Raw genomic sequence first — 57,671 nt, forward strand, 5'->3', positions numbered from 1 at the left:
AGCGGACCGGTACTAATCCGTCGAGGGCTTGATTTAAGGAAGCGAGTGAAGATAAGTTAGTGAGTGTAAGTAGTTTCTTCTGTAAAGTTTTGAAGGTCTGAAAAGACCCGAGAAATGAATGAGGATTTTCAGGGGTTATGCGAGGAAGGCAAGGCGAGCGACGGGAGATAATACTGCGGTATATCGACCGAGGGAGCCGCAGACTGACGAAGCAGAAGCCTGAAAAGACCATTCATTGGACCAGGATTTTTGTGGAGGCCGCAAGGAAAGGCCAGCGAGCGCAGCGAAGGCATACCGAGGTATGTCGAGCAAGCGAGACGCAGTCTTGAGGAAGCGGGAACACAAAAAGACGGTTCAGAGATCCGGTGACGATGGCTGAGAGGAACCACCTGTTCCCATCCCGAACACAGCAGTTAAGCTCTCACGCGTCGAAAGTACTTGGCTGGAAGCGGCCCGGGAGGATAGATTGTTGCCGGTTAAGACGAAGCCCCCGCACAACACGTGCGGGGGCTTTTTGCGTGTATATAATTATTACTTTAAAAATAGGAAGATCAGGCTTTTATTATATCTTTCTTCAATGTTTTTTGATATAATATGTACAGTGGATAAATCTGTGCGTAAGGGGTTGATTCTATGCAAAGAACAGAATGCCTGGCTATGATATTGGCAGGCGGGAAGGGAAGCCGTCTGGGCGTCCTGACAAAAAATGTGGCGAAACCGGCGGTGCTGTTTGGCGGGAAGTACCGGATCATTGATTTTACACTGAGCAACTGCCGTAACTCAGGTATCAATACCGTAGGTATCCTGACACAATACCAACCGTTGGAACTGAACTGGTATATCGGCAACGGCAGCAGCTGGGATTTGGATTCCGAACATGGGGGAGCATTTATTCTGCCGCCGTATATGAATGATAAAGACTCTTCAAACTGGTATCAGGGGACGGCCGATGCCATTTATCAGAATCTGAATTTCATGGATATGATTGATCCTAAATATGTACTTGTCCTTTCAGGGGATCATATCTATTCCATGGATTATGCAAAAATGCTGGCTTTCCATAAAAAACATAAAGCCAAAGCTACGGTAAGCACGATTCAGGTGCCGTTATCAGAAGCTTCCCGGTTTGGTATCATGAATACGGATTCGAATCTGCGGATTAGGGAATTTGAAGAAAAACCGGCTCATCCAAAAAGTACGTTAGCGTCTATGGGGATTTATATTTTTGATAAAGCTGTATTAAAAAAATATCTTATGGAAGACGCAAAACGAAATGATTCGGATCATGATTTTGGAAAAAATGTGATTCCTGCCATGCTGGCTGACGAACTGCCGGTTTATGCCTATCCCTTTGAGGGATATTGGAAGGATGTGGGCACGTTTGAAAGTTTATGGCAGGCAAATATGGACCTGCTGGCCGATGATCCGCCCTTGAATCTGAATAATCCGAACTGGCGGATTTATGCAGGTAACCATTCCTTCCCCCCGCATTATGTTGGGGCGAACGCACAGTTGTACAGTTCACTGGTAGGGGAAGGCGCAGCAATTTGCGGTAAGGTCTCCCATTCCGTCATTTTTTATAATGTAGTAGTGGAAGAAGGGGCCAAGGTTACGAATTCCGTTATCATGCCGGGAACAGTTGTGGAAAAAAATGCAGTCATTGACCGGGCGATTATCGGGGAACGGTGTCGCATCTGTGCCGGCGTACAGATCCAGGGTTCCAATACCGAAGTAGCCGTTTATGGAAACGATGAAACAGTAAAAGCAGATGCAAAAGGAAAGGGGGGCAAAATAAAATGACGGACATTTTAGGTTTGATTAATTTACAGTGCCCCAATACGATGAAGGAACTGAGCGCAAAACGGCCATTAGCTTCTGAACCTTTCGGCGCCAAATTCCGCCTGATGGACTTTGCACTGAGTAATATGGTCAATGCGGGGATTAATACGGTTGGCCTGATTTTGCCGTTCCACTCCCGTTCCGTACTAGACCACGTACGTTCCGCAAAAGAATGGAATCTGGCACGTAAGCAGAATGGCTTGTATTATCTGCCGATGGATGAGGAAGAAGAACTCCTGCATCCGCAGGGAGGCGACATTTACAGTTACTTTAAGAACCTGCGCTATGTGGAAGCCGGACAGTGCAGATATTTGCTGCTTTCCGGCTGTGATGTGGTGGCCAACATTGATTACGAGGAGGTCATGCACTTCCACCGCAAGCATAATGCGAACATCACTCTGGTATATAAGAAGCAGGAAGAGGATTGCCCGGGTGAAGGCTATGTTCTCAAGACAACGGCTAACGGACATGTTATCGGTATGCAAAAGGCCGCAAACGTAAAAAAAGATGAAAACCTGTTTTTAGGTGCCGTATTAATAGACAGCGAGTTGTTCCTTCGGATGATCCGGCGGGCCAACTTTGGGGGGAAATGGAAATTTTTTGATGAAGTGCTGGCAGACAATGTGGAAAACCTGCGTATTTTCGGTTTTCCTTTTAAAGGCTATGCCAAACGGATCAATTCCATTGACAGTTATTTCCAGTCCAGCATGGATATGCTGAAGCAGGAGAATTGGCGGGAGATTTTCCACCAGGATAATCGGATCTATACAAAAATTAAGGATGAAGCGCCGGCAAAATATATGGAAGAGGCGCGCGTCACCAATTCCCTGGTGGCGAATGGCTGTATCATTGAGGGAACAGTGGAAAACAGTATCCTGTTCCGCAAAGTGCGGGTAGGCCGGAATGCCGTGATCCGCAACAGCATCATCATGCAGAACACCAATGTGGGAGAAGACGCGATATTGGATTATGTTATCTGTGACAAAGACAGGGATATCCAGCCAGAGGCGGTATTAGAAGGAACAGAAAAGGGGCCGTTGTGTATCATTAAACACGAGGTACGGTAATTATCAGGCTATGCGAATTTGGAAAACTAAAAAAGAGTTTAAAAATTTATTTATTGAAAAGGCGGAAGTTTTATTTGAAAAACCTGTAAAAGAATTATCCCGTAAGGAGGTGTATCAGATCCTTGCCACCATGATCAAAGATCTGGTGAGTGAAGACTGGATCCAGACGGAAAAGGTTTATAATCATAAAAGAGCCCGCCAGGTTTACTATTTTTCCATTGAATTTTTATTAGGCCGTTTGCTGAATACAAACCTGCTGAATTGCGGCATGGAAAAATTGTGCCGCGAGGCTTTACGGGATTTTGGCTTCGATCTGGATGATATTTTTCCCGAAGAGCCGGATCCCGGTTTAGGCAACGGTGGGTTAGGACGTCTGGCTGCCTGCTTTATTGATTCTCTGGCGGCATTGCAGCTGCCGGGGCATGGATGCAGCATCCGTTACCAATACGGCCTGTTTGATCAGCGTATCATCGACGGGCAGCAGGTGGAGCTGCCGGATGCCTGGCTGCGTAACGGTTTCCCCTGGGAAATTCGGAAATCAGATAAAGCGGTGGATGTCCGTTTTGGCGGGCAGGCCTACATGCGTCCCGGAAGGGGGGGGACGCTGGTTTGCGTACATGAGCATTACAATGCTGTACGGGCCGTACCGTATGATGTTCCCGTTCTGGGTTATCAGAACCGTACGGTGAATACACTGCGTCTGTGGAAGGCAGAGTACACGCGGGAAGGTATGTATGGCCAGCTGCGTTACGGCGATTACCGGCGTGCGTTGCATTATAAAGATCTGACCCAGCAGATATCCCGTTTCCTGTATCCGGACGATTCCACGTATGAAGGCCGCAAGCTGCGGCTGATGCAGGAGTACTTTTTCGTTTCTGCCGGTCTGCAGAGTATTATGCGGCATTTCAAGAAGCATTACGGTTCGCCAAAGGATTTTGATAAATACATTGCCCTTCATATTAATGACACCCATCCGGCCCTGATTATTCCTGAACTGATGCGTATTTTACTGGATGAAGAGGGCATGAAATGGGAAGATGCCTGGCGCATTACCACAAATGCTGTTGCCTATACCAACCATACCATTATGCCGGAGGCGCTGGAACGATGGTCCATACCCATGTTCCAGGAACTGCTGCCACGCATCTTCCTGATTGTTGACGAAATTAACAGGCGCTGGCTGGAAGCCGTGCGGCAACGGTTCCCCGGACGGGATGATGTTGCCAGGGATGTGGCAATTCTCTGGAATAACCAGGTGCATATGGCAAGTCTGGCGGTAGTTGGCAGCCATAGCATAAACGGTGTGGCAAAACTCCATTCAGAAATCCTAAAGATTAATACCCTGAAGCCTTTTTATACCTGGTTCCCGGAACGGTTCAACAACAAGACCAACGGTGTGACCCACCGCCGCTGGCTCATAGAATCCAATCCCCAGTTAACGGAACTGATCTGTGATACTATTGGGAATGACTGGATTCATGCGCCGGAAAAACTGCTGGCCCTGGAGCCATTTGGAAACAATAAATCGTTCTGCAGGGAACTGGCAGCGGTGAAACAGCAACGCAAGGATATTCTCGCGCAATATTTATATAAGGAACGAAATATTACGATAAATCCTCATTCCATCTTTGATATCCAGATTAAACGGATGCATATGTACAAGCGTCAGCTTCTGAATATCCTGCACGTGTATCATCTGTACAGGGAGCTGGTAGAAAACCCCCATCTGGATATGGTCCCCCGGACCTTCATTTTCGGAGGCAAGGCAGCGGCCAGTTATGGGGAAGCGAAGATCACCATCCAGCTGATCAATACGGTGGCAAAACTCATTGATCAGGATCACAGGGTGGCGGATAAACTGAAAGTGGTGTTCCTGGAAAACTATAACGTATCTCTGGGGCAGAAACTGTTCCCTGCTGCCGATGTCAGTGAGCAGATTTCCACAGCCAGCAAGGAAGCCTCCGGTACCGGCAACATGAAATTTATGTTTAACGGGGCTATTACGCTGGGAACTATGGACGGGGCCAATGTGGAGATCCATCAGGAAGTGGGAGATGCACACAGCGTAATCTTCGGTCTGCGGGCAGAAGAAGTCCAGCAGTATTATCAGGAGGGCGGATATTCTTCCTGGGATATTTATAACAGCGACGCAGATGTACGCCGCATGTTGGAAGTCTTCGAGGAAAATCCCATGTTCGGACAGCTGCGGGAAGCGTTGCTGGACCGTAATGATGAGTTCTTTGTGTTAAAGGATTTTAAACCCTACTGCGCCGCCCAGGAAGAGATTCAGCGCCGGTACAGAAATATTGACGGATGGTACCGGTCCAGTACGGTGAATATTGCCCATGCGGGACATTTCTCCAGTGACAGGACCATTCGGGAATATGCAAAAGAGATTTGGAATCTGAAAGCAGTAAAAATCTGAAGTATCATCTGATCCAACGGAGGAAGCGTACCGGGTAGTTAACCGAAACGCGGACTATCGGTGTTCAGATAATCGGAAATTTTGAATGTAAGAGGATTTACCATGCGAATCAGTGCGATTGATGCGTACAGTACCTATCTTTTCCATCAGGGGACCAATTACAGCAGTTACCGGCTGTTTGGCGCCCATCTTACCAGCTGGAAACAGAAATCCAGCGTCCGCTTCTGTGTGTGGGCTCCCCATGCCCGGGCGGTCAGCGTAGTAGGGGATTTTAACGGCTGGGATGTGAAAGCGACGCCTATGGAACGGGCAAAACAGGGAATTGGCCTCTGGGTTGCCTATGTACCGGGGCTTCATGAAGGTACGACTTATAAATATGCCATTAAAACAGCGTCGGGAGAGGTCATCTTAAAGAGTGACCCTTACGGGTTTGCAGCAGAACTGCGCCCAAACACCGCTTCCGTAGTAAAGAACCTGCATTATCAATGGCATGACGTCAGCTGGCAAAAAAGCCGGAAGGAGTATGATTCCTACCATAATCCCATGCTGATCTATGAAGTCCATCTGGGCTCCTGGAAACGCGACGCGTCAGGCGAGGTGATGAATTACCGTGACATTGCGGAGCCGCTGGCGCAGTATGTTAAAGAAATGCACTATACCCATGTGGAACTGATGCCTCTGTGCGAGTACCCTTACGACGGGTCCTGGGGTTATCAGGCGACCGGGTATTTTGCCGCTACCAGCCGTTACGGTTCGCCGGAAGATTTTATGTATCTGGTAGACACGCTGCACAAAAATAAAATCGGCGTGATCCTGGACTGGGTACCGGGACATTTTTGTAAGGATGCCCACGGTCTCCGACATTTTGACGGGGAGCCGTTGTACGAGTCGGGGAATCCCGTTTTGGCGGAAAATAAAGACTGGGATACCATGAACTTTGATTACGGCCGTCCGGAAGTGCAGAGTTTCCTGATTTCAAGCGCCTGCTTCTGGCTGGAGCAGTTCCATCTGGACGGGCTGCGGATTGACGCCGTAGCTAATATGCTGTATCTGGATTACGGGAAAAAACAGGGCGAATGGCAGGCGAATAAATACGGCGGCCGGGAAAATCTGGAAGCGGTGGATTTCCTGCGCAAGCTGAATTCAGCGGTGTTTAAAGAAATTCCCCATGCCCTGATGATCGCGGAAGAGTCCACATCCTGGCCCATGGTCTCCGGACCGGTGGACAAGGGTGGCCTGGGATTCAATTATAAATGGAACATGGGTTGGATGAACGATATGCTGCGGTACATGTCCATGGACCCGCTGTTCCGGAAAGGTTCCCAAAACCTGATCACTTTTTCGCTGTACTATGCCTTTGCGGAAAATTTTATCCTGCCCTTAAGCCACGATGAGGTGGTACACGGCAAACATTCCCTGCTGGACAAGATGCCTGGGGATTATTGGAAAAAGTTTGCCGGGCTGCGGGCCTTTTACGGATACTGGATGAGCCATCCGGGGAAGAAACTGCTGTTTATGGGCGGTGAGTTCGGGCAGTTTATTGAATGGAAATTCGATGACAGTTTGGACTGGCATCTGCTGGATTACCCTGCCCATCAGGAGATGCAACGTTATGTGAAAGCGCTTAACTTGTTTTATAATAAGCACCCGGAGTTTTGGCAGATTGATTACGCCTGGCAGGGATTTAACTGGATCAGTTGTGACGACAATGACAACAGCGTCATCAGTTTTTACCGGAAAGGCGTAAAGCCGGAAGACCAGACTATCGTGGTTTGTAATTTTACCCCGGAGGTCCGGAGGGGTTACCGGATCGGCGTGGAAGAACCCGGTACCTATACAGTGGTTTTTAACAGTGATGATTCGGAATTCGGCGGTTCCGGAGAGGGCAATAAAAAACAGGTACTGAGCGATCCTGTAGCCTGTCACGGAAAAGAACAATCAATCACCCTGACACTGCCGCCGTTGGCAGTGCTTTATATAAAATTTGAAAAACCGAAAAAGAAGAAAACTACAAAAAAGAAAATGAAGGAAACCCGTAATGTAAAAATTAAGGAATCACTTGTTAAATAAGTATTTGCGGATAGTCATAAACAAATAAATCAGTGTTTTCTTAAATCCTTCAATTCTTTTTACAGAAAGGCGGATTGATAAAAATGAAAGTTTTATTTGTAGCATCGGAAGCTGCTCCTTTTATTAAAACCGGCGGACTGGCCGACGTGATGGGAGCCCTGCCCAAAGCATTGCAGGCTCTGGGAGTGGAACCGGCCCTGGTGATTCCAAATTATGAAGGAATCGGTGAAGCATACCAGGGAAAGATGGAGACCGTTTACGAAGGAATGGTAGACCTGTCCTGGCGTAACCAGTATATGGGAGTAAAGAAGCTGGCGCAGGATGGTATCCCTGTATATTTCATTGACAATGAATATTATTTCAAAAGAGAAAAACTGTACGGGTATGATGACGATGCGGAACGCTTTGCCTATTTCGTCAAAGCCGTACTGGCCATGCTTCCCCACATTGGTTTCAAACCGGACGTGATCCACAGCAACGACTGGCACACTGGCATGCTGGGCGCTTATCTGAAAGAAGATTTCATGCAGGATCCTTTCTATCAGGGACTGAAAAACATTTATACGATCCACAATCTGAAATATCAGGGTGTATTTGGCAGGGAAATCGTGGAAGATGTACTAGGAATGCCCTTACGCCTGTTATATAATGGAAATATTGAAAATACCGGTAACGTGAATTTCATGAAAGCCGGGATGTGTTATGCGGATTACATTACCACTGTCAGTCCTTCCTATGCGGAAGAAATTACTTATCCGTATTTTGGCGAAGGGCTGGAAGATTACGTAGCCCTGTGTGCCGGAAAGATCGACGGTATTCTGAATGGGTTGGATGAACAGGAATATAATCCGGAAACGGATCCGAATCTGCCGGTCTGCTTTGATAGCAGCAATGTATTTTTGAAAAAACCGCTGGCCAAGGAAGCCCTGCAGCGTGAGCTGGGCCTGACGGTAAACCGGGAGATTCCGGTGCTGGGCATGATCACCCGTCTGGTGGAAGCCAAAGGGCTGGATCTGGTGATGCATATTATGGATGAACTGATGGAAGAACAGGTACAGCTGATTGTGGTGGGTACCGGCGACGAAGAGTATGCCGATGCGCTGCGTGAACTGGCCTGGCGACATCCGGGCAGCGTTTCAGTCAATATTCTGTTTAATGAAGGACTGGCCCGCCGTGTGTATGCGGGTGCAGACATGTTCATCATGCCCTCCCGGTATGAAGCCTGCGGTCTCAGCCAGATGATCGCCATGCGTTACGGTACCGTTCCCGTTGTACGGGAGACCGGCGGCCTGAAAGATTCCGTGTTCAATTTTGACAAGTATACAGCACCGGAAGGAAACGGTTTCTGCTTTACCAATTTCAATGCCCATGAGCTTCTGTTTACCATTAAACGGGGCCTGACCTGCTTTGCAGAAAAACCCTTGTGGGAAAGAATCGTGTCCAATGCGATGCGAAGCGATAACAGCTGGAACCGTTCTGCACAGGCCTATGCGGATTTGTATGCGAAAATTGCAGGGGACACCATTACGGTTGAACCTGTTTCCGAAGAACAGATCGCGGAAGCAAAAGCGGAAGAAGATAAAGCACCTGAAAAACCGGAAGAGCCCGAAGCGGCAGTTGAACTTGTAAAGAAGAAAACTGTGGCAAAGAGAACAACAAAAAAAGCGGCAGACAAAACTACAGAAACTAAAAAAACAGCAGCAAAAAAGACCACGGCTAAAAAGACGACGTCGAAAAAAAGTGCCGCTGCCACTGGGGAAGGAACGGAGGTCAAAAAGACAGCTGCAAGAAGAGCAACCAGAAAGAAAGCTGAATCGACAGCAGACGTAACAACTGAAGCTTCTGAAACTGCCACGCCGAAAAAACGGGGACGGAAGCCCGGGACAAAAAATACAAAGAAAGACGCTGAGTAACGTATAGGGAAAACAGAGACATTTTCCTTCCTGCCGCATATTTTGGCGGCACGTGTCAAAACCTGTTTAATCAGTGTTTACTTACTAAGCGAAAGTGATTTCTGAAAAGCGGGAACACTTTCGCTTTTTCTGTAAGCGGGAAAAACAAATACCCGGAAATTTTCGGGAGAAAGGAAGTCCTTCAGCTATTTTGCTGTTGGACGTGCTTGATATATGCAGCCTGAAATCATTCACGATTCAAGAAATACAACCTACCGTTATCCTTTTGGTGCAGTGGAGGTTGGATCCGTAGTCACGTTGCGCTGCGAAGTGGAAGGGGACGGAACGGAACAGGTGATCCTGCGGCTATGGCAGGAAGGGGCCGGAGAAACGCTGTATACAATGCAACCTGAAGTATGGAGGCGGAAGCAGGAGACAGTAAAAGAAGAAAAACTGCCTGATGCAAACATTGCACCGGTTGAAAGCGTATCAGTACGGTCTCTGCAGGGAGAACCAAAAACGACGAAAGCTTTGGATTCTTTAACCAATAAAGCTATACAAAAGAAGCGCAGTTATGTCTGCCGGATTACCGTTCCGGAAACCGGCTGCCTGCTCTGGTATTATTTTATTATAAAGAAAGCGGACAAAACAGTTTACTATGGTAATAACGCAACCCGGCTGGGAGGCTGGGGACAGCAGTATGAGCAGGAACCGCCGTCTTACCAGATTACGGTATACGACTGTGGCGCGGTTACGCCGGACTGGATGAAACAGGCTGTGGTGTATCAGATTTTTCCGGACCGCTTCAACCGGGGGGATGTTCCCCTGTCTCAATTCACTGGCAAGCCCAATGCGCTGCTGCACGGAAATTGGAATGACCTGCCCCGTTATATTAAAGATCCGGCGGAAGGCAGTATTCTTTACTTCGATTTCTTTGGCGGCACTCTGAAAGGCATCCGGGAAAAACTGGATTACCTTGAAAACATGGGTATCACCTGCCTGTACCTGAACCCTGTTTTTGAAAGCCGCAGCAACCATCACTACGATACCGGTGACTATAAAAAAATCGATTCCTTTCTGGGGACGGAAGAAGAGTTTGCAATCCTTTGCAAAGAAGCAAAGGAACACGGCATCCGCGTCATTCTGGACGGGGTCTTCAGCCACACGGGGGACGACAGCATTTACTTTAACCGGCGGGGAAGCTATCCGGAAGCCGGGGCATACCAGTCGAAAGCGTCGCCGTACCACTCCTGGTACCAGTTCAAAAAGTTTCCGGAAGAGTACAGCTGCTGGTGGGGCGACAAGAGCCTGCCGGAAGTGGATGAAAGGGACAGCAGCTATCAGGACTTTATCATACGGGATAAAGACAGCGTGCTGAAGCACTGGCTGCATGCCGGAATCAGCGGCTGGCGCCTGGACGTGGCGGACGAACTGCCGGATGAATTCCTGACGGTGTTTTACAGTGAATTGAAAAAGTGCGACCCGGACGCTGCCCTGATCGGCGAGGTCTGGGAGGATGCGTCCAACAAAATCAGTTACGGAAAGCAGCGGGCCTACCTGTGCGGCGGCAAACTGGACAGCGTGATGAATTACGTACTGCGCCGGCTGATGCTTGACTTTTTGCTGGGAAAAGCTGATGCGGGGCATACCAACACGTTGTATCTGCAGCAGATGGAAAACTATCCGAAAGAAAACCTGTACGCCATGCTGAACCTGACCGGCAGCCATGATGTGGAACGAATTCTTTCCGTTCTGGCAGAAACATCGGATCAAAATCGGCCTGGTAAAGCGGGACGCGAATTAATGCATGAAAACGCTACAGATTCATCCGGCCTGCGCATCGGTGAACGACGCCTGCTCTTATTCTGGGCCTGGCAGATGACGCTGCCGGGAATGCCCTGCATTTATTACGGTGACGAGGCCGGGCTGCGGGGCGGCAAGGACCCGGATAACCGGCGTCCTTATCCCTGGGGTCGGGAAAACAAAAAATTGCAGGCGTACTGTCGAACTTTTATCCAATTGCGGAAAAAGTTTGATGCCCTGCGTACGGGGCGGATGATTCCCGTTTATGCAGAGGGTGATGTATATATTTATGCCCGCTCCATTGAGGGTGGAAAAGATGTTTTCGGTAAACCGGCAGAGGACGGGTTGTTCTTTATGGCACTGAATCGTGGTACGGAAGCCCATACGGTGCGTGTCTATACCGGGGAACTTGCCTTTGGAGAATTACAGCCGGTGGGGCCGGTCCCCGCGGAACCCGTATCTACGGTCAACGGGATTTTTACGGTTACGCTGCCGCCCCTGGGCCAGCAGATTTACCAATGTGTGGAAAAGGGAGTTTACCTGCCAGAACAGGCAAATGGTTTTCCGGAACGAGTGCCGGCAGATAATACAATCAACTCGATTAATTTACGGAAAGCAGGAATTTTACTACATCCCACATCCCTTTGGGGCCATACCGGCAGGGAAAAGAAAAAAGCGGCGAAAGAGTGGATTGATTTTTTAGCAGCTGCCGGGCAGAGAATTTGGCAGATCCTTCCCCTGAATCCACCGGGCCTGGGTGATTCACCTTACTTATCCGTATCCGCTTTTGCCGGACATGAAACCTTGTTTGCAGAAACGGAAGAAAAAACCTGTGGCAGTACGAAGAAAACGTTAAGCAGCGCAAACATAAGTATAAAAGTGGAAGAACAACAAAACTATCTTGCTTTTTGCCAGGAAAACAGTTACTGGCTGCCGGACTATGCCCTGTTCCGGGCGCTGCGGGATCATTTTCATAAACCATGGCAGGAGTGGCCTGAAGAGATACGGATACGAAGACCGGCGGCGTTAAAAAAATATGGAAAGCTGTTGGAGAAGCAAACAGAGATATATAAAAGAAAGCAATTTGAATTTTTCCGTGTCTGGCAGGAAATCAAGGTCTGCGCTAATACGAAAGGAATTGAAATTTTAGGCGACATGCCCATCTTTGTGGCGGCAGACAGTGCGGACTGCTGGGCTCATCCGGAATACTTTTATCTGGATGAAGAGGGATACCCGGAAGAAGCAGCCGGGGTTCCGCCGGATTATTTCAGCGCTGCCGGGCAAATCTGGGGCAATCCGCTGTATCGCTGGGATGTAATGGAAAAAGACGGGTTCCGCTGGTGGAAAGAACGGTTCCGGGCTATAACGCAGTTCACCGACAGGGTCCGGATTGATCACTTCCGGGGATTTGTGGCGGCCTGGGGCGTTCCCCGGGGAGAAAAGGACGCCACCGCCGGCAGCTGGAAACCGGCTAAAGGCCGGGAGATGTTTCTGGCTTTACGGGAGGAACTGCCAGATTTGCTGCTGGTTGCAGAAGATCTGGGACAGATCAGCGAGGAGGTTTACCGGCTGAAGAATGAACTGGGGCTGCCCGGCATGCGGATCCTGCAATTCCATTTTCAGAACCGGGCTGACGGGATCTGTGATTTTGCCACGGAGCCAAATTGTGTGGCTTACACCGGAACCCACGACAACAATACCCTGCGGGGCTGGCTGGAAGAAGAAGTCTCACCGGAACTGCGGAACCAATTGCGTTGTTTAACCGGCAGCGAACCGGACTCCTGGTCGCTCATTGAATATCTGTACAGCCGCCGTGCTGAGACGGTCATTGTGCCCGCACAGGATATACTGGACCTTCCTTCCTCATGCCGTATGAATACGCCGGGAATTCCATCCGGAAACTGGATGTGGAAAATGGAAGAAGGGTGTCTGACAGAAGAACTGGCAAATAAGCTGGCTAAGCTGGTAAGTAAATATGCGCGTGGAAGTATATAAAAATGCAGCCCTGCTTTATCGTGTCTGTCTATCAAAAAAGAAAAGAAAAATACGTAGCATCGAAACGTATTTCAGTAATATTTTTGCAATCGTAATTTGTAGCGGCAAAATTAAAATCTGACAATTCAGCGAAAACAAACATGCCGATTTTATCACACCTCTATAGCGCTAAAAAAAAGTCAACAACTTTTTAAAATTTATTTCATTCAGTTTACAAAAAATGTGCTTGACAAAACAATAGAAATAGTCATTTACATAGATGTTCGATGTTTTTTAACAATATTTTACTATATGTTGTGGTGTGAATATAATAAAAGTTATACACACAACTTATCCACAGGTTGTGCATAACAATGGCAAAGACAGGGGAATTTATCGGAAAAAGTTACTGTTTTCCACATTTTTTCCAGTCAAAAGACTGTTTTTCTGTGGATAACCCTGTGCATACTGTGTATAAACAGGGGTTAAACAAAAATTCGTAAACCGTCTATTTGGTATTGCATCCGCAGTGGACAGATTTCTTTTCCGGTCTTTTTGGAAGAATTCTTTGAGCGGTATGTTCTTAACCGGTTTTTTCTCTAAACTCTGGTTTGCGCTTTTGTCTTTATATGGTAAAATATATCAATACAAATCATATCAGTTGAAGCCTTACGGGCTGTAATTGACATTAAGTAAAACAAAAGACATGGAAAAACAGAAAGGATTAGTTATATGGCAATCAAACGTGACATTGCGGAAAAACTCATGAGCGCGAAGGGAGATCTGAACGGATCTTCATTCAGCGTGATTCCTGATGGTTATCTGGGGTTTGTAGACGATAGCAACGGCCGTCACCTGGCGATAGTCTGCGGTGAAAAATCCGAATGGAACAAAGCCTGGAAGGGCGCGGAATACGAAACAGCGGATGAAAATAAAAAAATAAAAATAGGCCTGTTCCCCCTGAATCCCAACAACGCGGCACTGGTTCGCCGTCTGGTGGGCTGGGCGGCACCCTCTTCCTGCGGGGTAAACGGCATCAGCGTGGCCTTCAGCGACTGGCTGGGTGTGATAAACAGCAAGCTGCCCGATTTGTTTGTGCATAAACAAATCAAACCGGTATTGGTGGATTATACACCGGAAAACAGCGCTGTATTACAGCGGAACTTCCTGGAAGCGATGGACACTGCTACATGGAGTGTGCTGTCTTCCGGTTACAAAGGCGGCTGGGCAGCCAACGCGGCCGGACTGAAAACAGAAGAAGAAATCGTCAAGGCGCTGCTGTACGGATACAGCGGTATCGGTGTGGACTGCAGCGATAAGATCGACCGTTCGGTGGAAGAACTGAGCGTGGAAGAATCGGAAAAACGGTTCGGCGAATTTGATAGGGATTTTAAGGAAGCGATAGACAAATCTTATTTGGATGCGGAATTCCAGGTTGGCGATGTGAAAATCAAATTTGAAGAAAAATCCCTGCACCGGATGGTATTGGAGTTCGGTCAGGCCATTATGTTCCTGCAGAACATGTACAAGGATTATCTGGACGATACGCCCTGGGATCTGGACTTTGAAGTAGATCTGTCCCGCTGCGATAAAGCCCTGACGCCCCAGGAACATTATTTCCTGGCCAACGAACTGAAACGGGCTGCGGTAAAATTCGATACCCTTTGCGTCAATGCCAATATCTTCAAGAAAGAAATGGAAGCGGATATGGCGTATCATGCAGGCATTGCCAAAGCGTTTGACTACCGAATGAGTTTCGGGAACGCGGAGCTGGCATTTAATGACCTGGCGGCGGTGGCAAAAGAATGTAACCAGCGGGTTAACTTTAAACTGACGCATGTGCTTTGGCTGGCAGCGCTGCAAACCATTGCCAGGACCGACAGCACGTTGCTGAAACAGATAGCGGAGCGGGCCGGTCTGAAAGTTCCCGCCGTGGAAGAGCTGACCTTTGAAAAAGAAGCGGGCATCGCTTTTGTTACAGCGTATGATAAAATTTTAGGCAACGAAGAAGATAAGGACAAACTTCCTGTCAAAGAAGCGGTGGAAAAGGAAAAAGACCTGTACGAAGAAAACCTGGCAGAACTGGTGAATACATTGATTCGTAAACTCTAAATCTGTATTTATTTTTATATCATGCTGCGGGGAGGTGTTCTCATGGATGAAAAGATTGCAAAGTTAAATGAAATGATACGGGAATCCAAACGTATTGTATTCTTCGGCGGCGCCGGAGTATCCACGGAAAGCGGCATTCCGGACTTCCGCAGTACGGACGGCCTCTACAATCAGACGTACCGGTATCCGCCAGAAATGATCGTCAGCCACACCTTCTATGAGGACTGCCCGGAAGAGTTTTTTGATTTCTACAAAAACCGCATGCTGTTTCTGGATGCAAAACCCAATGCGGCCCATTTTAAACTGGCGGAACTGGAAAAAGCCGGTAAGCTGACGGCTGTAATCACCCAGAACATTGACGGGCTGCACCAGGCAGCCGGCAGTAAGACCGTGATGGAACTGCACGGAAGCGTGCTGCGGAACTACTGTGAGGACTGCAATAAGTTTTTTGACGTAAACTACGTAAAAAATTCCAAAGGCGTCCCCGTCTGCGACAAATGCGGCGGCCGGGTGAAGCCGGATGTAGTATTATATGAAGAAAATCTGAATATGGATATCCTGGAAGCCTCGGTAAACTACATTTCCCAGGCGGACATGCTGATTATCGGCGGCACGTCCCTGGTAGTGTATCCGGCAGCAGGACTGATTCGCTATTATCAGGGCAACAAGCTGGTATTGGTGAACAAATCCGAAACTTCGGCAGACCAGAGGGCCAACCTGGTCATTCATGACAGCATTGGCAAAGTGTTTAGCCAGATTGTAGTGTAACTGTTTTGATAAAATAAAAGGAATTTAGGAAGAGCCGGAGCAGATGATACTCCGGTTCTTAGTATTTTTTGCTTGACATTTCTATTAGCTGGTGATAATATAATAAAGCTTGTGATAGAGCATATTTTACTTCTTCTGCTCTCCAGACAGGGGGAGCCGAAAGTCCAGAGGAGGAGGTGATTTCGTGAGAGCATACGAAGTCATGTACATCATTAAACCGGTTGAGGATGAAGTGATCGATGGCGTTGTCGCCAAATTCGAAAAGCTGCTGACCGATAATGGTGCTACAGTAGAAAAGACAGATCGTTGGGGCAAAAAACACCTGGCTTACCTGATCCAGGATTTGTCCGAAGGTTACTATGTACTCGTTAATTTCAAGGCTGAACCTGCCGCTGTCAAAGAACTTGACCGTGTAATGAAGATTACCGACGAAGTGCTGCGCCATATGATTATTAAAAAGGAAGACTGATTGAAATACTCAGTCTGTGGAGGTAACGAATGAACAAAGTAGTTATTTTAGGCCGGCTGACCAGAGATCCGGAAGTGCGCTATACCCCTTCCCAGAAGGTGGTTTGCTCCTTTACGCTGGCAGTTGACAGACCTTTTTTAAATCAACAGGGCCAGCGCGAAGCAGACTTTATCCCCGTAGTGGTATGGGGCAAGGCTGCTGAATTATGTGGAAACAGTCTCGCAAAAGGACATCGTCTGTTAGTGGAAGGCCGTCTCCAGATCCGTAACTTTGATGCCAAAGACGGCACCAAGCACTGGGTAACAGAGATTATCGCCAATAACGTTGAGTTTATTGAACGCAAGAGCGAAAGCGCCAACCGCAACCAGCAGTACGGACAGCAGTATCCCGGACAGGATGCCGGTGCTTCCGAATCTGCGGCTCCTATGGCCAAATCACCGATGGGCGGTTTGGGCAGCGAAGTTCCCTTTGACGAAGAAGTTCCGTTCTAAACAACAGGGAGGATTAAGCTAATGAAAATGCAAAGAGGCAGAAGACCGAGAAGGAAAGTTTGCAGCTTCTGCGTAGATAAAGCGGAGAGCATCGACTATAAGGACGTTGCCAAGCTGCACAAATTCGTAACCGAACGCGGCAAGATTTTACCCCGCCGTATTTCCGGTTGCTGCGCTAAACATCAGCGCGAACTGACCACTGCGATCAAACGCGCACGTAACGTTGCGTTAATGCCGTTTACCGCTGACTGATCGGTTTCAAGATCTGTACAATCAAGGTCCCCGTCGCAAGTGCGGCGGGGATTTTTTATTAAAGAACCTGCATGTCCCGGCAATGTTTTTAGCTTGTTTATTCTTGACCGTCCTGTAATCAATTTGCTATAATTATCCTGTATAGCTATGCCGTTTTTTAAACGGTGGAAGGCATTGTGTCGCATAAACGGAAGTGCCGGCGCGCAGAATGGTTTTATACAATATTTAATTGCAGTATATCAAACAACCTGGAGGAAAGATCGACATGTTAGACATGAAGTTTGTACGGGAAAATCCCGAAAAAGTAATTGAAGCTGTTCATAACCGTAACGGGGAACTGAATCTGGATGAGTTTCTGGCACTGGATAAGGAACGCCGGGAAGTGACGCAGCAGGTAGAAGTGTTGAAAAACGAACGGAATACGGCTTCCAAAGAAATCGGCAAACTGAAAAAAGCCGGCGAAAGTGCGGAAGAAAAAATGGCAGAAGTGCGTGCCATCGGCGATAAAATTGCGGCGGATGACGCCCGTCTCCGTGAAATTGAGGCCCGCCTGAAGGAAATTATGCTGTCAATTCCTAATGTACCTGCGGATGACTGCCCTATTGGCAAGAGCGATGCGGATAATCCGGAAGTGCGGAAATGGGGTGAACCCCGCAAGTTTGATTTTGAGCCGCTGTCCCACTGGGATATCGGAGAGAAGCTTGGCATTCTCGATTTTGAACGGGGCCATAAGATTTCCGGCGCCCGTTTTACGGTGTACAAGGGTCTGGGCTCCCGTCTGGAACGGTCTGTCATCAACTTTTATCTGGATCTCCATACCTCCCAGCACGGATATACGGAATTTTTCCCGCCGTTCATCGTTAACGCAGACAGCATGCAGGGCACCGGTCAGCTGCCGAAGTTTGCGGAAGATATGTTCAAGCTGCAGGGTATGGATATGTACCTGATTCCCACGGCGGAAGTGCCCATTACCAACCTGCACCGGGACGAGATCCTGAGCGGGGATGATCTGCCCCTGCGTTACTGCGCGTACAGTGCCTGCTTCCGTGCCGAAGCCGGCAGTGCGGGCAAAGATACCCGGGGCCTGATCCGCCAGCATCAGTTTAATAAAGTAGAATTAGTGAAATTCACCCGTCCGGAACAGAGCTGGGACGAACTGGAAAGCCTGACCAACAATGCGGAACATGCGCTGCAGCTGTTAGGTCTGCCTTACCATGTGGTACGGCTGTGTACCGGCGACCTTGGTTTCTCCAGCGCCACCACCTACGATCTGGAAGTATGGCTGCCCCAGGCGAACCGCTATCGTGAAATTTCTTCCTGCTCCAATTTCCTGGACTTCCAGGCCCGCCGTGCCAACATCCGGTTCCGCCGGGACGCCAAGTCCAAACCGGAATTTGTACATACCCTGAACGGTTCCGGCCTGGCAGTGGGCCGTACCGTTGCTGCCATCCTGGAAAATTACCAGCAGGAAGACGGCAGCGTAGTGGTGCCGGAAGTATTGCGTAAGTACATGGGATGTGACGTGATCCCCGTACCGGAAAAGAACAAATAAGTATCCGTATTGATTTTGAGACATATGTTGTGAGGCTGTGCGATATGCACAGAAAGGCATTTTATTGTAAGGTCTCCGTGATATATAAAGAGAGGTGACAACATGGCGGATACATCTGTAAGCTATAAGTGCCCTAATTGCAGCGCGCCCTTAAGCTTTCTGCCGGGACATGACAAAGTGACCTGCGAGTACTGCGGTACGGAATTTGAGGTCAAAACCATTGAGGAAATGTTCAACAAGCAGGAAGAACGGGCCGCCCAGGCGGCAGAGGCCAAAGAGGCCAAGTGGGATACCGAACATGCAGGCAGCGAGTTTACGGAAGATGAAAGCGCGTTTCTGAAAACTTTTACCTGTTCCAGCTGCGGTGCAGAACTGGTCTGCGATGAAAATACTATGGCTACGGAATGCTGTTACTGCGGTAATCCTACCATGATTCCGTCCCGGTTTAAGGGGATGCTGAAACCGGACTACGTGATTCCCTTCAAGAAAACGAAGGAAGAGGCAGTGGAAGCCCTGAAGAAGTTTTATGAGGGCCGGAAGCTGCTGCCGGATGCTTTCACGGCCAATAACCGCGTGGAGGATATCCAGCCTATGTATGTTCCTTTCTGGCTGTTCGATTCGGAAGTTACGGCATCGGCGGTCTTCAAGGCGGAGAATGACATGGTCATTGATACGCCGGATGCAATTATTACCGAGACCAGCGTTTACGATGTAGAACGTGTCGGCACTATGAAATTTGAACGTATCCCGGTGGACGGCAGTGAGAAGATGGATGATGCCTACATGGAAAGCATCGAACCGTTTGATTACAGCGAAATGGTTCCCTTTACCACGGCGTATCTGACCGGGTACCTGGCGGATAAATATGATGTTTCCGCGGAAGACAGCGTGCCCCGTGCAGACAAGCGGGTGGAACATAGTGCGGCAGGGGTGCTGGAGGGTACCGTAACCGGTTACCTTCGGCATCAGATGGAATCCTGCGCTGTGCGTAAAGACGTAGGCAGCGTCAAATATGCCCTGGTGCCAGTGTGGATCCTGACCACCCGTTACCAGAATCAGCCTTATACATTTATGATGAACGGACAGACCGGCAAGTTTATTGGCAGCCTGCCCTGGGATAAGGGAAAAGCAACCAAATACCAGGCTCTTGCCACGCTGATTCCGGCGCCTATCATCTATTTCCTTGCGAAATTCTTAATCGGTTGAGGGGAGGCGGCAGATCATGAAAAAAATTTTTGCGATTATGACGATGCTGGTTTCCCTGTTATTGTCGGTCTCCACCGGGTTTGCAGCTGCAACCTCCGGACAGCAGTATCCCAGTTTTGTGGACGGCGCAGCCCTGGTAAAACCGGTTGATAAGACGAACCTTTTGTCCAACCTGCGGCAGATTGAAACCAAACACGGTATCCGCTGTGCGGTACTGACGGTTAAGTCTACCCAGGGGATGAATATCAGGGATTACGCCCAGGCAGTCCAGGACCAATATTTTGCCAACGCGGAAAAAGGAAGCATCCTGATGGTCATCAGCATGGATAACCGAAAGTGGCATATCACGACGGATAAGACCATGCGGACTAAGATTATCGACAAGGTGGTTACCGGCGAGTTGAAGAATGCGTTTCTCAACGATCTGAAAAAAGGGAATTACGCGGCGGCTTTCAACAAGTATGGGAGTAAAGTCGATGAGCTGATGACCTATTATGAAAAGAACGGGGAAGCCTACGATCCGTCCAATGCATTCAGCTTTGGCGCGGCAGGCATTGCCGCTCTCCTTTCGTTGCTGTTCGGCGGCAGTGTGAAGAAGAGCATGGTGAACTCCATGAGCAATGTCACCAACGCTGTATCTGCAGGACAGTATCTGAAACAGGAAACCTTCAATCTGATTGGTCAGAATGACCGTTACCTGTACACCCACACGGCCGTAGTACCAAAAGCCAAATCCAACAATAGTAGTGGAGGCAGCAGCAGCGGAGGCACCGGCGGCCACGGCGGCGGCGGAGGCAGCTTCTAGCAGCGGACTTTTCAGATGTCGTCGTACAGGATAGTTTTGCTGAACTGTAAGCAGACAGATGAATATTAACAATTTTATATTACTGTGACACGGGGAGCGATTTGCTGAGAGGAGCCCAGGGGCTCGACCCGGAACCTGATTTGGATAATGCCAACGTAGGAATGTCAGAAAAAGATTTGCAAAAAAGTTTGCAACAATGTTTAGCAGGCAGTATCCGTAAAGGCACTGCCTGCATTTTGTTTCACGTGAAATTTTATTAAAGTCAACAGTAAAATTTTTTTACAATCTGTAGCGTACAGGAAAAAAGTTACGAAAAATATCTGATTAGAAAATAATTACGCAAAAACGTTTTTGCAAAAGGGGAAAAATAATATGGAAAAATCTTATTACACCCAAATGGAAGCAGCGCGGAAAAACATCATCACGCCGGAAATGGAAAAGGTAGCTGCGAAGGAAGACCGTTCCGTGGAATTTATCCGGGAGAGGGTGGCAAACGGAACGATCGTTATCCCGGCCAACCCGCTGCATAAAAGTCTTGACCCCAACGGCATCGGCAGTATGCTGAAGACCAAGATCAATGTGAACCTGGGCGTCAGCCGCGACTGCAAGGATTACGATATTGAAATGAAAAAGGTGATGAGCGCCGTGAACATGGGGGCGGAAGCCATCATGGACCTGTCCAGCCATGGCAATACCCAGCCTTTCCGGCAGAAACTGTGCCGGGAATGTCCCGCCATGATCGGTACGGTGCCGGTGTACGATGCGGTCATTCATTACCAGAGAGACTTAAATACGTTGACAGCAAAAGATTTTGTTGACGTAGTGCGCCTCCATGCAGAGGACGGCGTGGATTTCGTAACCCTGCACTGCGGCATCACCCGGAAGACCATTGAGCAGATCCGGGCCGGCAAACGTAAAATGAATTTAGTGAGCCGGGGCGGCAGCCTGGTCTTTGCCTGGATGAGTATGACGGGCGAGGAAAATCCTTTCTATGAATATTATGATGAAATTCTGGACATCTGCCGGGAACACGATGTGACCATCAGCCTGGGGGACGCCTGCCGTCCGGGCTGCCTGGCGGATGCCACCGACCAATGCCAGATTGAGGAACTGGTGCGGCTGGGCGAACTGACCCAGCGGGCTTGGGAAAAGGATGTGCAGGTAATGGTGGAAGGGCCGGGCCATGTGCCCCTGGACCAGATCGCGGCCAACATGAAAGTACAGCAGACCATCTGCAAGGGCGCGCCCTTTTATGTGTTGGGACCGCTGGTCACGGATATCGCACCGGGGTATGACCATATCACGGCCGCCATCGGCGGCGCGGTGGCCGCTATGTCAGGGGCTGCGTTTTTATGCTATGTGACGCCGGCGGAACATCTTGCCCTGCCTAATGTGGAAGACGTAAAACAGGGTATCATCGCAAGTAAGATTGCGGCCCATGCGGCAGATATTGCCAAAGGCATCCCCCACGCACGGGAGCAGGACGACCGGATGGCAGATGCCCGCCGTAAACTGGACTGGGAAGCACAGTGGAAAGAAGCCATTGATCCGGAGACCGCCAAAGCTGTCCGGGCCAGCCGCGCTCCGGAAGACGATCACAGCGATACCTGCAGCATGTGCGGGAAATTCTGTGCCGTTCGCAGTATTAACAAAGCGCTGGCAGGGGAATTGATTGATATATTGTAAAGAAATGGTTTTGTCAGGAAATTTTTGTGAAATTGTCGTTGACTTTTTGACTTTTCTTTGCAAGCGTGGTATTATATGTATGCTGGCTGGCACTCTGATAAAAAGAGTGCTAAAGCCCGTGCGATGAAATATTTGCAGATATTGTTAAGAGATATTCTTCAGATACATCGCAAAACCATTTGTTTACAGAATCATGTATATAAAAGGAGTGTTTTACCATGGAAAAAGAAAAGTTTGAGTTTCAGGCAGAGACCAAACAGCTGTTGAATTTAATGATCAATTCCATTTACACGAATCACGAGATTTTTCTGCGCGAGCTGATTTCCAACGCCAGCGACGCCATTGACAAGCTGCGGTTTGCGTCCCTTACCAACAGCGAACTGCTGGAAGGGGACAGTGAGTTTGTAATCCGTCTGACCCCGGATGAAAAAGCAAAGACCCTGACCATCACCGATAACGGCATCGGTATGACGAAAGAAGAAGTGATCAAAAACATCGGAACGATTGCCCAGTCCGGTACCAAAGAATTCCTGGCCAAGCTGGAAGAAGCCAACAAGATTGCCAAAAAGGTTGAAGAAGAAGCCGGTAAAGACGCCAAGACTGATAACACGACGAAAGATCTGATCGGTCAGTTTGGCGTAGGTTTCTATTCTGCGTTCATGGTTTCCGACAAAGTAACGCTGGTGACCCGCAAGGCCGGGGAAAAGGAAGGCTGGAAGTGGGAATCCGCCGCTGACGGCACGTACACTATCGAACCCTGCGAGGTGGAAAAACACGGTACCAGCATCACTCTGCAGCTGGGCGAAGCCTATGCCGGCGAAGGCGCGGAGCAGGATATGACCAGCTACTGGACGTTGGAAAGCCTGGTGAAAAAATATTCCGATTACATCCGCTATCCTGTTAAAATGGAAGAAACTACGGAGGAACCGGCCCGCAACGACAAGGGCGATATCGACGACAAGCTGCCGCCGGTTAAAAAAACAGAAGACAAGACCCTGAACTCCCAGACTCCCCTGTGGAAACGGAACAAGAGTTCCATTAAAACGGAAGAGTACAATGAATTTTTCAAGCATCAATTCCACGAGTGGGAAGACCCCATGTGGTACTACCACACCCGTGCAGAGGGCACCGTGGAATACACCGCGCTGCTGTATATTCCGGGCAAGGCGCCGGCCAACCTGTATTTCCAGGAATATGAACCGGGCCTGCAACTCTTCTCCCGTTCCGTATTTATTATGGAAAAATGTAAAGACCTGCTGCCGGATTACCTGCGTTTTGTAAAAGGTCTGGTAGATTCCCCGGACCTGTCCCTGAATATTTCCCGGGAACTGCTGCAGCAGAATCATACCATCAAAGTGATTGGCCGCAACCTGGAGAAAAATATCCTGAAACAGTTGGCGGATATGCTGGCCAAAGAACGGGAAAAATATGAAAAGTTCTGGAACGAGTACGGCCGTTCCTTAAAGGCCGGCGTGTATAACAGTGTGTACGATCCGGACAGCAAGAAAGATAAGCTGGCGGACCTGCTGCTGTTCATGACCAGCAAGGAAGGCAAGCTCTGCACCCTGAAAGAATATACTGACCGGATGCCGGAAAGCCAGAAGGCCATTTACTACGCAACCGGCAAAGATAAAGAAGCCATTGAACACCTGCCCCAGATGGAAGCGGTGAAGGACAAAGGATTTGAAGTCATGTTCCTGCTGGATCCGGTGGACGAGTTCTGCCTGGAAGCGCTGCAGGAATACGCAGGCAAAAAGTTCCAGTCCCTGAGCCGGGGCGATTTGGACCTGGGCGATGTGGAAAGCGAAACCAGCAAGAAGGAAACGGAAGATATCGCCAAAGACAATGAGACCCTGCTGAAAGATTTCAAGGAAGTGCTGGGAGAAAAAGTCAACGAAGTGAAGCTGACCAACCGGCTGAAGGACAGCGCCGTCTGCCTGGTGGCCGGGGAATACGGTCCCAGCTTCGCCATGGAGCAGGCCTTTGCCATGGCCAACGCGCCCATGTTCAAGGCCCAGCGTATTTTGGAACTGAACCCGAAACATAAGCTGTTTGCCAAATTACAGGAAGCCCACGATCAGGGCAAGGACAGTCAGGACTTTAAAGATTTCTGCGCCCTGCTCTTTGACCAGGCTCTGCTGCTGGACGGCATGATTCCGGACGATCCGGCTGCGCTGGCTCAGCAGATCGCGCGGATGATGGCAAAATAAAAAATTGTAAATCAGAACGACAGCGTTTCTGCGGAAGGCGCTGTCGTTTTTTGTTTAACTTTGTTTCGCCGGAGTATGATATAATGAAAAAAGCAATGATATCAAAGCGTTTCGGAACACGGGAGTTTTTCAATGCGTTATCGGTTATTAGATACACTGCGGGGCATCTCCGTAGTGAGTATGATAGTATTCCACGCCTGTTGGGATTTGGTGAATCTTTACCATTTTGACTGGCCCTGGTTTCAGGGAACGGCAGGGCATGTCTGGCAGCAGAGCATCTGCTGGGCATTTATCCTGATCAGCGGGTTCTGTATGGGACTGAAAAAAGAAGATTCGTCTGGGTTTGCATCCTGTAAACGGGGACTGATACTACTGGCGGCCGGTGTTCTTGTCACTGTTTCCACCTTTCTGTTTACCCCGGAAAGCCCGATTATTTTCGGCGTGCTTTTTTTCCTGGGCTGTGCCATGCTGTTGACAACAGCGCTCATGCCGTTACTGCGTAACTGTTCCGGCAAGACCGGCCTGTTGCTGGCAAGTCTGCTCTTTTTCCTGCTGCGTAATATTAATGAAGAAACGCTGGGATTTGAGAATATTGTCCTGTACAGATTGCCGGAAGCCTGGTACAAGCAGGGGATGCTGGCGACTTTTCTGGGTTTTCAGGACAAAAATTTTTTCTCTGCGGATTATTTTTCTTTAATTCCATGGTACTTTTTATTCCTGGCAGGATACTTTTTATGCCGTTGCACGGAAGAAGAAAATGAATTGTCAGGAAAAAACGCAGTGGCCACAATAACGTTGCCCGCATTTTTTGCAAAAGGAATTTCCGTTTTTGAAAAACCGGGGCGGCGCTCTCTTCTGATTTACCTGTTACACCAGCCAGTCATTTTGCTGCTGTTGTCTGTCCTTATAAAATAAAAAAGGAAACATTGATTAATTGTCTGCATACCGGCCGAAGCTTTTTGTGACTGACTGCGCCGTCGGACCATCTCTTTGTCAGTCTCAAAAAACTTCGGCCGGCACACAAGCTTATTTAAGCAGCGACTCCTTAAGAAAAATTAAAAAGAATCTGAATTTCCTCTTGCTTTTTTCATCGAGTTGGCGTAATATAGTACCGTAATCTTTTTTGTGGGGATGTAGCTCAGCTGGGAGAGCGTACGGTTCGCATCCGTAAGGTCGAGAGTTCGATCCTCTTCATCTCCACCATTAGAACCCTCGACACTTTTTGTAAAGATAGTGTCTTAAATACAGACCCCATCAGTATTGTTAGCTGATGGGGTTTTCTGTTTATTTATTTAGTTTTGCTTTTTCCAAGATTGTGAACGAAGCATTTCTCTGCTCACTTTAACATGCGTTTTCATATTTTCGTTGCAAAATAGTTGGAAATTTGTACGATTGATATGGAGGATTGGAATAAAGAAATCACTGATAAAGAAGCGCTTAATCAGTTAGGAGAATAATTAATATAGGCATGATAGCGGCAGCACTGGATGAATCAAATGAAATGCAACTATCCGGCTTAGGGGGGATAATCTCCTTAATCCGGATTTTTTGTTTTACGTTAATAATGTAGTATAATTATTTATATATAACATGTTTATGGTTCTGAAACGAGGGGAATCAGGATGAAAACAGTCATAGCTATGGATTCGTTCAAGGGAAGCCTTTCATCCCTCCAGGCGGGACAGGCAGTGGCAGACGGGTTCCGGCGGGGTTTTCTGTATGTGTTATATTTTTTAGAAGTTTGTTGCGTAATAGAATTAGATTATGATAAAATAAGAATGATTTTAAGATGGTTATTACTATGAAATTTGAGTAAAAGTATATTATTACATCTTTAAGCGTAAATGATAATTGTTTGATTAGGAGGACGTGATGACTTTTCAATCCCTGACCCCTGAAGTACTTGCACAACTCACCGCTGCGCTCCCCGAAAGTGTTCTGGCCGGAGACGCACTCACCGAGGATTATGCCCACGATGAGATGGTGTCCGCCGGGTTTCGCATGCCGGACGCTGTAGTTCTGGCGCGGTCTACGGAGGAGGTTTCCAAAGCCTGCAAAATTCTGTACGAGAACAACATCCCCATCATTCCCCGCGGGGCCGGAACCGGGCTCAGCGGCGGCTGCGCGCCCATCTGCGGTGGTGTGGTCATTGATCTGACCAAGATGAACCATATTCTGCGCTGGGATATGGAGAATAGTCTGGTTCACATTGAAGCTGGCGTCCTGTTGGCTGACCTGGCCACTGCCTGTACGGAGCGCGGTATGTTTTATCCGCCCGACCCCGGCCAACGGTTCGCTGCGGTGGGTGGAAACGTGGCCACTAACGCCGGTGGGATGCGGGCTGTGAAATACGGCTGTACCCGTGAATATGTTCGTACCATGACGGTGGTGCTTCCCGATGGCCGTGTGGTGAAACTGGGCGGTGAACCCAGCAAAAACAGTTCCGGGTATTCTCTCATGCATCTGATGGTTGGTTCTGAGGGAACCTTGGGAATCATCACGGAACTGGGACTGAAGTTTATCCCCCAGCCAAAATTCACTGTCTCCCTTCTGGGAATGTTCGAGGATCTGGCGGCCTGTATCCGTTGCGTACCTGCGGTCAAGCACTCCGGGCTGGATCCCCAGTCTCTGGAATTTATGCCCCGGTCCAATGTAGAACGGGCGGAGAAATTTACGGAAAAGGTGGTCTATCCTGCCAAGAGTGAGGGAGTCGACGTGGGAGCATACCTTCTGACCAGCTTTGACTGCCGCCGGGAAGAGGAGATGGAAGAGACCATGGAGGCAGCCGCCGAAGTTATGCTGGAAGGCGGTGCGCTGGATGTGCTTGTGTTTGATAATGCCAATGCGATGAAAGCTGCCTGGGATATGCGCCGGGCAGTGCCGGAGGCAATCCTTGAAACCTATGACAAGGTGGAGGAGTGTGACATCGTGGTTCCCATCAGCTACATCGCGGAGATTGTGGAATATGCACAGAGCCTGGCGGGCGAGGTAGGTCTGGATATTAATACCTACGGACATGCCGGGGACGGCAACATCCATATCAAACTCTGTGCGAACGGCATGGAGGAACAGGAATTCCGCACCCGGTCCGATAAGTTCCTGGATCTGATTTATGCCCGGGGCAAAGGAATGAACGCCCTGATCTCCGGGGAACACGGCATCGGAGCTGTTTCCGTCAAACGTTTGGAGGACTATGTTGGAAGTGACGTGATGGGACTGATGCAGGGCATTAAGGCTGTATTTGATCCGAAGGGACTGTTAAATCCAGGAAAGGTCTGCACGTATGTGACGGACTGACACGATGGCGAAGTAATTTGGTTACCGTATCGTTTTGAATTGCCGGGTGCGTGTTTTACGCATCCGGCTTTTTATGATGATTCAATGATGCAGTGTTTACTGAAGCGTGGTGAGGTGGATTGAAAATGGTACGTAATGTAATTGTCTTTGTTTGTTTCTTGCTTTTGTGTAATGCTGGTATGGTTGGGGATGCCTGGCCGGATCTTATGGCAGAATTTCAAAAGCATTATGCAACGTTGGAAAAGTACAGATAGGAATCATATAACACCTTAAACTTAAATAAGAATTTCCTGTCTGTTGCTGGTCGTGCAGCCGTGCCCCCGTTTCTTTTTGCAAGCTGCATGCTCTTATGATATAATTATATGTCATTTATAATTAGATTACATTCTGTAATACCATAATGCAGTACGATAAAGGAGAATAAACTGTGAGCACGAATTTGGATGTAGGTATCGTGGGGCTTCCCAACGTGGGTAAAAGTACATTATTTAATGCAATCACCAAGGCCGGGGCGGAAGCGGCTAATTATCCCTTCTGCACTATTGAGCCCAACGAAGGTGTGGTTGCGGTTCCGGATGAACGGCTGGATGTGCTGGCAAAGATGTTCAATTCCCGAAAAATCACGCCGGCCATCATGCACTTTGTGGATATTGCCGGGCTGGTGAAGGGTGCGTCCAAGGGCGAAGGCCTGGGCAACCAGTTCCTCAGCCATATCCGTAACACGGACGCCATCGCCGAGGTGGTACGCTGTTTTGAAGATGAAAATGTGACTCACGTGGAAGGCAGCGTTGATCCGGTGCGGGATATCCAGATCATTGACACGGAATTGTGCCTGGCGGATATTGATACCGTCAATAACCGGATGAAAAAAGTGGAAAAGCTGCTGAAAGCCCATGACAAAAAGGCTGTAGCGGAGCAGGAATTGTTGGAGCGCATCGCCAAAGGGCTGGAGGATATCGTTCCCGCCCGCCGCATGGAGTTTACGCCGGAAGAAGAGGCCATGCTGTATGATTTGCATCTGCTCACCCGTAAGCCCATCATCTATGTTTGCAACGTGGCGGAAAGCGAAGCGGCGGATGCCAGCGGCAACCCCCATGTGAAAGCGGTGCAGGAATTCGCGGCCCAGGAACATGCGGAAGTGGTTGTGATTTCTGCCAAAGTTGAAGCGGAAATCGCGGAACTGCCGGAAGAAGAAGCAAAGGAATATCTGGAAATGGAAGGGCTGACGGAAGCCGGCCTGAACCGTCTCATAAAAGCGGGCTTCAAACTGCTGGGCCTGCAGACTTATCTCACTGCCGGTGAAATCGAAAGCCGGGCCTGGACCATCAACATCGGTACAAAAGCGCCTCAGGCAGCGGGAAAAATCCATACGGATTTTGAAAAAGGATTTATCAAAGCGGAAATTGTTTCCTATGACGACTTGGTAAAATGCGGCAGCAAAGTGGCTGCCCGGGAAAAAGGCCTGATTCGTCTGGAAGGCAAGGATTATGTGATGCAGGACGGGGACGTGGTGGAATTCAGGTTTAATGTGTAAACCTGGCGAATGTAATGAAAAGATTCGGCGTTTGCGCTTACAGAAGCAATCTGCCGGCTATTGTTTTGCTATATCGGGATCGGCATTATTATAGAGTAAATTCATAAGGAAGAAGAACATGTTTGACACACACAATCACTGTGAGTTTTCCTGTGATTCAAAAATGACGTTACGGCAGGCGGCAGACACGGCCGCGAAGCTGGGCATCGGGATGATTCTGACAGAGCATTGGGATTATGAATATCCCACCAACCCAGAGCAGTTCCTCTTCGACCGGGACGCGTATTTTAAACAGAACCTGCCTTTGCGCAGCGATAACGTGTTGCTGGGTATTGAGGTGGGGATGCAGCCTCATCTGGCGGAAAAAGAAGACAAGGTTGCGGAAGGGTACCCCTTTGATTTTGTGATCGGTTCCATCCATATGATGAACCGGCTGGATTTGTACGAAGCAACAACGTACAACGGACTGTCCAAAGAAGAAACCATGCACGATTTCCTCCGGGACAGCATCCGTTGCGCGGAAAATCACAACAATTTTGATTCCTTCGGTCACATCGATTACATCTGCCGTTACTGGCCGTACGAAGACAAAGAGTTTCACGTGAAACAAAATCAGCAGGAGTGGGATCGGCTTTTTAGAATTTTAATAGAAAAAAATAAACCAATCGAGATCAATACCCGTCGGCTGGATTCTGAAACGGCGATTCAATCGTTGCTACCTTTATACAAACGCTACAAAGAACTGGGTGGCAAATACTGCACCTTGGGCAGTGACGCCCATTACACGGATCACATCGGCCGACGTTTGGCTGTAGCGGTCGCCATGGCGAAAGAAGCGGAGCTGCAACCGGTGTATTTTAAAGAAAGAAAAATGGTTCTTGATACGGTGAAGTGAAGGTAACGCCGCGAATTTTCTGCCGCACAGACAGGCGTGGGGATGAGCTGGCGTTTCATAAAGTACTGGGTAACAAACCATACAGGTAGTTTTATGCAAAAGAGTATGACTTCAGGGAATTCCCTGAAACTGCTGCTGACGTTTATGGTGCCGTTGATCATCGGCAATATTTTTCAGCAGATGTACAGCATTTCGGATATTATTATTGTAGGACGTACCATCGGTGTCAACGCGCTGGCTTCTGTCGGTGCGGCGGCTCCGATTTTTATGCTGCTGGTGATGATCACTATGGGTATGTCCAACGGGTTCACCGTGCTGACAGGTCAGTTCTTCGGTGCAGAGGATCTGGAGAAAATGCGGCGCAGCGTGGCCATGAGTCTGATGCTCAGCATCATCGCGGTCATTTTCCTGGCCGTGACCATGTTCATCGTTATCGATCCGTTGCTGGCCCTGATGAACTTGCCGGAGATTTTGTACGAAGACACACGCAGTTATATTCTGATCGTGGCAGAAGGTCTGTGGGCCATGATGGCCTACAACTTTTTTTCGGCTGTGCTGCGTGCTCTGGGGGACAGCAAAACACCGGTGGCCTTTCTGATTTTTGCAACTATTATCAATGTGGGGCTGGCCCTGCTGTTTATTTTGAAATTCGGTATGGGTGTGCCCGGTTCCGCTTATGCGCTGGTTATGGCCCAGGGCATCTCGGCGTTTCTCTGTGTCATTTACATGTGGAAGCATTTTCCCATTTTGCGTTTAAAAAAAGTTGACTGGAAATGGGACAGAGATTTTGCCCTGGCGCACCTGAAGATTGGTTTGCCCATGGCGGGGCAGTTTTCTATTCTGGGCATCGGCATCCTTCTGATCCAGTCCATCACCAATTCCTTTGGCCCCAATACTATTGCCGGTTTTACGGCGGCCATCCGGGTGGAGCAGCTGGCACTGCAGCCCATGGCTTCCTTCGGTATCGCCATGGCGGCCTTCAGCGCCCAGAATTACGGGGCCAAACAGTTTCAGCGGATCCGTGACGCGGTTACAAAATGTTCCATCATTGCCATGGCCTTTGCCTTCGTTGCAGGTATCCTCATTTTCTTTTTCAGTGAAAATATAATCGGTATCTTCATTGAAGAAGGGAATCCTGACGTGGTCAAGGACGCACTGCTGTATCTGAACTGTTCTGTGCCGTTCTACTTTTTCCTGAGTCAGATGTTTATCTACCGCAGTGCCGTGCAGGGTATGGGCGTGGGTATGGTGCCACTGGCTTCTTCCCTGATCGAGCTGGGTATGCGGACCGGTGTGGCCAAGTTCCTGGCTGTGGACTGGGGATATCGGGGTGTTTGTTATGCCAGCCCAGTGGCCTGGGTAGCCGGTTCCATTTTTCTTTTTTTCGCGTACCGGTATTTTATCAGCCTGTTTGAGAAACTGAACCGGTAGAAAAAATTGCAGGCCTGATAGGAAACATTGACGATCCGATTGGAAAGAATCGTACCGGAATGAAAAAAGCCGTGACAAATGCTGCACGGCTTTTTTTGTATCAGTTGTTACATTTTTCAAAAATCTGATAATTTTTTTCTCCAAAAAATATTATTTGCGTTGTTTTTGTTTGACAAAAAAAATTTCTTTTTTTATAATCTACATAACGTAATTTTAAATTAGGTACATCTTATGAAGGGAAAGAGTATTCTGCTGCGGCAGGTCCCAGAGAGCCGGTGGATGGTGAAAACCGGTGACGGCGGGCAGAGGAAGATCCTCCCGGAAGACCGGCGCTGAATCCGCATTAAGCGCCTGCGTTTTTTCCACGTTACAGGAAACGCGTATGTTAGTACGTAGCAAAGTGTCCGTAAAACTTACGGGAATCAGGGTGGTACCGCGGATTGTTTCCGTCCCTCACTTTATGGGGGACGGTTTTTTATATGGTGAGCGGCTTCCGTTTTTATAATACGAAACGAAAGATGTTCAGAGGTATGAATCCGCACCTTCAGATACTGTTTTTTCCAGTAAAACAGCGTAAAGATAATTTCAGGCATACAGGGGGAAAACAAAATGATGAAGCAGCATTTGGCGATTCTGTGCGATAATAAACCGGGCGTTCTGACACATGTGGCCGGTCTGATCAGCCGGAGGGCCATCAACATTGAGTACATCAATGCAGGGTATACGGAAGAGCCGGACGTGACGCGTATTAACATCGTCGTGTCCGTAGAAGACCAGCGGGCACTGAACCAGGCGATCCTGCAGCTGGCCCGGCTGATTGATGTAATAAAGGTCGTAAATCTGGATGAGGCGCCGTTCATCAGCTATGAACTGGCCATGATCAAGGTCAAAGTGGGTTCCACACAGGAACTGTCTGATATTGCCAACCTGGCGGACCTGTTCCACGCAAAAATCGTGGACGTCAATCCGGGAGCTGTGGTCATGCGGGTCACCGGCAGGGAAGACCACATAGAGGCGCTGTTGCAGATGCTGAAGGAATATGAAATTATCGAGATGGCCCGCACCGGCCAAATTTCCCTGTCCCGTGGTTCCAACGCGGTAAAGAAGATGTAGGTATCCACGTTTCCGGTCTGGTCCGGGGCGCAGAATACATAATTTATTTTCGTGAGTTCTTTATTCAAATTATTTATTTTATTAAAAAAAGGAGAGATTTATCATGGCAAAAGTGTATTACGATCAGGATGTAAACTGGGACGTTATCAAAGGCAAGAAGGTTGCAATCGTCGGTTACGGAAGCCAGGGTCATGCCCATGCGCTGAACCTTCGTGACAGTGGTCTGGAAGTCGCGGTTGGTCTGTACAAAGGATCCAAATCTGCAGCAAAAGCGGAAGCTGCCGGCTTAAAAGTAATGACGGTAGGCGAAGCTGTAAAATGGGCGGACATAACCATGATCCTGATTCCGGACGAAAAACAGGCTGACGTTTATAAGAACGAAATCGCGCCAAACCTGAAATCTGGCAGCGCACTGGCTTTTGCCCATGGCTTTAATATCCATTTCCAACAGATTATCCCGGCTGCTGATGTAGACGTATTTATGGTTGCCCCGAAGGGCCCCGGCCATCTGGTACGCCGCGTATTTACGGAAGGCTCCGGCGTTCCCGACGTATTTGCGGTATATCAGGACGCATCCGGCAAATGCTTTGACCTGGCACTGGCGTATGCTCGCGGCATCGGCGGTACCCGCGCAGGCGTTATCGAGACTACCTTCAAAGAAGAAACTGAAACCGACCTGTTCGGCGAACAGTGCGTACTGTGCGGCGGCGTGACCGCTTTGATGGAATCCGGTTTCAATACGCTGGTTGAAGCAGGCTATCAGCCGGAAATCGCGTACTTTGAATGCTTCCATGAAATGAAACTGATCGTTGACCTGATGTATGAAGGCGGCATGGCCAAAATGCGTCACTCCATCAGTGATACAGCGGAATACGGCGATTACCATACCGGCAAAAAGATCGTTACCGATGAGACCCGCGCGGCGATGAAGAAAGCGCTGAAGGAAATTCAGGACGGTACGTTTGCTAAAGACTGGCTGCTGGAAAACCGGTCCGCCGGCCGTGCGCATTTCCTGGCAGAGCGCCGCATCCATGCAGAAACCCAGTTGGAAGAAGTTGGTAAAAAACTGCGCAGCATGATGAGCTGGCTGCAGGCTCCCAAAGCGGCAGCGCCTGCTCCTGCCAAAAAGTCCACGGCTAAAAAAGCGCCGACCAAGAAATCTGCTCCGAAAAAATAAGTATAACAGTAACGCAGCATAGAGGCGCGGCAATGAGCCTCTATGCATACCCTTACTGAACAATGAACCTGTTGCCGGAGTGTGCCTCCGGCGGTTTAATCCTGAGAGAATGAGAAGGTAAAGCTCGATGAAACTGAATGGCGCGCAAGTTGTAATTGAAAGCTTGAAAAAAGAAAACGTGGATGTGGTGTTTGGATACCCCGGTGGCGTAATCCTGCCTTTGTATGATGAAATGTATAAAGCGGAATATCCCCGGCATATCCTGCCAGGCCATGAGCAGGGTGCTGTGCACGCGGCAGACGGATATGCCCGTGCTACGGGGCGTCCCGGCGTATGTTTCGCGACATCCGGACCTGGTGTATGTAACATGGTTACAGGTATTGCAACTGCATACATGGACTCGATTCCGTTAGTTGTTTTCAGTGCCCAGGTGGCTACCAGGGCAATCGGAAGGGACTCTTTCCAGGAAGCAGATATCACCGGTATTACAACGCCGATTACCAAACACAATTATCTGGTAAAAAAGATTGAAGACTTGCCTCGCGTTATTAAAGAAGCATTCATGATTGCTACGACCGGACGGCCGGGTCCGGTACTCATTGATATTGCGACAGACGTTTTTCGTGCGGAAATCGACTATGTATATCCGGCGGAAGTCCATCTGCGGGGCTACAGAGCGGATTTTACCGGTAATGAAGCTGACATCGACAAGGCGGTTGCTGCGTTTAAAGAAGCAAAGAAGCCGGTACTGATGACAGGTGGCGGCGTCATTTCTTCCGATACGGCAGAATTTGTCCGCCAGATTGTGAAAGCTACCGGTGTACCGGTTGTAACGACACTCATGGGAAAAGGCGCAGTATCGGATTTTTATGATGCGCATCTTGGAATGGTGGGCATGCACGGGTCGTTTGCTTCCAACATGTGTATAACCCGGTGCGACTTGATCATGGCCGTCGGTGCCCGGTTTAGCGACCGTGTCACCGGTGATGTGGAAAAATTTGCCAAAAATGTTACGGTTATCCAATTTGAGGTGGATAATGTCGAAATTGACAAGATTGTTCATGCAGACATTCCCGTAATCGGCGATTTGCGCTGGTCCATGCCACTGTTTTTGAAGAAAATTAAGAAAAGTGGTGCGAGCCTGAAAAAACAGTTTGCACCCTGGCGTGAAGCCATGCTGAAAATTAAAGCAGATCATCCGTTTGTTTCCCGTAAACTGAAGGCTAAAATCACGCCGGAACTGTTATACAAAACCATCATGAAACATGCGGACACAGATGCTGTGGTAGTAACCGACGTAGGGCAGCATCAAATGTGGACGGCCCAATTCTACGATGTGGACCTGCCCCGCCATTTCCTATCTAGCGGCGGTCTGGGAACCATGGGCTTCGGTTTGCCGGCGGCTATGGGTGCCAAGCTGGGCTGCCCGGATAAACAGGTTATCCTGTTTACCGGCGATGGCAGCATCATGATGTGTTGCCAGGAATTTGCCACGTTGCACCGCTATGGCATTCCCGTAAAGGTTTTCGTACTCCACAATAACGTGCTGGGCATGGTGAACCAGTGGCAGCGCTTGTTCTTCGGAGGGCGTGAAAGCCAGTCTATAGTGAAAGACCTGGTAGATTTCCCAGCCATGGGCAAGGCTATGGGTGTGGAAGGCATGAAGGTCAGCGATCCCAAAAAGCTGGAAAGCGTTGTAAAAGCGGCGTTGGAAAGCAGTGAATCTGTGCTGGTTGACGTGGCGATTCCAAACGATGAGAACGTGTTCCCAATGGTGCCCGGGGGCAGACATCTGGATCAGATGATCCTGCAGGACACGATTGACTGACTAATTGGTTTGGGAATGAACCGGTCACCTTGCATTTGCCTGATGACCGGCATTGCCTGAAGAAATAAAATATAGTAAAATAAAGTACCGGCTATCTGTGCATATTATTTTGGGACTGCCGGTACTTTCGTATTTATTGTGTAAACATACTGTTGAACATTTTGGCAGAAGGTTGCCGGATCAGCAGTTTCTGTTATTAAGAAATGAGGGGTTGTGCAGTTATGGGATATCCCGACTTGAGAAAATTGATGCTGTGCCGGAATCTGTTAGAAGATGCAGTGATACAGAAACTGGTTGCCATTCAGTTAAAAGAACAGGACATTGCAGCTGCCGGTGAAGAAGACCGGAACACGGAAATACAGGTGCTTCGCAGTGAACTGGCGGCATTATTGGTAAAAAAAGCGGAAATACTGGGGCTTTCCGGTAATATTTTGTCGGCCTATATCATTCATTGCCTGGCGGAAGGCAACAACACGGCGGCGGATACCATCGAAGCGGCCGGCTCTTACGGAAAAGGGCTGATGCAGGTCATGGTCCGGGATATGCAGCTGTTGTTGCCATATCTTTCGGCTAAAAACGATGACTTTACCGGGCTTGCATTTCTGGATACATATTGCCCGGCTGTAGAGACTGACAATAAGTTTGAAACCAATTTGCAGAAAAAAATAGCCCGGGCAAAGACAGTAGCCGGGGCGGCCCGGACCTTGCTGGCTTATTACAGAAAATGGGGCAGTGGCATGCTGGCCCGTTACACAGCTTTCCGTATCGGTACAGGTGGAAAACTGATTGGAATCGCGGATTTCCCGGTCTTTAAATGGGAGGACCTGTTAGGGTACGAAGACCAGAAAACAAAGCTGCTGACGAATACGCGGAACTTTATGGAAGGCAGGCCTGCCAATAATGTGCTGCTGACCGGTGCCCGGGGAACCGGGAAGTCTACCGGGGTAAAAGCACTGGCAGGCATGTTTGCCGCCGATGGTCTGCGGCTGATTCAGATTGGCCGGGATCAGCTGGATATGGTTGCGCCTGTATTGGAAAAGCTGAATGAGATTCGAAGCAAAAAATTCATTCTGTTTTTTGATGACCTTTCCTTTGATGAAGGGGAGTCCAGTTACAAATACCTGAAATCAGTTATTGACGGCAGTGTTACGGCCCAGCCGGACAACGTTCTGATTTACGCTACCTCGAATCGCCGTCATCTGCTGAAGGAAACCTGGAGTGATCGGAGCGATGCGATGGAAGCAGAGGTGTACCGGCAGGACAGTGCTAACGAAAGTATTTCCCTTTCCGACCGTTTCGGTTTGATTCTGCATTATTCGGCTCCCAGCCAGGACGAATACCTGCAGATTATTGATCATGAACTGCGTAAAGCTGGCGTACAGCTTTCCAAAGAAGAGCTACGTCTTGAGGGCATCCGATGGGAGATGGAACATTCCGGACGGAACGGACGCATTGCCAACCAGTTTGTAAAATGGTATTTGGGGAATTTGGAAGAATAAATTTGTAATTACTGAGTTTGCTTTATGTTTTGCGTGAAATGTTTTGGAGAAATAATATGAATACCATTGCCTGTTTTGGAGATTCATTAATTGAAGGCTTTCCCTTTTATCAGGAAAACAGCTGGGTGGCGCAGGTGCAAAAAAACACTGGCATCCGCATGCTGAACCACGGTATCTGCGGTGAATGCTGTGATGATATCAAAGACCGTCTGATTTGCCGACCTCTGCCAAAAGAGGTAACACATATTCTTTTTGAAGGGGGCATGAACGATATTATCCAGGGCTGCCCACTTACCTTTTCCATTGAACAGATCCGACAGGCAAAACAGTTTTGTGATGAACAAAACGCAGCGTTCTGTCTGGTTCTGCCCTGGCTGTGTGGTGCGGAAGAACTGAATCACATCATTGAACGCATGCGTGAAGCAATGAAAAATGAATTTGAAAACAAATGTTATCTTCTTGACTTTGAGCCAATGTTTTTTACGAAGAAACACCGTATGGAGTGGTTTATCTGGGACGGTGTTCACCCTAAAGCTGAAACGTACGAAGCATTGGGAAATTATGCATCATCGTTGCTGAAAAAGTGGATCAGGGAAGATTAAAAAATAGTACTTGACGAATGACCGAAAAATGTGGATAATAATAAAGTACTACCATAGTTGCCACTTTAGCTCAGCTGGCAGAGCATCTCATTCGTAATGAGAGGGTCGTAGGTTCAAATCCTATAAGTGGCTCCATAGTAAACAAGCGGTTTCCAAGAGATTGGGAGCCGCTTTTTTATTCCGATAAAATAGAAATGGTGACCATTTTGGTGACATTTGGTAAAAGGAACATACAAGGGAGAGGAAAAAATTCCTTCATTAATTATGAGAAATAGGGTAAAATATAAACAGTAGACCAAAAGATATGTCAACATTCTATTTAACAAGGAGGTCATTATGATTAGCTACGTACGTCGAACTCTTATGCTTCTTTTGCTTTTGCTGTTCATGCTTTCTATGCCCTGTATGGTTCTGGCAGAAGATATTGTGATCCTGCATACCAACGACATTCATTGCGGGGTATTGGACAATGTAGGGTTTCCCCGTCTGGCCCAGTACAAAAAAGATTTAAAGAAGGCCGGATACAAGGTATTGCTGGTAGATGCCGGCGACTGTGTGCAGGGAGCGCCTATCGGCAAGCTTTCACAGGGAGAATCGGTAGTACGTATCATGAATGCCGTAAAATATGATTTCCTGATTCCGGGTAACCATGAATTTGATTATGGAATGGAACAGTTCTTTAAATTGGCCAAAATGCAGAAATCCAAATACCATTCCTGCAATTTTATTGATCTGCGTACCAACAAGCTGCCGCTGTTCCCCTATAAGATTATTAAAATCGGAGGAAAAAGTTTGGGCTTTATTGGTGTGACCACGCCTCAGACTCTGAACACTTCCACCCCTAAATTCTTCCAGGATGAAACGGGTAACTTTATTTACGGTTTCTTTGAAGATGAAACCGGAGAGAAGTTATACAAGCAGGTACAGAAGACGATTGATACGGTTCGTAAAGAGGGCGCGGAATATGTTTTTATAGTAGGTCATCTGGGCATGGACGGTTCCATTCCCCGCTGGGCCAGTCCGGCGATTGTACGCAATACCCGCGGGTTGGATGCTCTAATTGACGGTCATTCTCATGAGAAGTATGCAGCCCGTTATGAAAAGAATCTGGATGGGAAAGAGATTCTGATCACCCAGACCGGGACCAAGTTGCAGTCGATTGGTAAGCTGGTGTTGAAAGATGACGGCAGTTTTGTATCCACGCTGGAAACGGATTTAACGAATTCTGACAAAAAAGTTGAAAAGTTGATTGCCAAAGAAAATAAAAAATATGAACCGATTCTGAATCAGCCAGTAGGCGAAACCGCATTTGATATCCGTTCTGACAATCCGGCTGACAATGTTCGCAGGGTGCGTAACGGGGAAACCAATATGGGCGATTTTGTAGCCGACGCGTTCAAAAACGTATTGGATACCGATGTCGCCATTGTCAACGGCGGTTCCCTGCGCAACAACATTAAGAAAGGTGTATTTACGTACGCCAGTCTGCTGGAAGCATTTCCTTTTGGTAATATGTGCGCGGCTGTGGAATGCAGCGGCCAGACCCTGTTAGACGCGTTGGAGTTCGGCGCTTCCAATTATCCGGAAGAACGGGGTAACTTCATGCAGGTATCCGGTATTACCTATACCATCGACTCCCGGATTCCTTCTTCTGTGAAGCTGGATGAAAAAGGCAATTTTGTAAAAGTGGAAGGCGAATACCGCGTTAAAGATGTGATGGTCAACGGAAAGCCTCTGGATTTGAAGGCGAACTATACGGTTGGCGGTTCTAACTATGTACTGAAAAATGGCGGCGACGGTAATGTGATGTTTAAAGACTGCAAATTGTTGCAGGACGGTCAGATTTCCGATGTAGACGCAATCATGGAATACGTGCAGAACTATCTGAACGCCAAAATCCCGGCCGAGTATGCAGCCTGGGACGGACAGAAACGGATCACGATCATTAAATAAAAGTAACGTAACCTTGCAAAGGGATGGCTGTACTTTTACAAAGGCAGGTGCACTTTTTCACGGGTCGTTCTGAAAAGAAGCATAAAAAACCCTCTCTCCGGAGTTTTTTGGGAGAGAGGGTTTTAGCTTTCTTTTCAGTTCTTATCTTATTTTCTTCGTCTATCTCGTATTCGTTTACCCGTTTTTATCTTCATCTATCAGCAGTTTGTATATTTTTCTGTAATATTCCGACTGTATCTTGGTCAATTTATCTGTTGTACCCATGCGGAGATCCCATTTTACCCAGGACCAGGGTTCGCCGTAGGAAAGGGAAATGCTGTCTGAGGCGGCATCCAGTACAATCAGGTCATTTTCGGGGAAAGGTCCCCAGGTATCGATTTTATATTCCCGGCCCAACGCATCGATTTTCTCCAGTATTTGTGTGGAAATGACACGATTCTGCGTTTTTTCCAGAGAATTATGCCATTCTTTGAAACGGCTGTCGAACAGTGATTCCGTTTTGCTCTTCCGCGTAAGGTCAATAAAATGATGCCCGCCGCTCATACTTCCGGCGCTGCTGAAGCGACACTGTAACAACTGACCTAGCAGGACTTTCCCATCATAGAGTTTTTGCCCGTTATCCTTCGCCAGCTTTTCCATAAACTCTACCAGCATCTCATTGGAAACGCCTTTGCGGAAGGGGCTGTCTTTGCCCGCCCGGTTCAGCGTGATATGTTTTCCGTTTTTGTATTCTACGTACAGAAGCCGGAGCTGTTTAAACTCAATCGGCTCTGCGGTAGCGGCCGCTGCGCTGACTCCGCCTTTCTGGAGTAGTTTGTCCAGATTGGCCAGTTCCATTTCATCGGCAGTGAAGCTGCAGCCCCTGGGAAAAATGCGTTCCTTTTTCTTCGATGTATCTGCAATGGGCTGCATACCTGTGAGTCCGGAAGGTGGTGTCAGGTTGAACTTTGACTTCATGGTGCGCATGGTACAGAGGATTTTTTCCCCCTCGCGACGCATGATCAGTTCATAATAAATGTTTTTGTGATAAATCGAAATCTCGCTTTTCTGTATCTCGCTGGGCGTAAAGGATACATCAGGTTTTTGTGTCGGCTTTTGCGCAGGTTTTTCCTCTGCTCCGGTGCAGCCGTTCAGGCCGAATAAACTGCAGCACAGTAAAAAGAGTCCGAATTTCCAGAATCGCATGATGTTACCTCCTTCTGAATCTGTTCCGGGATGGCGAAGATGCCGTCAGCTTCTTTATCGTTTCTTACATTACAATAGCAGATTTCAGAAAACGTGCTGTCCGTTTCACGTGAAGCTAATTTATACACACTAAATGTCTTTGTTTTATTGTATCAAAAATAAAGTGCAAATTAAAGGGCGGGTGTTTATTTTTCAATACAGACTATGATTGTGTTTTTATGTGTGATATAATTATCTAAATTGTTTTTTATTATATTTATATTATAGAAGAGTATATATAGAAGACTGCTTTCGGCGCGAGCTGTTGCTGTGTGTCCTGCAAAACGGTGAGGCGGAAAGTTATCGGAGGGGGAGTTTGTATGGAAATTAAATCCGTCGCCATTTTGGGCGCAGGCGCCATTGGGGCGTATTTTGTCTACGGTTTTTCGGCAGCGCAGAACATTGACTTTTGCCTGATTGCCAAAGGAGAGCGGAAGGACCGTTTGCAACGGGACGGAATCTGCATCAATGGAACGGTGTACAAGCCAGCGGTGAAGACTCCGGAAGAGGCGAAAGGTGTTGACCTGTTGCTCGTTGCTACAAAATATACAGGATTGCGGGCTGCGCTGGATGATATCCGCACAGTGGTGACGCCGCACACGACGGTTCTAAGTCTGTTGAACGGCATCGACAGCGAGGAGATCATCGGCACGGTGATTGATCCCTCACAGATCGTGTACAGCCTGATGCGCATTAACTCGGAACGGAACGGAAACAGCGTGACTTTTAATGCGGAAAAGACACCGGGGTTGTTTGCAGGCGAAAAAGACTCGGAAAACGAATCGGAACGGCTGGTTGCCATCCGCAGGCTGTTGGCAAAAACAACATTGAAATATAATTTCTGCAAGGATATTATTTCGGACCAGTGGCTGAAGTATACGCTGAACATCGCTTACAATTTGCCTCAGGCTGTGCTGGGCGTAGGATATGCATCCTATTTTGACAGTGATCATGTAGGATTTATCCGTGACAGGTTGGAAGCGGAAGCCCGACAGGTGGCTGCGGCGTACGGGATTACCTTCGGACCCTTGGAGAATACCCGTCCCCGCTGGCTGGAAAAAGCCCGTTTTTCCACGTTGCAGGATTTGGAGGCCAAACGGCACACAGAAATTGATATGTTCTGCAGGGTACTGATGGAAAAAGCGGAGGCAAAAGGGATACAGGTTCCGTTTGCGGAATATACATATCATGCCATCAAGGCGCTGGAAGAAAAAAACGACGGAAAGTTTGACTATCAATAATAATTGTGAAGCAATATGTGGCTTTTACTCCGGAGCAATCCGGGTTGTTTTTGATGAGGAAGCAGATAAAAAGTCAGAATTTTTGTTAGAGAAGCATTTTAGAGAATTAAGGAAGAATAGAAATCGCCAGAGAGTTTTTCGGTGCTCTCTGGCGGTTTTATCATTTCCCGGGAAATAAATTCTGTATTTCTGTATCGGTTATTTGTCTTCTTCTACTTCTTTTTTCCAGTTTCCGGTTTCCATTTCGCCGGCTGCGTAATCCGCCACCATGGCGCTCACGGCGCGGAAATTGGCTTTCACACCGGAATTGGTGTTTTTGTATTTTACGGCATTTTGCTTTTTGATGCCGATGTTCTGTGCCGCGGCGGCCGCGTCGATGTTGGCGCCCAGGAAGACAAACTCAAAATTCTTTTCCTGCAGTTCGGAAATCAGCGCTTTCACTTTGGCGTAGGTCCACTCTTTGGAAGCGTTTTCCTTGCCGTCCGTGGTGATGACTACCAGTACTTTGTTGCCTTTGGCATCGATGTCCGGCAGGGTTTTCATCTGGGACAGGGTGTTGCCCACAGCGTCCAGCAGGGCCGTGGTGCCCTGGGGGGTGTATTCTTTATCGGTAATGTTCTTCACTTTATCCAGGTCGGTGCGTTCATAGATGGTGGAAACCGCGTTGTTGAACATGACGGCGGTCACTTTCACCGGCAGTTCGCTTTGCCGCTGTTTGTCCAGCATGGAGTTGAAGCCGCCGATGGTGTCTTTTTCCAGCCCGTACATGGAACCGGATTTGTCCAGGATCAGCACCAGGTCCATGGAAGTAGCTTTTTCGGCTTTCTGCTGCTGTTCGGCAGGTTTTTCTTTTTCCGTGGTTTCCGTGGCAAAAATCTGGGTGCCTGCAGGAATGCCGGGCTTGTTTGCCAACGTTTCCGAAGAAGCGGCGAAAGCCGTTACGGAACAGGCTAAAGCCAGAAGGGCAGTGCAGAGGATGGCAGTTTTTTTCATGATGAGTTCCTCCCGTAAAGTAAATGACTGTTTTGCGAATATCCATTGTAACTATTTTAAGGCAATTGTTTGTCAAAATTGTGTTTTTACGGTTATTTTTTCTCCGCCTCTTTCTGTTTGGGTTTCAGTTTGTTCAGGCCTTCGTTGCCGAGAATAATCAGGTCATTTTCTTCCATGGCGTACAGTTGGTTGGGCGCTTTTGTGTCATGTATTTTTGGTCCGATACACCAGCGGCCCAGCACGGGATGCCACCCGAATTCGTTGAAGGCGGCGTCGTGGAATTTGCGGTTGCGGACCGCGATGGCCATCACGTTGTCGGCCGGGGCCAGGCTGTCCATAAAGACATAGTATTTGATGATGCGTTTGTTCGTCGTGACAAACTCAAATTGCTTGCCGCTTTGTCTGATTTGCATGTCCCGGGTTATGTCGAAACGGCTTTCCTGTTCTTTGAAGGAACCGTCTTTCTGTTTTTCGCGCAGGAGCGTGATGGCGGGGTAGTGGATGGTAAAGGGCGCTTTGTCGTTGTAATCCTGCCACTGTTTGTGTTCAAGCTTGTCGCTTCCATAGATGGTCAGGGATTCAACGGCCAGGGAATCGTGCCCGTTCACCGGCCATTGGGGATTTTCGCCCCAGGCTGCGCGGCTGGCCACTTCCACATCTTTTTGCAGCGCGTCCGGAAAACGCTGCAGGTTCAGGCGCACGCGGCTGCTGAATTGTTCCGCCGCCGTTTCCATCACCGCGCGGGGACGCAGCGGGGCCCCGGTGTAGATGAAGTGCAGATTGACGGAGTAATTTTTGTCTTTCAGAGAATCTTTGGCAAAGGCGTCCATGTCTTGGATGGTAACGGGAAGCACGCCACGGAGCTCGCTGTCTTCTGTAACGCCTCCGAGCGGCGGTTTTTTCCCATGCATGTCGACCCGGGACGAGATGTGAACTTCCGGCTTAACCGCGGTCCACTGCAGTCCCAGCATGTCGTTGATCAGAGCAGTTACTTTTTCTTTATATAAATCTGCCTGTTTGGAGGTATAGATGTCGCCGGTTTTGGTGTTGACGGCGAACTTCAGCTGCTTGCTGCCGGACTGGTATTCGCCGCTTACAAATTCCGTCAGCTGCAGCTGGTGGTTTTCACCCAGATATTTTACGCTCGATACTTCTTTGATCTTTGCGTTGGGATCTGTTTTGGCAAGATAGTCTTTAAAGATTTTTATAGCGCTGTCATAGAGTTTGTCCTGTTCGGAGGACGTGAAGTCGTCCAGGTAGCATCCGGAAAAGGACAGGCAGAAGAACAGGGTTGCCAGGCATAACGTAAGCAGTCGTTTCATAAGCGGTTCCTTTCTCTGGAGCGGTCAGTAAAACCGTGTTACCGTATTCTCCCGTTTTTACTTAACTGATTCTGTAATATGTAATTCGTATGGCTGAAAAAAGAAATTTATCCATCCATCGTTTATATTATAAAATATCTGTGATAAAATAGCTATATAGAATTGTGCGGGGCGCGGTGGGATGTATTTGTCCGGATGCGTTTCCGGAAGTAAAAACCGTTCCTGGTGTTTTGCAGATTCGGCAGGAGGTGTTATCAGTGAAAAAATTTGTTGCGGCTTTATTGACCCTGGCGGTAATGGTATGCACGGCCTCTTTCTGTTTTGCGGAAGCACAGCTTCCTTCTGTTAAGATGGAGCAGCAGAAGAAGGAGTACCGGACGCCGCAGGGGCAGGTGTGTATCGTCACCGATTATACCCGCCTGATCGTGGAGAACGCGGACGCGTTCCCGGCTCTGGCGCAAAAGCTGGAGCAGGTGCATAACAAAGAGTGGAATTACCGCATGGAGGACGAAGCAAAAGAAGATTACAACGACGCGGTAGAACTGAAAAAGCACCGTCCGGAAGAGTATATGCATTTCCTGTTGGAAGAGAGGGTCTGGCAGAAATACCTGGACCGAAACATTCTGAGTTTATATGTTGAGTTTTATCAGAGTCGGGGCGGGGCCCATCCGAACATCGATATTTTCACCTACAACTTTGACCCGGTGACCGGCAATTTCATAACCATGGACGGGGCACTGGCTCCCGGCAAACGGGGAGAGTTCCGTGATTACTATGTGAAGCCGGCTCTGGAAAAGGCGAAAAAGGAGCGGCAGCTGTTTTATTACGATAACTACAGGGCCATTGTGGATGAGCTGTTCCAAAGGGATTATGCCGGGGAACCGCCTCTGACATGGTACTGGGGTGACGAAGGGATCACCATGGTATTCCCGGCGGGCACCCTGGGGCCCGCGGTAATGGGACCGGTTGAGGCCTTCATTCCCTTTAAGGGAAATGAGACGCTGTTCAATCAAAAACTTTTGAAATAACCCGGCAGTTTTCACTTACGTAATCTACGCTTTCAGGCTTGCGTTTTTGGCAATGCCTGAAAGCGTTTTTTGTCTGCCGGGCACATGGAACGCCCGGGAGGTACAAAACCTCGCCAAAATGGCGTTTCCTGTGTAATTATAAGTTGCTTTAAAGTTGTTTTCATATTATAATGGACATTATTATTGTGGCAGATGTGTGAAAACACTGGCACAAAATTTATTTTCAGAGACTTGGGGGACATTTCATTGGATCAGGAAAAGGAAAGAAATAATTTTACGGGAACGCTTGGTTTTGTTCTGGCTTCGGCGGCCAGCGCCATTGGCCTGGGGAATATCTGGCGGTTCCCGTTTCTGGCGGCCCGCGACGGCGGCGGTTTATTTTTGGTATGTTACCTGTTGCTGGTTGCAACGTTTGGTTATACGCTGCTGTCTTCGGAAATCGCGATTGGTCGTAAGACCCGGCAGGGTCCGTTAACGGCGTATTCCCAGTTGGATAAGCGGGGGCACGTTATCGGTGTGCTGGCCTGCCTGGTACCGGTTTTGATTTTGCCGTACTATTGCGTCATCGGCGGCTGGGTGCTGAAGTATCTGGCGGCGTTTGTCAGCGGTGCCGGTCTGGCTGCTGCGGGGGACAAATATTTTACTGGTTTTATCACTAGTACCTGGGAACCGATTTTCTGGTTTGTGATTTTTATGGCGGCGGTTGTGTTCGTCATTTATCTCGGTGTGGAAGAGGGGATTGAAAAGTATTCCAAGGTTTTGATGCCGGCTTTCTTCCTGCTGATCGTCGGGGTATCGCTGTATTCCCTTACGCTAAGTTATACGGATGCGTCCGGTGTGACCCGTACGGGCTGGGAAGGGTTTCTGGTATATACGGTTCCCAACCTGGAAGGTGTTACCTTCAGCAAATTTCTGAATGTACTGATGGATGCCATGGGGCAGCTGTTCTATTCTATTTCGGTTGCTATGGGCATTATGGTAGCCTACGGCTCGTACGCGAAAAAAGATGTGGACCTGAGCCGGTCCATCAATCACATTGAAATGTTTGATACACTGGCGGCGTTTCTGGCCGGTGTCATGATCATTCCGGCTGTCTACACCTTTATGGGAAAGGAAGGCATGGCTGCAGGGCCCTCGCTGATGTTTATCTCCCTGCCGAAGGTTTTTGCCGCCATGGGCTCCGCAGGGTCTGTTGTGGGAATTATTTTCTTCGTCATGGTAACCTTCGCGGCACTGACGTCCGCCATGTCGGTGCAGGAAGCTATCGTAGCGAGCTTTATGGATAAGTTCCACTGGGATCGTTCCAAGGCAACGCTGCTGATTGGCCTGTATGCCCTGGTTGGCGGCATTATCGTGTGCCTGGGCTATAATGTGGCTTATTTCGAGCTGCCGCTGCCGAACGGTGCGGTGGCCCAGATCCTGGATCTGATGGATTATATCAGTAATATCGTGTTCATGCCGCTGGTGGCCATTGGCGAATGCCTGCTGATCGGCTGGATTGTCGGCGCGGACTGGGTCATTGAAGAAATCGAGCAGGGGAAATATACATTCGGGCGAAAACGCATGTACCGGGTGATGGTCAAATATGTTACGCCGGTACTGTTGTTTGTATTATTTTTACAGGCGTTTGGCGTGTTTAACTGACGTGGGTCATACCGGAATATGTTCGAATGAACGGCTTGCCGGCAGCCAGACGGTGTGTTGAAGAGGGGATTGTGTTTTATGCAGGACAGGGAAAAAGCGGCTGTAAATCCTGAAAACGTAAAGGATGAAGCGCGGCTGCAGAAAGAGCTGGATCAAAAAGCCAGGGAATTACTGGAAGAAAAGGAAGCGGACTCCCGGATGCGGACGTATATCGGTCCCATGAGTAAAATATTGGTTGTTCTGCTCTGCGTCTGGACGGTATTCCAGCTGTATTTCACTACGCTGGGGGCGATCAGCGCCATTAACCTGCGGGCGTTTCACTGTATCTTTTTGCTGCTGTTTACGTTTTTGCTGTTTCCTACATACAAAAAAGAGAAGCGCGTGCGGAAGCTGCCGCCGGTCTGGGACATTCTTCTGATTTTGCTGGGAACCGGTTCTTTCGGTTACCTGATTACGAATTTTACCCGCATCGCCGAGACCGGGGGACGTGTGGATTCCTTTGAGGTAGGCATTGCGGCGGTGGCGGTGCTGGTGGTGTTTGAGGCGGCCCGGCGTGCTTCCGGCAACCTGGCGCTGCTGGCTCTGATCTTTCTGGGTTACAACTGGTTCGGCGCGTTTCTGCCGGGGCTGCTGGGGCATAACGGCTTTACCCTGAAACGGGTGCTGATCACCCAGTTCTGGGGAACCCAGGGTGTGTTGGGTACCGGTATCGGTGTATCGGCAACTTATATTTTCCTTTTTGTTGTGTTCGGCGCCTTCTTAAAGCACAGCGGTTTTTCAAAATTTATTAATGATTTTTCCCTGACGTTAGTGGGTCAGACCCCAGGCGGTCCGGCAAAAGTGGCGGTTGTTGCTTCTGCCCTCATGGGTATGATCAATGGCTCCGCCATTGCCAATGTGGCCACCACGGGTACCATTACCATTCCGTTGATGAAACGGACCGGCTACCGGAAGGAATTTGCCGGGGCGGTGGAAGCGGTGGCTTCTACCGGCGGTCAGTTCTGTCCTCCCATCATGGGCGCCGTGGGTTTCGTCATGGCGGAATTCCTGAACCTGAGTTACACGAAAGTTATGCTGGCGGCCATCGTGCCGGCGTTCCTGTATTACCTTGGGCTGCTGATGTCCGTACACTTTGAAGCGAAACGGCTGGGCCTTTCAGGTCTGTCGAAGGAAAACATTCCCGATGCGATGAAGGTGATCCGGGAGCAGGGGCATCTGGTGATTCCCCTCGTTGTACTGATCGCTCTCATGTTTGCGGGCTACACGCCGTTGTATGCCGCGGTCATTGCCATCTTTGCCACCATCGGGGCCAGCTGGCTCCGGGAAGAGACCCGCATGACCTGGAGCAAGATTATCGAAGCCACGGTGGAAGGGGCCAAAGGCGCTATTTCCGTTGGTGTCTGCTGCGTTATCATCGGCGTGATCATCGGCACGGTGACCCTGACCAGCATGGGTCTGAACATGGGTTACCTGATTCTGAATGTAATTAACAACGACAATATTTATGTGACGGGCCTTCTGGTCATGATCATGTCCACAATTCTGGGCATGGGCGTGCCCGGTGTGGCCGCTTACGTAATCGTGCAGGCGGTGGCGGTTCCGGTCCTGATCAAGGCCGGCGTGCTGCCCCTGACTTCCCACCTGTTCTGTCTCATCTATGCCTGTCTGTCCAACATCACCCCGCCGGTGGCCATGAGCGCCTATGTGGCGTCCGGTATTGCCGGCTCCGATCAGACAAAGACGGGATTGTGGGCGGTACGGCTGGGGCTGATTGGTTTTATCATTCCTTTCTTCTTTCTGGATAACCCGGTGCTGTTAATCGGGGTGGATTCTAACGCGGCATTATCAACAACGTTATGGACCGTGTTCACGGCCTGCGTGGGAACCGTAGCCCTGGTGGCCGGGCTGGAAGGCTGGCTGGTGCAGAAATGTAATATGGTGGAGCGGTTGGTCCTCATCGCTGCGGCGCCTGCCATGCTGTACCCGGGCATGTTCACTGATTTTGCGGGTTTAATCTGCCTGGTGGTGATCGGCGCGCTGCAATTCATAAGAAGGAAGAAAAGCTGAGTTGTAGTTGAATAAATTTTTTTGCGTCAGAAAAAGACATGAGTAAAACGTCGGGAACGTTTGCGTGATTCCATGAGATGAAATTCGCCGTTATGGCGAGACTGTCTGAGGGGCGTAGCCCCGAGTTTCGAAGCCATAGGCGAATGAACCCATGGAATAGCAAACGGGCACGGTTTTACGAAGTCTTTTCCTGACGCAAAATTTTATACAGACTGCAAACAGGAAATGCTGTTATTTTTATGAAAAAAGCGATATAATAGTTGAAGCAGCAATACTAAACTTGCATGTGTTTAACGAGGAGGAAAGAAATATGAAAAAGTCCTTGAAACGCGTATTGAGCGCATCTCTGGCATCCCTGTTTATCGTTGGCGCGCTGGCAGGCTGCGGCGGTGGAGAGAAAAAGGCGGAAGCTCCGAAGAAAGCTCCCGCGGCTGCGACGGAAAAGATTAAGATCAATTTCCCGACAGCTTCTGCTTCCGGCGCCCTGTATGCAGTAGGCGCTGCCATTACCAATAATTGGAACAAGACCGTTCCTTCCGTCAGCGCGGCGAGCCAGGCATCTGCCGGCGGCATTGCCAACCTGAATATGGTTTCCGACGGGGAAGCCCAGGTTTCCATCGCCATCAGCAGCAATGCGTACCAGTGCATGAACGGCACGGACAGCTTTAAAGGCCATGCGTACAAAGACCTGAAAGCCATCGCCGGTCTGTACCTGAATCCCAATCAGGTTGTCGTAACCAACAAATCCGGTATCACAAAACTGGAAGAAGTGAAAGGCAAACATTTTGCCGTTGCTTCTGCCGGGTCTTCTGTTTACAACGAATGCCAGACCCATTTCACTGCGGCCGGCATCAAATTCCCGGATGAGATCAAAGCAGAATACATTGCATTCGGTGGTGCGGCGGATATGCTGCAGAACGGTACCATCGACGGCGCGTGGATCATGTCCGGCACCCCGGCATCTGCTGTTTCCCAGGCTCTCAGCGCGAACTGCCATCTGGTAAATATCAGCGATGATATTATTAAAAAGTTACAGGAAAAATATCCCTGGTATGTTAAGTACACGATTCCCGCAGGCACCTATCCGAACCAGAAAGAAGCCATCAACACCTCTGCAATTAAGATGGTTATGTTCTGCCGTCACGACCTGAAGGAAGACACTGTATATCAGCTGACCAAGACCTTCTGGGAACATATCGACGAACTGGGTCAGTCCCAGAAGAACCTGAAAGGCCTGAAACCTGCGGACGCCGTAAAAGATATTGCCAAGATCCCGCTGCATCCCGGCGCGGAAAAATATTATAAAGAGATCGGCGTGCTGAAATAAAAGTGTTTGCCGAGAATAAACTTGCTTAATTGAATGCGTTCAGGTACAATAATTGTGCCTGAACGTTTTTTATTTTGAGAAAGAAGGCAACACGGATCTGTTTTATCCTGCGAACATAATTATTTTTGCAGTTTCTTCTTGCGTGTTTCACGTGAAACAATTATACTAAAAGCACGCAGAAGAACTTTTACACAGTAGTTTTTCCGTGTGCGTTGTAATTTTTTATTCTATAACTTTATAAAATTTATTGTGGCGAAGGACTTGGGGGAGCGCCCTGGTCCCGTTAGAAAATAAAAATATTTTCTGAAGCCGAAATGCGAGGGAGCCCGTGTGCCGGGCTGAGAGGATGCCAGAGATCATCGACCGCCGGTTTGTATGAAGGAAGACCGTTGTATGTAAGGGAAAAGTTGCGGCTGGAAAGCGGTGGCAATCGTTTTCCTGATGCGCAGTTCCATTTCATGCATATCGTTCCTGAAACGCATTTTGGTTTTGACATGGAAGGCGCGATATGCAGTCGCGCTTTTATTATTTTGCGCGGTATTGTTGCGTGTTGCAAAAAAGTGTCAGGAGCGTGATATTCATTGCGATGTGCAGAAATCGGGTTGAAGAAAAACTGCAGAAGATTTTGTGAAGAAGCAGGCGTCGTTATTACTATTTGTTGTGTTGGTGGGAGGAAGTTCAAATGAAAAAAATACTCGTCCTTGTTACGTTTCTTTGCCTTTGCGCGGGTTTGCTGGCAGGCTGCGGAGGCGGTGAAACGAAAAAAAGTACCGGAAGCAATGAGATTAAAGAACTGAAGATTGCCGTGTCGCCCTATCAGGACGCGGAGACGGTTAAAACGGCTGTGGGCCCATTAAGCACGATGTTGCAGGGGAAACTGAAGGAAAAGGGCTTTACCGTCGGCAAGGTTTCCGTAAGCGTGGGCACATCCTACAGCGCGGTGGGGGAAGCCTTAAGCGCGGGCAGCGCGGACGCGGGGTTTGTATCCGGCGCGACCTATGTGTTGTTTGATAAGGAGATTGATGTACTGCTCACGGCCTTGCGGCAGGGGATCAGCAAGGACACAACCGACGTAAAAATATGGAACGAAGGGGAACCGGAGAAGTTTACCGACAAGCTTGTCCAGCATTACCGCTCTGTTTTGGTGACAGGGCCTTCCGCCAAAGGAAAAGCCTTGCTGAAAAAAGTGAAGAAGGGGGAAAAGCCTTCCTGGGAAGAACTGAACGGCCTGACCTGGACGGTGATGAGCCCGGCTTCCGCTTCGGGTTATCTGTATCCTTCCCTGTTTTTGAAAAAAGAGTACGGGAAAACGCTGGCTGACCTGGCCCATGTGGTGCAGGCAGAATCTTACACCACGTCCATGGCGCGCCTGGCTTCCGGGCAGGCGGACATCGCGGTGGCCTTTTCCCACATACGGATCCGCAATGAAAAGAACTGGCAGAAAAAGCTGGGCGGCACGGATACAATCTGGAAACAGACGGGAATCATCGGTGTAACGGACAAGATTTATAACGATACGGTCTGTGTGAGCAAAACGTCCAAAACCATGCAGGATCAGAAATTCCGCAAGGCTTTCGGTGAAGCGTTGATTGAAATCGGAAAGACCAAAGAGGGAATGGACGCGCTGAAGATTCTGGGACACAAAGGCTATGACTGGGCCGACGCGAAGCATTATGACGACGAACGCCGGGTGCATCGGGAACTGAAAGGGAAGTAAACAATTTTTGATGCGGTGCCGCTGCATCATGCGGCAGGCTGGCAGCCCGGTTGCGGGGGTGCCGGGAAAACGGCAAAGAGCGGGCCAACGGATTATTGATATCTGATACATTGCGCAAAGGTGGTTCGGTATGCTGGAGTTAGATAACGTAACCTATCAATTTCATAAGGACGCCCCGGTTTTACGGCAGGTATCCCTGCAGATTGCGGAAGGTGAGTTCGTGGCTGTGATCGGACGCAGCGGGGCGGGGAAGACCACCCTGCTGAAGCTGTTCAACGGGATGGTGAAGCCGCAGCAGGGCGAGGTCCGGGTAGACGGGGAGTGCCTGTCGCGCTGCAACGGTAAAACGCTGCGGCAGATACAGCAGAAGATCGCGGTGATCTATCAGGATTTTTGCCTGGTCTCTCCGTCGACGGCGCTGGAAAACGTTCTGCACGGTGCGTTGAGCCGGAATCCGTTCTGGCGCGTCATGACGGGTTGCTTTACGGAACAGGATCAGGCAAACGCGAAGTTGGCTCTTGCAAAAGTCGGGTTGGCAGAGAAAGCAGATGCACTGGTCTCTACCTTAAGCGGCGGCGAGAAACAACGGGTGGCCATCGCCCGGGCGCTGCTGCAGCAGGCCTGTATCATTCTGGCTGACGAACCGGTGGCTTCCCTGGATCCGGTTGCTGCGGAACAGGTTCTTTCATTATTAAAATCCCTGCAGCAGGAGAATAAGCTGACGGTAGTCATGAACAGCCACAATACGGCGCAGGCTGCGCAATATGCAGAACGGATTATCGGCTTAAAGCAGGGTGTCGTGGTAAAAGACGCTCTTGTTTCCGCCTGGGATGATGCGTCTTTTGCGGATGTATATGGAGGTGCGTAATGAAACGGCTGAATGCTGCCTGGATCGTTACGATTTTCATTGCCGCTGAATACGGGGTAACGAAATGAAACGGCTCAATCTTGTCCGCAGTGTAATCGTTGTGCTTTGTCTGCTGGCTTCCTCATGGCAGACAGAGTTTTCCCTGTCCCTGTTATGGGAGCGGGGACATTATTTTATTGAGACTGCTGCCAGGATGTTCCCTCCGGATACTTCTTTTCTGGATGTGATACTGGTTCCGCTGCGGGACACGGTGTATATTTCCCTGTTGGGAACCGTTTTGGGCGGAATCATCGGGGCAGTGGGGACAGTGTTGTGCAACGGGTATGTGAACCAGTGGAAAGCTGCAAGGATTATCCTGAAAGCAACGGTACACGTGTTTCGCTGCATTCCCGTGCTGATTCTGGCTCTGCTCTGTACGTTTGTGTTCGGTCTGGGCATGTGGTCCGGCATTATTGCGGTTACCCTGTCTACTGCGGCTGTGCTTTCCCGTCTGGGGTACGAAGACAGTGAAAATGCGGAACTGAAGACGGCCCGCATATTGGAATATGCGGGAGGGGGGCGCCTCAAAGCCTGGTGGGTCTCTGTATGGAAGCAGATACTTCCGGGTTATCTTGCCAACCTGCTGTATCTGTTGGAATCCAATGTACGTAATGCGGCCGTGCTGGGTTTTGTGGGAGCGGGCGGCATAGGTCTGCTGCTGAATGAAAAACTGGCCTGGCGGGAATATTCCAAAGTGGGTATGATCCTGTGCGTGTTATATCTGGTCGTGCTGGCAACCGAGAGTTTAAGCGGATTCCTGCGTGTCCGACTGGTAAAATCGGAAACAGAACACAAAAAATGGCGCGTCCCCGCGCTTCTGTGCGTTTTTTTCATCATTTACTCTTTTTTTGCCGGCTTTCCAACCATCTCCGAAGTGAACAAAACCGCGCTGGTGTCTATTGTTGAAGGCGTTGTATCTCCGGATATTACAATGCTCTTTTCGATGGGTTCGGACGGGGTGCCGGCCTTGTTGTTTGAAAGTCTGTGCATTGCCTTTCTGGGAACCCTGGGTGGAACTGTTTTCGCCCTGCTGTTATCGGTTTTATCCTGTTTCCGCTTTTTGGGCTGTGCTGCACTGGTGACGCGTCTGCTGTTGCTGGCGTTCCGTTCGGTACCTGTCCTTGTTTACGGGCTTCTGTGGATCCGGGTGACCGGGCCGGGACCGTTTGCCGGCGTGCTGACCATGGCCCTGTGCAGCATCGGTCTTCTGGCTAAGCGCTTCCTCATCGCCGTTGACAGTATTGACCTGAAACCGTATTACGCGTTGCGGGCTTCCGGGGTAGGATTTCTTGCGGCTGTCCGCTGGGCTGTGATTCCCCAGATACTGCCGCATTATCTGTCTGCCGTCATCTACCGCCTGGACATCAACCTGCGGGAAGTGGCCGTGCTGGGCCTGGTTGGCGCAGGCGGCATCGGTACACCTCTGATCCTGGCCATGAATCATTATGAATGGAAGGCGGCGGGCGCGCTGCTCTGGGGTCTGATCCTGCTGGCAGCGGCGGCAGGGGCGGTTTCAGAAAGATACCGCAAAACACACAGGCTAAACGGGAACGGGTAAAAAAGTCCCCCACTGTAACGTATTGTTGCAATGGGGGATTCGTTATTTAATTATTCTTCACCCGGTGCGCGTACGATGGCACCTTCTGCTGCAGAGGATACAAGCGCGGCATAGCGGGCCAGGTAACCGTGTTTTACCTTAGGCGGCGGGCATTTCCATTTTGACCGGCGTTTTTCCAGTTCTTTGTCAGATACTTTAACATTTAATGTACGTTTCGGAATATTGATCTCAATGATATCGCCTTCTTCAATCAAGGCAATGTTGCCACCTTCCCGAGCTTCCGGAGAGATATGGCCAATGCAGGCACCCCTTGTCGCGCCGGAGAAACGTCCATCGGTCAGGAGGGCTACGTCCTTATCAAGCCCCATGCCTGCCAGAACGGAAGTCGGATTCAGCATTTCCCGCATGCCTGGGCCGCCCTTGGGTCCTTCGTAGCGGATGACGACCACGTCGCCTTTGTTAATCTTCTTGGCACAAATAGCTTTGATGGCTTCGTCTTCCGAGTTAAATACCCGGGCGGGGCCGGAATGTACCAGCATCTCTTCCGCTACGGCGCTTTCTTTAACAACGGAGCACATGGGCGCGATGTTGCCGGTCAGCACGGCGATACCGCCTGTCTTCCGGTAGGGGTCTTCTACGCTGCGGATTACATCCGGGCGTGTAATGACCGCATTTTTAATCAAAGCGCCGATGGTTTTGCCGGTGACGGTCTTGCAGCTCTTGTTAATGAGTCCCAGTTTACTCAGTTCGTTCATGACCGCGGAGATGCCGCCGGCTTCGTTCAGGTCGATCATATGATGGGATCCGCCGGGGCTCAGTTTAGTCAGGTACGGAGTTTTCTTTGAGATCTTATCAAACAGGGATAAAGGAAGTTTAATGCCGGCTTCGTGGGCGATGGCCGGTAAGTGCAGCGCCGTGTTGGAGCTGCCGCCGATAGCCATGTCGACAGTGATAGCATTCTTAAATGCATTCATGGTCATGATATCCCGGGGCAGAAGCTGTTCTTTGACCAGGCGGACAATAGTTTCCCCTGCCTTTTTAGCCAGACGGGCACGGTCGCCCTGGAAGGCTGCCGGAATGGTTCCGTTGCCGGGCAGGCCCATGCCTAACACTTCGGTGAGGCAGTTCATGGTATTGGCGGTGAACAGGCCGGCACAGCTGCCACATCCAGGGCAGGAGCAACGCTCAATACGGGACAGTTCTGCTTTATCAATCTTGCCGGCTTCAAAACGGCCGGCCGCTTCAAATGTGGTGGAAATGGAAATGTCTTTGCCTTCATAACGGCCGGGGAGCATGGGACCGCCGCTGCAGAACACAGCTGGAATATTCAGGCGCAGCGAAGCCATCAGCATACCGGGCACGATCTTATCGCAGTTAGGAATCAGGACCATGCCGTCAAAAGCATGGCCGTTGATTAGTGCTTCGATGCTGTCAGCAATCAGTTCACGGCTTGCCAGGGGGTATTTCATACCTTCATGGCCCATGGCGATGCCGTCGCAGAGACCGATGGCAGGTACTTCTACAGGTACACCGCCCGCTGCGAGGATACCGTATTTGACCATTTTTGCCTGATCATCCAGATGGGCATGGCCAGCAATGATATCAGTCTGGGAATTTACTACAGCAATCAGCGGTTTTTTGAGATCTTCATCGCTGAAACCGAGGGCATAAAATAAAGAGCGGTGAGCTGCACGGGTGGAACCTTTTTTGACTAAATCGCTTCGCATATACAAACCTCTTTTCTTAAATAAATAATATATATAGTATTCTTCGTTTTAACGAAGGTATCAAAATAATTTTATGCTTCTGGGAACGCATTGTCAATGTTCAGGTAACAAATAAAATGGACAGGTTTTCTTTTTATGATATGGAATGTAAAAACCGTTACAGCTTTTTTACCTGCAGAACATGGGCTCGAACCGACAGACAGAGGCCTGTTTTATTCTTAGTTTGAACGGATTGCCCAACGCAGTTTTGTGGATTTTGCTCGTGGGTTGGAAAAGCATTCCTCGGCCGACGGTCGGATTACATCTCTGGCCGCAGCAGTAAAGGTACCGTTTCTGACATATGCTTTAAAGGCCTTTTTAACCAGGCGGTCTTCTCCGGAGTGAAAGGTCAGTATTGCTACGCGTCCGCCGGGAGCCAGTGCATCGGGAAGTTTTTCCAAAAATGTATATAGAGCCTCCATTTCACCGTTTACGTCGATGCGCAGTGCCTGAAAGACGCGGGCACTGCTTTTTTTAACAGCTTCTTTTCGATCATTCTTTGGAAGAAAGGACAGAGCTTTTTCGATCTCTTGAAAAAGTTGTTTTGTTGTATCAACGGGAATTCCTTTTTTTAGATCAGCAGCGGTATTTTCTGCAATTTCCCGTGCATACGGCTCATCGGCGTTTTCGATGAGCAGGCCTTCAAGTTCATCTGCAGAAAGTTTCCTGAGCAGTTTTGACGCAGGGATGCCCTGTTGCGGATTCATGCGAAGATCTAGGGGCCCGTCTGTTTTATAGGAGAATCCCCGGGCGGGATTATCCAGTTGCATGGAAGAAATACCTAAATCAGCCAATATAAAATTAAAAGGACCTGTTTCATTAACGATTTTGTCAATTTCGGAAAAATTCAAATGATGAATGGTAAGAATTTCTTCGCCGTACCCTGCCTCAAGCAGACGCTTTTTGGCTTTCTCGGATTCGATGGGA

At 49.1% G+C, this 57,671-nt stretch carries 39 protein-coding genes, 2 tRNA genes, 1 rRNA gene, 2 pseudogenes, 1 riboswitch and 1 other annotated feature (1 of these 46 running past the window's edge); of the genes and pseudogenes, 39 read left to right on the plus strand and 5 right to left on the minus strand.

Translation table 11 applies throughout. The features are described from left to right. Positions 1-361: 361 nt before the first annotated feature. The 31 genes and pseudogenes from rrf (at position 362) to ACZOWY_RS08845 (ending at position 39,950) form a co-directional block, all read left to right on the plus strand. Positions 362-478 (plus strand): 5S ribosomal RNA (gene rrf, locus ACZOWY_RS08695). A gap of 155 nt (positions 479-633) precedes the next feature. Next, positions 634-1,800, plus strand: a complete 1,167-nt coding sequence (locus ACZOWY_RS08700) for a glucose-1-phosphate adenylyltransferase (protein ID WP_484395695.1) — start codon at positions 634-636, stop codon at positions 1,798-1,800. Next, a complete protein-coding gene (gene glgD, locus ACZOWY_RS08705; RefSeq protein WP_484395700.1) occupies positions 1,797-2,906 on the plus strand; it encodes a glucose-1-phosphate adenylyltransferase subunit GlgD in 1,110 nt (369 codons plus the stop codon). The genes ACZOWY_RS08700 and glgD overlap by 4 nt, the downstream gene beginning before the upstream one ends. 10 nt (positions 2,907-2,916) lie before the next feature. Further along, entirely contained in the window at positions 2,917-5,331 is a 2,415-nt protein-coding gene (locus ACZOWY_RS08710) for a glycogen/starch/alpha-glucan phosphorylase (protein WP_484395704.1), read from the plus strand. A gap of 102 nt (positions 5,332-5,433) precedes the next feature. After that, positions 5,434-7,401 (plus strand): 1,4-alpha-glucan branching protein GlgB, encoded by a 1,968-nt coding sequence (glgB, locus tag ACZOWY_RS08715; RefSeq protein ID WP_484395709.1) that lies wholly within the window; start codon positions 5,434-5,436, stop codon positions 7,399-7,401. 83 nt (positions 7,402-7,484) lie between these two features. Then, positions 7,485-9,314, plus strand: coding sequence for a glycogen synthase GlgA (gene glgA / locus ACZOWY_RS08720; RefSeq protein WP_484395714.1), 1,830 nt, complete (start codon positions 7,485-7,487; stop codon positions 9,312-9,314). 213 nt (positions 9,315-9,527) lie between these two features. Next, positions 9,528-13,091, plus strand: a complete 3,564-nt coding sequence (gene malQ, locus ACZOWY_RS08725; RefSeq protein WP_484395719.1) for a 4-alpha-glucanotransferase — start codon at positions 9,528-9,530, stop codon at positions 13,089-13,091. A gap of 711 nt (positions 13,092-13,802) precedes the next feature. Continuing rightward, positions 13,803-15,182, plus strand: a complete 1,380-nt coding sequence (locus tag ACZOWY_RS08730; protein WP_484395725.1) for a tagaturonate epimerase family protein — start codon at positions 13,803-13,805, stop codon at positions 15,180-15,182. A 42-nt stretch (positions 15,183-15,224) separates the two neighbouring features. Further along, complete coding sequence (locus ACZOWY_RS08735; RefSeq protein ID WP_484395728.1) at positions 15,225-15,950, plus strand: NAD-dependent protein deacylase; 726 nt, start codon at positions 15,225-15,227, stop codon at positions 15,948-15,950. 184 nt (positions 15,951-16,134) lie between these two features. Further along, positions 16,135-16,419 carry a 30S ribosomal protein S6 gene (gene rpsF, locus ACZOWY_RS08740; RefSeq protein WP_484395732.1) on the plus strand — a complete coding sequence of 95 codons (285 nt, stop codon included), beginning with the start codon at positions 16,135-16,137 and terminating at the stop codon, positions 16,417-16,419. A gap of 29 nt (positions 16,420-16,448) precedes the next feature. Then, positions 16,449-16,910, plus strand: a complete 462-nt coding sequence (locus ACZOWY_RS08745; protein ID WP_484395737.1) for a single-stranded DNA-binding protein — start codon at positions 16,449-16,451, stop codon at positions 16,908-16,910. Between the two features lie 21 nt (positions 16,911-16,931). Continuing rightward, positions 16,932-17,162, plus strand: a complete 231-nt coding sequence (rpsR, locus tag ACZOWY_RS08750) for a 30S ribosomal protein S18 (RefSeq protein ID WP_093730903.1) — start codon at positions 16,932-16,934, stop codon at positions 17,160-17,162. 265 nt (positions 17,163-17,427) lie between these two features. Further along, a complete protein-coding gene (gene serS / locus ACZOWY_RS08755) occupies positions 17,428-18,714 on the plus strand; it encodes a serine--tRNA ligase (protein ID WP_484395742.1) in 1,287 nt (428 codons plus the stop codon). A gap of 102 nt (positions 18,715-18,816) precedes the next feature. Continuing rightward, positions 18,817-19,920: a TFIIB-type zinc ribbon-containing protein gene (locus tag ACZOWY_RS08760; RefSeq protein ID WP_484395745.1), complete on the plus strand. Its 1,104-nt coding sequence runs from the start codon at positions 18,817-18,819 to the stop codon at positions 19,918-19,920. A 16-nt stretch (positions 19,921-19,936) separates the two neighbouring features. Further along, on the plus strand, positions 19,937-20,725 hold the full coding sequence (locus ACZOWY_RS08765; RefSeq protein WP_484395749.1) for a TPM domain-containing protein: 789 nt from the start codon (positions 19,937-19,939) through the stop codon (positions 20,723-20,725). Between the two features lie 80 nt (positions 20,726-20,805). After that, positions 20,806-20,904: riboswitch (TPP riboswitch) on the plus strand. Between the two features lie 193 nt (positions 20,905-21,097). Next, positions 21,098-22,411 (plus strand): phosphomethylpyrimidine synthase ThiC, encoded by a 1,314-nt coding sequence (thiC, locus tag ACZOWY_RS08770; protein WP_484395753.1) that lies wholly within the window; start codon positions 21,098-21,100, stop codon positions 22,409-22,411. Positions 22,412-22,629: 218 nt separating this feature from the next. Further along, positions 22,630-24,621, plus strand: a complete 1,992-nt coding sequence (gene htpG, locus ACZOWY_RS08775) for a molecular chaperone HtpG (protein WP_484395759.1) — start codon at positions 22,630-22,632, stop codon at positions 24,619-24,621. 132 nt (positions 24,622-24,753) lie between these two features. Further along, positions 24,754-25,536: a heparan-alpha-glucosaminide N-acetyltransferase domain-containing protein gene (locus ACZOWY_RS08780; protein WP_484395764.1), complete on the plus strand. Its 783-nt coding sequence runs from the start codon at positions 24,754-24,756 to the stop codon at positions 25,534-25,536. Between the two features lie 212 nt (positions 25,537-25,748). Continuing rightward, a tRNA-Ala gene (locus ACZOWY_RS08785) sits at positions 25,749-25,824 on the plus strand. Between the two features lie 419 nt (positions 25,825-26,243). After that, positions 26,244-26,330: pseudogene (locus ACZOWY_RS08790) on the plus strand (glycerate kinase); the annotation flags it as partial. A gap of 160 nt (positions 26,331-26,490) precedes the next feature. Continuing rightward, complete coding sequence (locus ACZOWY_RS08795; protein ID WP_484395769.1) at positions 26,491-27,918, plus strand: FAD-binding oxidoreductase; 1,428 nt, start codon at positions 26,491-26,493, stop codon at positions 27,916-27,918. Between the two features lie 427 nt (positions 27,919-28,345). Beyond that, a complete protein-coding gene (ychF, locus tag ACZOWY_RS08800; protein ID WP_484395775.1) occupies positions 28,346-29,452 on the plus strand; it encodes a redox-regulated ATPase YchF in 1,107 nt (368 codons plus the stop codon). A 118-nt stretch (positions 29,453-29,570) separates the two neighbouring features. Continuing rightward, positions 29,571-30,347, plus strand: coding sequence for a histidinol-phosphatase HisJ family protein (locus ACZOWY_RS08805; RefSeq protein ID WP_484395779.1), 777 nt, complete (start codon positions 29,571-29,573; stop codon positions 30,345-30,347). A gap of 105 nt (positions 30,348-30,452) precedes the next feature. Continuing rightward, entirely contained in the window at positions 30,453-31,778 is a 1,326-nt protein-coding gene (locus ACZOWY_RS08810; RefSeq protein ID WP_484395782.1) for an MATE family efflux transporter, read from the plus strand. 222 nt (positions 31,779-32,000) lie between these two features. Beyond that, positions 32,001-32,235: a binding site (T-box leader), on the plus strand. A gap of 152 nt (positions 32,236-32,387) precedes the next feature. Further along, positions 32,388-32,891, plus strand: coding sequence for an acetolactate synthase small subunit (gene ilvN / locus ACZOWY_RS08815; RefSeq protein WP_484395786.1), 504 nt, complete (start codon positions 32,388-32,390; stop codon positions 32,889-32,891). A 103-nt stretch (positions 32,892-32,994) separates the two neighbouring features. Further along, a pseudogene (ilvC, locus tag ACZOWY_RS08820) lies at positions 32,995-33,984 on the plus strand (ketol-acid reductoisomerase); the annotation flags it as partial. Between the two features lie 211 nt (positions 33,985-34,195). Next, positions 34,196-35,896, plus strand: coding sequence for a biosynthetic-type acetolactate synthase large subunit (gene ilvB / locus ACZOWY_RS08825; RefSeq protein ID WP_484395791.1), 1,701 nt, complete (start codon positions 34,196-34,198; stop codon positions 35,894-35,896). Positions 35,897-36,132: 236 nt separating this feature from the next. Further along, positions 36,133-37,395 (plus strand): ATP-binding protein, encoded by a 1,263-nt coding sequence (locus ACZOWY_RS08830; protein WP_484395797.1) that lies wholly within the window; start codon positions 36,133-36,135, stop codon positions 37,393-37,395. A gap of 56 nt (positions 37,396-37,451) precedes the next feature. Then, positions 37,452-37,997 (plus strand): SGNH/GDSL hydrolase family protein, encoded by a 546-nt coding sequence (locus ACZOWY_RS08835; protein ID WP_484395805.1) that lies wholly within the window; start codon positions 37,452-37,454, stop codon positions 37,995-37,997. Between the two features lie 59 nt (positions 37,998-38,056). Next, a tRNA-Thr gene (locus ACZOWY_RS08840) sits at positions 38,057-38,132 on the plus strand. A gap of 201 nt (positions 38,133-38,333) precedes the next feature. Further along, a complete protein-coding gene (locus ACZOWY_RS08845; protein ID WP_484395807.1) occupies positions 38,334-39,950 on the plus strand; it encodes a bifunctional metallophosphatase/5'-nucleotidase in 1,617 nt (538 codons plus the stop codon). Between the two features lie 174 nt (positions 39,951-40,124). Here the strand turns inward: ACZOWY_RS08845 and ACZOWY_RS08850 are convergent, their stop codons facing one another. Beyond that, entirely contained in the window at positions 40,125-41,135 is a 1,011-nt protein-coding gene (locus ACZOWY_RS08850; protein WP_484395811.1) for a hypothetical protein, read from the minus strand. Between the two features lie 359 nt (positions 41,136-41,494). On the opposite strand from ACZOWY_RS08850, the gene ACZOWY_RS08855 reads away from it, so the two are divergent. After that, entirely contained in the window at positions 41,495-42,415 is a 921-nt protein-coding gene (locus ACZOWY_RS08855; RefSeq protein WP_484395816.1) for a ketopantoate reductase family protein, read from the plus strand. A 198-nt stretch (positions 42,416-42,613) separates the two neighbouring features. On the opposite strand, the gene ACZOWY_RS08860 is transcribed toward ACZOWY_RS08855, so the two are convergent. Both ACZOWY_RS08860 and ACZOWY_RS08865 read right to left on the minus strand, forming a co-directional pair. Further along, positions 42,614-43,408 carry a vWA domain-containing protein gene (locus ACZOWY_RS08860; protein ID WP_484395821.1) on the minus strand — a complete coding sequence of 265 codons (795 nt, stop codon included), beginning with the start codon at positions 43,406-43,408 and terminating at the stop codon, positions 42,614-42,616. Positions 43,409-43,500: 92 nt separating this feature from the next. Then, complete coding sequence (locus ACZOWY_RS08865; protein ID WP_484395823.1) at positions 43,501-44,730, minus strand: hypothetical protein; 1,230 nt, start codon at positions 44,728-44,730, stop codon at positions 43,501-43,503. A gap of 257 nt (positions 44,731-44,987) precedes the next feature. On the opposite strand from ACZOWY_RS08865, the gene ACZOWY_RS08870 reads away from it, so the two are divergent. The 7 genes from ACZOWY_RS08870 (at position 44,988) to ACZOWY_RS08900 (ending at position 54,978) form a co-directional block, all read left to right on the plus strand. Then, positions 44,988-45,758, plus strand: coding sequence for a DUF3298 and DUF4163 domain-containing protein (locus ACZOWY_RS08870; RefSeq protein WP_484395826.1), 771 nt, complete (start codon positions 44,988-44,990; stop codon positions 45,756-45,758). Positions 45,759-46,004: 246 nt separating this feature from the next. Then, on the plus strand, positions 46,005-47,402 hold the full coding sequence (locus tag ACZOWY_RS08875; protein ID WP_484395831.1) for a sodium-dependent transporter: 1,398 nt from the start codon (positions 46,005-46,007) through the stop codon (positions 47,400-47,402). A gap of 78 nt (positions 47,403-47,480) precedes the next feature. Beyond that, positions 47,481-49,469 (plus strand): TRAP transporter permease, encoded by a 1,989-nt coding sequence (locus tag ACZOWY_RS08880; RefSeq protein ID WP_484395836.1) that lies wholly within the window; start codon positions 47,481-47,483, stop codon positions 49,467-49,469. Between the two features lie 310 nt (positions 49,470-49,779). After that, positions 49,780-50,796 carry a TAXI family TRAP transporter solute-binding subunit gene (locus tag ACZOWY_RS08885; RefSeq protein ID WP_484395841.1) on the plus strand — a complete coding sequence of 339 codons (1,017 nt, stop codon included), beginning with the start codon at positions 49,780-49,782 and terminating at the stop codon, positions 50,794-50,796. 682 nt (positions 50,797-51,478) lie between these two features. Further along, positions 51,479-52,513 carry a phosphate/phosphite/phosphonate ABC transporter substrate-binding protein gene (locus tag ACZOWY_RS08890; RefSeq protein WP_484395846.1) on the plus strand — a complete coding sequence of 345 codons (1,035 nt, stop codon included), beginning with the start codon at positions 51,479-51,481 and terminating at the stop codon, positions 52,511-52,513. A 130-nt stretch (positions 52,514-52,643) separates the two neighbouring features. Further along, positions 52,644-53,381, plus strand: a complete 738-nt coding sequence (gene phnC / locus ACZOWY_RS08895; RefSeq protein ID WP_484395848.1) for a phosphonate ABC transporter ATP-binding protein — start codon at positions 52,644-52,646, stop codon at positions 53,379-53,381. A 64-nt stretch (positions 53,382-53,445) separates the two neighbouring features. Next, a complete protein-coding gene (locus ACZOWY_RS08900; protein ID WP_484395854.1) occupies positions 53,446-54,978 on the plus strand; it encodes a PhnE/PtxC family ABC transporter permease in 1,533 nt (510 codons plus the stop codon). A gap of 50 nt (positions 54,979-55,028) precedes the next feature. Here the strand turns inward: ACZOWY_RS08900 and ilvD are convergent, their stop codons facing one another. Further along, positions 55,029-56,705, minus strand: coding sequence for a dihydroxy-acid dehydratase (ilvD, locus tag ACZOWY_RS08905; protein ID WP_484395857.1), 1,677 nt, complete (start codon positions 56,703-56,705; stop codon positions 55,029-55,031). A 218-nt stretch (positions 56,706-56,923) separates the two neighbouring features. Next, positions 56,924-57,671, minus strand: the 3' portion of a protein-coding gene (rsmH, locus tag ACZOWY_RS08910; protein WP_484395859.1) for a 16S rRNA (cytosine(1402)-N(4))-methyltransferase RsmH. It continues 329 nt past the right edge of the window; the window shows 748 of its 1,077 coding nt (coding positions 330-1,077); its start codon lies beyond the right edge, outside the window; the stop codon is at positions 56,924-56,926.

The sequence above is a fragment of the Succiniclasticum sp. genome (assembly GCF_056977735.1).

Coding starts and splice junctions, on each gene's coding strand:
- ACZOWY_RS08835 (WP_484395805.1), top strand. CDS start 37,452: ATGAATACCATTGCCTGTTTTGGAGATTCATTAATTGAAGGCTTTCCC.
- ACZOWY_RS08710 (WP_484395704.1), top strand. CDS start 2,917: ATGCGAATTTGGAAAACTAAAAAAGAGTTTAAAAATTTATTTATTGAA.
- ACZOWY_RS08745 (WP_484395737.1), top strand. CDS start 16,449: ATGAACAAAGTAGTTATTTTAGGCCGGCTGACCAGAGATCCGGAAGTG.
- ACZOWY_RS08855 (WP_484395816.1), top strand. CDS start 41,495: ATGGAAATTAAATCCGTCGCCATTTTGGGCGCAGGCGCCATTGGGGCG.
- ACZOWY_RS08900 (WP_484395854.1), top strand. CDS start 53,446: ATGAAACGGCTCAATCTTGTCCGCAGTGTAATCGTTGTGCTTTGTCTG.
- malQ (WP_484395719.1), top strand. CDS start 9,528: ATGCAGCCTGAAATCATTCACGATTCAAGAAATACAACCTACCGTTAT.
- glgD (WP_484395700.1), top strand. CDS start 1,797: ATGACGGACATTTTAGGTTTGATTAATTTACAGTGCCCCAATACGATG.
- ACZOWY_RS08865 (WP_484395823.1), bottom strand. CDS start 44,730: ATGAAACGACTGCTTACGTTATGCCTGGCAACCCTGTTCTTCTGCCTG.
- ilvD (WP_484395857.1), bottom strand. CDS start 56,705: ATGCGAAGCGATTTAGTCAAAAAAGGTTCCACCCGTGCAGCTCACCGC.
- thiC (WP_484395753.1), top strand. CDS start 21,098: ATGGAAAAATCTTATTACACCCAAATGGAAGCAGCGCGGAAAAACATC.
- ACZOWY_RS08700 (WP_484395695.1), top strand. CDS start 634: ATGCAAAGAACAGAATGCCTGGCTATGATATTGGCAGGCGGGAAGGGA.
- ACZOWY_RS08850 (WP_484395811.1), bottom strand. CDS start 41,135: ATGCGATTCTGGAAATTCGGACTCTTTTTACTGTGCTGCAGTTTATTC.
- ACZOWY_RS08885 (WP_484395841.1), top strand. CDS start 49,780: ATGAAAAAGTCCTTGAAACGCGTATTGAGCGCATCTCTGGCATCCCTG.
- serS (WP_484395742.1), top strand. CDS start 17,428: ATGTTAGACATGAAGTTTGTACGGGAAAATCCCGAAAAAGTAATTGAA.
- ilvB (WP_484395791.1), top strand. CDS start 34,196: ATGAAACTGAATGGCGCGCAAGTTGTAATTGAAAGCTTGAAAAAAGAA.
- ACZOWY_RS08880 (WP_484395836.1), top strand. CDS start 47,481: ATGCAGGACAGGGAAAAAGCGGCTGTAAATCCTGAAAACGTAAAGGAT.
- ACZOWY_RS08765 (WP_484395749.1), top strand. CDS start 19,937: ATGAAAAAAATTTTTGCGATTATGACGATGCTGGTTTCCCTGTTATTG.
- ACZOWY_RS08730 (WP_484395725.1), top strand. CDS start 13,803: ATGGCAATCAAACGTGACATTGCGGAAAAACTCATGAGCGCGAAGGGA.
- ACZOWY_RS08760 (WP_484395745.1), top strand. CDS start 18,817: ATGGCGGATACATCTGTAAGCTATAAGTGCCCTAATTGCAGCGCGCCC.
- ilvN (WP_484395786.1), top strand. CDS start 32,388: ATGATGAAGCAGCATTTGGCGATTCTGTGCGATAATAAACCGGGCGTT.
- htpG (WP_484395759.1), top strand. CDS start 22,630: ATGGAAAAAGAAAAGTTTGAGTTTCAGGCAGAGACCAAACAGCTGTTG.
- ACZOWY_RS08735 (WP_484395728.1), top strand. CDS start 15,225: ATGGATGAAAAGATTGCAAAGTTAAATGAAATGATACGGGAATCCAAA.
- ACZOWY_RS08845 (WP_484395807.1), top strand. CDS start 38,334: ATGATTAGCTACGTACGTCGAACTCTTATGCTTCTTTTGCTTTTGCTG.
- ACZOWY_RS08810 (WP_484395782.1), top strand. CDS start 30,453: ATGACTTCAGGGAATTCCCTGAAACTGCTGCTGACGTTTATGGTGCCG.
- glgA (WP_484395714.1), top strand. CDS start 7,485: ATGAAAGTTTTATTTGTAGCATCGGAAGCTGCTCCTTTTATTAAAACC.
- glgB (WP_484395709.1), top strand. CDS start 5,434: ATGCGAATCAGTGCGATTGATGCGTACAGTACCTATCTTTTCCATCAG.
- ACZOWY_RS08780 (WP_484395764.1), top strand. CDS start 24,754: ATGCGTTATCGGTTATTAGATACACTGCGGGGCATCTCCGTAGTGAGT.
- ACZOWY_RS08805 (WP_484395779.1), top strand. CDS start 29,571: ATGTTTGACACACACAATCACTGTGAGTTTTCCTGTGATTCAAAAATG.
- phnC (WP_484395848.1), top strand. CDS start 52,644: ATGCTGGAGTTAGATAACGTAACCTATCAATTTCATAAGGACGCCCCG.
- rpsR (WP_093730903.1), top strand. CDS start 16,932: ATGAAAATGCAAAGAGGCAGAAGACCGAGAAGGAAAGTTTGCAGCTTC.
- ACZOWY_RS08860 (WP_484395821.1), bottom strand. CDS start 43,408: ATGAAAAAAACTGCCATCCTCTGCACTGCCCTTCTGGCTTTAGCCTGT.
- ACZOWY_RS08890 (WP_484395846.1), top strand. CDS start 51,479: ATGAAAAAAATACTCGTCCTTGTTACGTTTCTTTGCCTTTGCGCGGGT.